Below are 57,340 nucleotides of genomic sequence, written 5' to 3'. Positions count from 1 at the left end.
TCCATCTTACGCTCTCTTCCTATGTCATCAATGACATAGGTGCGGTTAAGAATAAACTTGGAGAAGGAGTAGGGGAAAAAGAATAGCGCGATACCAAAAGTGATGAAGCTTAATATCAACCAAATTAACAAATGCCCGAGAATATCTAAGATAGCGACGTCGGCTTTAAGTCTCATTCTGATTTCCTTTAGTTAAAAAAATGGCTTTCAATCTGAAAGCCATTAAAACAACGTTTATTGAGTAACGGTTTTCTCTTGGATAACCGAATTATAGCGCTCAAAACCGGCTTTTAGATCTTCAATCAAATCCTCGACACTTTCCAAACCGATGTGAAGACGAATTAGAGTGCCTTCAAAGTTTGGATTAGCAACGGTGCGCAATGAGTTAAAGCTCTTTGGCTCATTTGCAAGGATTAGGCTTTCAAAACCGCCCCAAGAGTAACCCATGCTAAAGTGTTTCATGCCATCTAGTAGTGCAGTCGTGGCACGTGGGTAGCTTGTTTTGAGTACAAATGAGAATAAGCCGTTTCCGCCAGTAAAATCACGCTGGAAGTATTCACTGCCCGGGCAGGTTTCAAGGGCAGGATGGCGTACATGATCCACCTCTGGGCGTGTTGCTAGCCACTCAGCGACCTTTAAGCTGTTTTCGGCATGTTGACGAAGTCTCACATCCAGAGTGCGGATGCCACGAAGGCCAAGATAAGCATCATCTGGTGAAACACACTGACCCATAAGGTAGCTCTGCTCGCGAAGTTGATCCCAGTACTTCTCGTGCGTGACAGCGGTACCTAGCATTACATCTGAGTGACCTACGATGTACTTAGTCGCTGCCTGAATTGAAATGTCGACACCGTGCTCAAATGGCGAGAAGTTGACGCCTGCGCCCCAAGTGTTATCAAGCATTACTATTACGTCGTGCTCGTGGGCAATCTTTGCCATACCCGGAACGTCTTGCACTTCCATGGTGATAGAGCCCGGGGACTCTAGGAACAAAATTTTAGTGTTCGGTTGGATTAGATCTTTGATGCCTTGGCCAATCATTGGGTCATAGTAGGTGGTCTCTACACCCATTTTCTTCATGATGCTGTCACAGAAGTCACGAGTAGGCTCGTAGCAAGTGTCGACCATGAGAATATGATCGCCGGTCTCGACAAAGGCAAGAATCGCATTAGAGATAGCCGCTGTGCCACATGGGTAGAGCGCACAGCCAACACCGCCTTCGATTTCTGTCATCGCATCTTGGAAAGCAAAATGCGTGTTGGTGCCACGACGACCATAAAACAGGGTTTTGTTGGCGCGGTTGACGGTAGCGTGGTGTTTTTCCGCTACCGTATCAAATACAACGGTAGAGGCGCGCTGTACTGGCGGGTTCACGACGCCGTTTGTCCACTTTTTATCGCGGCCAGCAGTGACGAATTTGGTGGTTTTGCTTTCTGACATTAAGGATCCCTGTCTGTATTCAAACTGCAATGAGTTTGAGATTAATGCTTAGATAATAGCAATAAACCATGAAGGCCAAAGAGTTGCAAGTCTTTGGCCTTCATCCATCCTTATGATCAGAGCAGTGGGTTGAACAAATAGAACAATCGTTCAAAGAAACGGTGATAAATACTGCGCTGCTTCCATTTGTTGTAGTCGACTAACTCAGAGTTTTCTATGTAATGGCTTTGCAATTGATGCATTTCGGTTGTGAAGGCAGGGTCTTCGACTGCGAGTGTCACTTCGAAGTTGAGCCATAAGCTGCGCATATCCATATTGACGGTGCCCACTAAGCAAAACAGTTCATCAATCACGACTGACTTGGTGTGCAAAAGCCCACCATCAAACTCATGAATTTTTACGCCCGAGGACAACAGTTCTGTGTAGAAGGCACGTGATGCCCATTTCACCATCATAGAATCGTTGTTTTTGGGTATCACTAGTTCAACGTTGACGCCACGCTGCGCCGTGGTTTTAATGGTTTCAAGTAAGTCTGCGCTTGGCACGAAATAAGGCGTGGTGATGCGCACGGATTTTTCAGCTTGATGCATGGCGATGGTTAGCACCTGACCGATCAATTGGTCTGGCATCCCCGGACCCGAAGGCACCACTTGAACCGGTTTAGAATCTTCAGGGATATCGATTTGACACTCTGGCTGCAAGGGCAGTTGGCGATCGCCGGTTTCCACTTCCCAGTCCCAGCAGTGAATCGCAGAAAGTACATTGACGGTAGGTCCTTCAATGCGAACCATAATATCAATCCATTGACCAACGCCTGAGCTTTGCTTGAAGTAGGCGGGATCAACCATATTCATTGAGCCAGTATAGGCAATCTCGTCATCAACAACGATGATCTTGCGGTGTTGCCTCAAGTCTAAACGGCGCAAGAAAATACGCCATGGTGAAACCTCAAGCCCTTCAACTAACTCAATACCGCCATCTCGCATCATGGTTGCCCAATGGCTGCGGAAAAAGGTTGGACTGCCTGCGGAATCAAGCAGGACTTTGACATCCACTCCGCGCTTTGCTGCTTGGATAAGCGCAGCGGCGACGGAGTCCGCCAAACCACCCGGATGCCAAATGTAGAATACCATCCGGATGCTGTGTTTGGCGTTTTCAATATCATCAATGACTGACAGCAGGATTTCTTGTGGGGTGGTTTGCAACTGCAGCTCATTGCCACACAAAGCGGGAATACCCATGCGCTTATTGCACAAGTTATCGATCTTAGAAATGTGTGTACCCATATTGTCGGGTACGTGAGCATTACAATGGTTTAGTTCAAAGAACCACTCTTCAAAGGGCTTAAACATGACGCGAGCGCGTTCAGCGCGTTTACGGCCAAGGTTAAGCTCACCAAACATGAAATAGCAAATCACGCCGACCACTGGAATGATATAAATCACCATTAGCCATGCAAGAGAAACACTGACTGCGCGCCGTTTGAGCACGACCCGCAATGTCACACCGGCAACGAGTATCCAATACAAACCAATGCCTGCGAGTGTTAGAAAGTGATAGACCTTGTCCATTGAGCCTCGATAGAAAGACAGTTTTGGAAATAATAATCTCAGAATCAAGTATTTGGAATAGTTAACTGTCTGTCAAATACAACAAGTCACTGCTGTGAGCATTAAGTGTTAACGAACGTGAAGTGACGCGATGTGCGATATAAGGAAGGCAGTACAAAGTATGGGTATATAAACTTAAGGCGTTGACATGTGATGGCTAATTAAACGAACTATAGATAAATAGAGTGGAAAATCGTCAGATGACAGTTTTGGGCTTCCAATTGTAAATATTACCTGTTTTACTTGCCACCCATTCGCAAAGCTCCCGATAAAATTACACTGTACATAATAATTTACAGTTATAGTTTGGGAGTCGCAAAGACTTCGCGCAAGGAACAATGGTCGCTAGTAAGCGATGGTTTGCGTTGCTATTTGTATCACGGAAAGTCACTCTCAAATTTACGTCGCTAGGCGACGATTTGGTACGAAACAATGACAAGTTCCGATAGAGGACAATTCACTTCCCGATTTGGTTTTATTATGGCTGCCGCGGGAAGCGCAGTAGGTTTAGGTAATGTGTGGGGCTTTCCAACACAGACAGCGACCAATGGTGGCGCAGCATTTTTGCTAGTTTATCTTTTTATGATGGCGCTACTGGCGTTTCCAATGTTGATCGCTGAGTTGACCATAGGTCGATATGGTCAATCCAACCCGATTGCATCGCTTCGCAAAATTTGGGTGAAAAATAAACCGGTTGCTACCGTGTTTGGTGTGATTGCTCTGCTCACTGCATCTATGATCCTGAGTTTCTATGCCATTCTGGCGGGGTGGCTTATTGGTTTTGGTCTTGAACCTGTTGCAGAAGTGATTGGGCTCCACGATGTGGCTGAATGGTTAGTGACGTTTGGCACCGCTCGCAATGTGAGCTTGACAGTACTGTTCATCTTGATGACGGTATTTGTTGTTAAGCGTGGCGTGTCCGATGGTATCGAGAAGTGGTCATCTCGCCTAATGCCTGTATTGTTTGTGCTCTTCATTACGTTGATTGGCTACATCTTTACAAAAGATGGCGCGATGGATGGGCTGGAAATGTATCTAGTGCCGAGATGGAGCCACTTGAATGCGAGCCTTGTTGTTAATGCAATGGGACAAGCGTTCTTCTCGTTGTCGCTGGGCGTGGGTGCAATGATGGTTTACGGCTCATACCTGAGCAAAGACATCAATATCCCTAAGACGGCAGGACAGGTAGCGATTATCGATACTGGTGTCGCATTTATGGCGGGCTTGCTGATTCTTCCTGCTATGTTTGTTGCTAAAGAAAATGGCGTACAGATTTTCAATGAGCTTGGTGAGCTTATCAGCTCGGGTAACCTAGTATTTGTAGTGTTGCCTGCACTATTTGACTCAATGGGACTTGCTGGTGAACTCATCGGCATCGCATTCTTTGCATTAATGGTTATTGCCGCGTTGACCTCTTCGATTGCGATGTTAGAAGTTCCTGTGTCATGTCTTCAAGAAGAAGCCAAGATGTCGCGCAATAAAGCGACCATGATACTGGGTGGCGCTATTTTGCTATGCAGCGCAATCATCGCGGCTAACTTTAACGCTCTGTTTGATTTAGTAGCGACTGCTTCAACTGTATATATGCAGCCGTTACTTGGTGTTGTGTGGGCAGTGGTTATCGGTTGGATTTGGAGCCGAAATTCGCTACTTGAGGAAATAAAGCAAGGCAACCCTGAGATAGAACAAGGCTGGTTTTGGAAAGTATGGCCTTGGTATGTGAAGTTTATATGCCCTGCGGCAATCCTTATCGTCTTTGCTTATCCTTTCTTCTGATAACAGAGTATAAGAAAACCAAAAGCTGCTCTTCGGGCAGCTTTTGTGTATCATCCGAGCCAAACCTTTCAAAGTTACGCCTTTCATGTTCGATATTCAGTTTGAAAATGATGATTTCGTAGTCATCAACAAGCACCCGGGTGTCAGTGTTCACAAAGATGATGGGGATACCATGTTGGTGCAAGAGGTTGCGACCACCCTTGGTTGTCCGCAGCTGTTTTTAGTGCATCGCCTCGACAAAATGACCTCGGGTTTGCTGATCCTTGCTAAACGCTCAGAGGTGGCTGCTGAGTTTTCGCAGCTGTTTCAGCAGCGTCAAATGGACAAGTTCTACCTAGCTATCGGCAATAAAAAACCGAAGAAAAAGCAGGGTACCATCTCAGGAGACATGGAGCGCTCTCGCCGTGCGTCATGGAAGTTAGTGGCAAGTAAGAATAACCCGGCAGTGACGCAGTTCTTTTCCCTAGCGGGTGAAGAGGGAGAGCGCGCATTTTTATGTCGCCCATTGACAGGAAAAACCCACCAAATCCGCGTAGCACTCAAATCGGTAGGTTCAGCGATTGTTGGTGATCCTATCTATGCGCAGAGCGCTGGGTATGATCGTGGCTATCTTCATGCTTTTGCATTGCGCTTTACCCTATTTGAGCAAGAATATGAGTTTATCTGCGATCCAAGAAACTTTGATCTTGGTAGAAAATGGAACAGCGCAGCTTTGAATTGTGCAATCGAGCAATGGTCTAAACCGTGGGAGTTAGTATGGCCGAAGAAATGACCTCATTACAAGACAATCAAGAGCCACAAGAGAATCAAGAGCCACAAGGTCAAGTGATGCAGGCCGACAAATTAGGCGTGTTTTTCGAACAGGTTGAGACCGCTTTGGCATCTGCACCAACCGAGGTTCGCCGTTTATTTCATGGCCGAGGTAAGTGCTTCCCAGGTTTGGAGCAATTAACTTGTGACTGGGCGGCTAATCAGCTGCTGGTGAACTTGTTTAAGCCTGTCGACGAGATGTTCATAACGACATTGCAACATGGTTTAATGGCGCTAGCGGCTTCAACCATATGGGAAAAGGCACAAGGCAAAGCGATAGTTTTGCAGCACCGATACAGCGACGGAGCGCCGTCAGAAGTGCTGTGGGGTGAACTCGATAGCAAACCTGTGGTTGAAGAGTTAGGTTGCCAGTATCAACTCGATATTGGTCGTAACCAAAATTTCGGACTATTTCTTGATATGCGAAATGGTCGTGAATGGGTGAAGTCCAAAGCGGAAGGTAAGCGTGTTCTTAACTTATTTGCCTACACTTGTGGTTTTTCGGTAGCCGCGATAGCTGGTGGCGCGGAACATGTGGTCAACGTTGATATGGCGCGTTCATCACTCAACAAAGGGCGCGACAATCACCGCCTGAACAATCACGATATGAGCCAAGTGAGCTTTCTTGCCCACGACATTTTTAAGTCATGGGGGAAAATCAAAAAGTATGGCCCGTATGACATTGTCGTGATTGATCCGCCGTCATTCCAAAAGGGCAGTTTTGCGTTAACCAAAGACTATAAGAAGATCTTAAGACGTTTGAATGAGCTGCTGACACCCAATGGGGAAGTAATGGCGTGTGTGAACTCACCAGCGGTCACGCCGGACTTTCTTATTGAAAGTATGGCAGAGGAAGCGCCGCAGTTGAGTTTTGTCGAACGTTTACCAAACCCTGAAGAGTTTGCGGATGTAGAGCCGGATGCTGCCTTGAAGGTATTGCTGTTCAAATAGTAAAAATAGCACTCAATGAGTGCTATTTTTATCGCAATAAAAGAAGGTTGGTGTTGAAAGGCATTGTTGCTCTTTAGATTTGCGCTTCTATCGCTCACAGTGACTAATTTTCTTCCTGCGGAGGAAAGGCGTCAACTTTAGCTTTTGAGTTATGTTGGCTAACGTGTTTTCCACTTTTAACGTATTTCGTAACTAATTTGCTTACTCACGTTCTTTAGCTGCACACCAACCTGATTAAACGCCATTTGGATGCTGGTAGAGACATGCTGCTGGCCATCGCTCATCAAGAAGTTTGCTCTATCTTGGTTCGATTCAAATACACAGATAATTTGTAAGCTCTGTGGGAAGGATGGAAATTTAACCTTGTGAGTCACCCAAAGAAAACCCTCGTAGCTTTTTAGTGTATTTTCACAAACTTCGGTCAACACTTCTCTGATTAGATTGTCGATCTTCTTATCAGATTTACGCATCAAGAAAACTTCCTATTTATAGTGGGTGAGTCACTATAATTACATACTTACTCATTCCTTATTAGCAAAAATGACATTCTTCTTGCTGATATTCGAGCTTACCTGTCAGATGATTTACATGGCTTCGCCCTTCTTCCACGCCCATCTCATAGCCTTTATCGAGTAGAGCTTTTTTCATCGTTAAGCGCTGCACAGGAAAGTCCTCGGGTGGGGTGATGACTCGAACCACGCAATTTTTGGGTGGATTTTTAATAGACTGTAGTGAGTCATTATAGTTTTCAGCGCGTTTTGCCAGCGCTAGCCCAATATTTGGATGTTTCGCGAATAACTTTTTCATTAGCCAGCCTGCTTTAGGCTTTGGCATTTCATAGCTTAATGGGTGCGACAAAATCACAGTAATATCTCTCGCTCCGCGGCGATAAGCTTCACGAACTGGAATCGAATCGGCTACGCCGCCATCGGTGTAGCAACCGCCATCAAAACAAGGTGTCTCTTTGTAGGCAAGAGGGAGTGAAGCGGTGGCTTCAATGGCTTTGGCGATATTGTCTGGCGTGATTTCGTAGTAATCGGGACGCCCAGTGGCTACATTGGTCGCCGCAGCGATGAAAGGCACCGATGTAAACACTCGCTCCTGATCTAAAGGAAATCGGCGGTTAGATTCCTCATAGAGCCATTTAACATCGACCAAATGGTCACCAGAAACGAATCGGCGTGGGTTGTAGAACTGTTTGCTGGTCGCCAATTCGGAGATGACTTGATAGCTTCGAGTTGGTGCGTTGCCTAAATAACTCAACAGATTAGAAGCGCCCGCAGAAACGCCGAGAACAAAGTCATAAGGGCGATAGTCTTGCTCTAGAAATGCGTCGAGTACGCCTGCTGCAAAAATGCCGCGCATGGCGCCTCCCTCGACAATGAGTGCTTTGGTGGTCATAGGTAATCTCAGTTGGTTTAATATAGCGGTTTAATATGTTCGTAAGATACGTGGTTTGCTCCGGCAGAGATAACTGGATGTGGTTATTCTACTAATAGGTAAAACCGATTCTTGAAAGGCGAGGTAAGGAAATGACCATGAAAAAGGCCTCGCATGAAGCTAGGCCTTGAAGACTACGTATTTTAGGACGAGACTGTATTAAAGACTGTGCGTGGTATTAGTTTACCCAGTCTTTTAGCTCGAATGTTAGCGTATGCGCTTGGCCTTTAAGCTCTAGACCATTTTGAGTAACGGTGATTTCACTCCAGTCTGAAAGAGTTTGAGATACCGTTCTTTCGATGTCCATTGCCGCGCCTGGACACATTTTCATCGTCATACCCATTTTTTCAATGCGGAACTGACCGTCTTTCAACTCACCTTGACCGAAGAAGTTATTACAACCTGCGTTGCCGTTCGCTGTCATTTTTTCGCCGATCTCTAGGCGTGGTGCTTGGTTTGGCTCTTCGATTTGAATTGGGTTGCCATCAATTTGAACCAGATTCCAGTTATGGTGCTGAAGATCCTGAGCGGTAACGGCTTTCATTGGCTCCTCCTGTTTTGCATCGTTTGCGGCGCAAGCCGTCATAAGAACTGGAAGCGCAACTGCTGCGAGTACCTTCTTAGAAAAAATCTTCATATTTAATGCTCCAACTAAATGAAATTGCTGACCAGCGTAACTAATAAAACACTGTTTTTTGTCAGGAGTAGGTTATCTTTAGTATAGTGGGATTTCAACCAAGGATGTGGAAGTAATTGTATATCCATATTGCAAGTGAGGCTAATGACTCATAATTCAGATTATTCTGACTTTATGAGCTTATCCTAGTGTATGAGTCTGGGGGCTCAAGGGAACAAAGTGGATGTTATCGCAAGGGGTGTGAATGGAACAGCTTGAGTTTTTTACCGTGCCAAGTCCTTGTGTGCGTGTTTGTACGGTTGATGAAAAAGGTTATTGCCAAGGATGCATGCGTAAGCGGGAAGAGCGCTTTAATTGGCTTTCTTACACGTCGGCACAGCAGCTGTATATTATTAAACTCTGTCGACAGCGATATCGTCGCAAGCTAGCACAGGGTCAAGTCCCTGTGCCAAATAAGGTTCTCGAAGAGGAAGCAAGTCCGCAGCAAGATTTGTTTTAACTAACTCCATCCCAAAACTCAAGGCAAGAACGAGGCGTTAAAGCCAATAGTCTCCAAGTACTTTGGTTTCATTGTCCTGATAGGCCATCTGCGCCTGAAGCAGCTCTGCTGTTGCGACTGCGTCCATCAGAGCGTGATGAGGTGGATAGTCTGGCAACCCATAGCGACGACGGGTTTGACCTAAACGTACCGAATCCGCTCGTTTACCTTTGAGCTTATTGAGTATGCCCGCCGTTAATTTCTCTTGATAGTCTGATTCTACCTGCATGGTATCGATAACTGGGAACTCAATACCTTCGCCGAGCATTTTCTTCAAAGCACAGTTTAGAAAGCCGCGTTCAATGGGGCGGTAATGCACCACGATGACTTTTCCAGCTAATGCGTTGAGCACGTCGGCCAATATCTCGTTCAATGTTGGCGCATCAATCAAGTCATTGTGAGTAATACCGTGGATCACGACGGATTCTTCATCGAGCTTAGCTTTTGGTCTTACTGTCCAATGGGCGGCTTGATTGAGCTTGACTCGAGACAGAGTAAACGGCACCAGTCCTATGGATAGAATGCCATCTTTCTCTGGATTTAAGCCGGTTGTCTCGAAATCTACTGCCACAAAAGGGACGTCCTTTAGTGGTGTATCTGGTGAAGGCAATCCAGCTGCGTAGAAGGCCTTGATGCGTTCATCTTTGGCACGCTCGCTCAGTTGCTCGAACTTACTATTCCACTGCACTGCCGGAGCTTTAAGGAGTTTTTTTATCATATGACCTACTTAAAGTTATTACTGGCTTGGTAGCGGAACTTCAGGAAGTTCTGACCGTTACTTAAAATTTGGAACGCATCTTTAAGGTTACGTCTTTCAAAGTCGGACAAGTTCTCTGGCTCGACGTTGTTGTCTGGCTCGATGCCTTGCTCGACGTCGAGCGCTTGGTGGGAGATGCGTACCATAGAGATAAACTCAAGGGCATCTTTAAGATCACGTGCGCGACCCTTAGGTAAAATGCCTGCCTCGTGGATGTCATCTAGACGCTCGAAAGAGTTGGTTGAGCGCGAGCCAACCGCTAGGGCATGCACACGGATAAGGTCAACCAAAGGCGCTGTGCCGCGTCGTTTTAGGTTAATAGAGTTGTTGTGACGGCCATCCTTCTCCATTACGAAATCTTTAAAGAAGCCAAGAGGCGGTTTACGGTTAAGCGCATTACGAGCCAAACAGGCTAGGAATCGGTTGTTACGTCTTGCGCGCCTGACGATGAAACTGTTGAGCTGCTCTGCCCATTTGAGTTTGCCGTATACGCCATCCAAATCGAAGAAGATGGAGGCATTGAGTAGCGCTTTCGGGTTTGGATCGTCAATCCAATCAGCAAAACAGGCTTCCCACTCTTTGCGAGTCATTCGCCACTCTGGATTGGTCGCCATGATATCGCCAGTGCAGTAGGTGTAACCGCAGTCTGCCAAGCCATCACAGATGAACTTGGAGAAGGCTTCAAAGTATTTTCCATGTTTGTCTTTGTTATAGCTGTCGTCAAGGATAATGGCGTTGTCTTGATCGGTTACCACAAGCTGCTCATCACGCCCCATTGAGCCTAGAGCCAAGAAGCAGTATGGGATTGGCGCTTGGCCTAACTTTTCTTCTGCAAGTTCAATGATCCGCTGCTTAAAGCTGCGTCCAATCACCGACATCGCGGTGCCAACCATATGGGCGTTGGCATCTTCATTAACCAAACGTACGAAACTGTCACGGACCTGCTCAGACAGGGCTTTGAGTTCTTCAATGGACTGTTGCTGGAATATACTGCTTACCAACAACAGTGAGTTTTGCGATTCGTAACGAACAATATCGGTGGTTTCGATGATCCCCAGCGGCTTTTTGTTTTTAAGCACTGGTAGATGATGGACGTTATAACGAAGCATGGTGAGCATCGCTTCGTAAACGTACGCGTTGTGATCCAATGAAATGACGTCAGTGGACATGACGCTGGAGACTTCGTCTTGTGGATCTAGGTTTTCCGCAAGAACGCGTGTACATAAGTCTCTATCGGTAATAATACCGACAACAGGAGAGGAGTCATCTTCGTCACTTTCGACAATTTCAGGGTCGATGATCAGTAGTGATGACACTTGCTCATCCGCCATGACGCGAGCAGCATTTTGGATACTACTGCTACGCTCAATAGTCGGTGCGTCTCGGGTCAAAAGGGTTCGAACTTTTGATGTTGTAAGGTCGTTGGTGTTCTCATTATTCGAGACAGTTTGGCGCAATCGAACCGTATCTTCTACTTCCACAAAGTCAGCGAAGGAGTCAAAGCCATCATAAAGCTCCTGAAAAACTTCAGCCGGAATACAGTACACCAAGGTGTCTTCAACGGCTTTAGCAGGAAAGCGTACTTTGTTGTTGGTAAGTAGGCCCATCTGACCAAATAGGTCGCCTTCATCAATTCGGTTATACAGCTCACCTTTACGGCGATAGATTTCGACAACGCCGCTACGCACCATATAGAGATCTTGAATATCGTCACCAAAATGAATGATCGGGGTATCTTCGCGATAGTAGCCAATCTCGATTTGCTGGGAGACATGTATCAGCGTTTCTTCAGGGAGTTCATCGAAAGGGGGATGAGAGGCCAGAAAGTTCTGGATTTCAATCAGTTCAGCGTCCATGACGAGCCTTATCAAATGGAGTATCTGTTAATACTACACGCTGAAACCAAAAAGGTCAGCTTGCACTGACCTTTGAGTTAATATTTTGATATTAGGACATTAAAGTACCGCAGCGATACCTTTACATAGCGGTCCCATGTTCGATTTCGTCATGCCAGCAACACTGATGCGGCCAGAGCCAACGATGTAGATAGCAAACTCTTCTTTCAGACGGTTTACTTGCTCTTTACTTAGGCCAGAGAAAGAGAACATGCCGTTTTGGCGCTCGATAAAGCTAAAGTCTGCATCAACGCCTTCTGCTTTTAGTGTCTCCACGAACAACTCGCGCATATCTTGGATACGGTCACGCATTTCTGCTACTTCTTGCTCCCACTCTGCTCGAAGTGAAGCATCATTTAGGATGTAAGTAACAACTGCTGAGCCGTGTGCTGGTGGATTAGAGTAGATAGAGCGAATGATGCTCTTCACTTGAGAGAAAGCTGTTGTTGCGATCTCTTCTGATGCCGCAACCAGTGTGAATGCACCCACACGCTCGTTGTAGAGACCGAAGTTTTTCGAGAATGAGCTAGCGACTAGAATTTCTGTGTTGTACTTAGCAAATGTACGTAGACCTTGCGCATCTTCCTCAACACCTTTAGCGAAGCCTTGGTATGCGAAGTCAAATAGAGGGATAAGACCTTTGTCTGCAACAAGCTTAGCTAGTTGCTCCCACTCGTCACTTGTTGGATCGATACCTGTTGGGTTGTGACAGCAGCCGTGCAGTAGAACGATGTCGCCTGCAGATGCTTGCTCTAGGTCAGCAACCATGCCAGCGAAATCTTTGTCTTTGCTTTCTGCATCGTAGTAACGGTATTGCGCAGTTTCGATACCTGCAGCGCTGAATACGCCGTTGTGGTTAGCCCACGTTGGGTTACTGATCCAGATTTTCACCTCGCCAAGTTGGCGCTTGATGAATTCACCTGCAACACGAAGTGCACCAGTACCACCCGGAGCTTGGGCTGTTTTTGCACGTTTTCCAGTAACGATCTCAGCATCTGCACCGAACAGCAGCTTTTGTACTGCTAGGCCATATTCCGCTGTACCTTCAATCGTTAGGTAAGATTTGGTTTTCTCTGTTTCTAAAAGTGCTGCTTCCGCTTTCTTTACGGTCGCTAGAACAGGGGTTTCACCTTGCTCATTCTTGTAGATACCAACACCTAGGTTGATCTTTTCAGCGCGAGCGTCTTTTTTAAACTCTTCTGTTAGACCGAGGATAGGATCAGCGGGTGCTGCAACAACTTTCTCAAACATATTCTTCATCCATGTTAATTGAAGGGGGCGAAAAACCATTGGTAACGAAACGGTTACTTGGTGACAACAGCCTATTTATACCTTTGAAGGCTATACCTGACAACCACATTAAAGAAGAAAACAGAAAATTATTTTGATTTGAAACAGAAAAGGGCACTAATTAGGTGTTTGTGTATGAAAAGATCATCTTTGAGTACGGAAATGTGCATTCTGAATAGTAAAAAAGGTCACCGAATAGGTGACCTTTGGAATTCGATTCTATGCACTGATGTGCTTAGAAGTTCGCGCTACGTGGTGTACGTGGGAATGGGATAACGTCACGAACGTTGCCCATACCAGTTACGTAAGACACTAGACGCTCAAAACCAAGACCGAAGCCTGCGTGAGGCACTGTGCCGTAACGACGTAGGTCGCGGTACCAGTTCATGTGCTCTGGGTCGATGTTCATCGCGCGCATACGGTCATCTAGAATGTCTAGACGCTCTTCACGCTGTGCACCACCGATGATCTCACCGATGCCCGGTGCTAGTACGTCCATCGCAGCAACTGTTTTACCGTCATCGTTCAAGCGCATGTAGAATGCCTTGATGTCTTTCGGGTAGTTCTTAACGATAACTGGTGCTTTGAAGTGCTCTTCTGCTAGGTAACGTTCGTGCTCAGAAGACATATCGATACCCCACTCAACTGGGAATTCGAACTCACGACCAGAATCTAGAAGGATCTGGATTGCGTCTGTGTAGTCAACTTGTGCAAAGTCAGCATCTACGAACTGCTCTAGGCGAGTGATCGCTTGCTTGTCGATGCGCTGAGCAAAAAACTCAAGGTCATCACGACGCTCTGCTAGTACCGCTTTAAATACGTACTTAAGCATGTCTTCAGCTAGCTTAGCCACGTCTTCTAGGTCAGCAAATGCCACTTCAGGCTCAACCATCCAGAACTCCGCTAGGTGGCGGCTGGTGTTTGAGTTTTCTGCACGGAACGTAGGACCAAAGGTGTAAACTTTGCTTAGTGCACACGCATAAGCTTCAGCATTCAACTGGCCAGATACTGTTAGGAACGTCTCTTTACCAAAGAAGTCTTCGTTAAAGTCTACGTCGCCTTTTTCAGTGCGAGGTAGGTTCTCAAGATCTAGAGTAGATACGCGGAACATCTCACCAGCACCTTCAGCGTCAGACGCAGTGATAAGCGGTGCAGAAGTCCAGAAGAAACCTTGCTCGTGGTAGAAACGGTGAATTGCTTGTGATAGACAGTTGCGAACGCGTGCAACCGCACCAATCACGTTAGTACGTGGACGAAGGTGTGCTACTTCACGCAGGTACTCGATTGAGTGACGAGTCTTAGCCATTGGGTAAGTGTCTGCGTCTTCAACCCAGCCAACCACTTTAACGTCAGTCGCTGCAAGCTCAAAATCTTGACCTTTCGCTGGAGATTCTACGATTTTGCCGGTTACTTCCACTGAACAACCAGTAGTCAGTTTTAGGACTTCTTCTTCGTAATTATTAAGATTATTTGGGACCACGGCCTGAATCGGGTCGAAACAAGAGCCGTCGTAGATGGCAAGGAAAGAGATTCCAGCTTTGGAATCACGACGCGAACGGATCCAGCCGCGAACAGTTACTTCACTGTCTACCGCTAGCTTACCGCTTAGTACGTCAGTTACAGGCGCGTAAGTCATGTTATTAATCATCTCCATGGAGGTAACAATACAACCCAATGGTTATTGACCATTAATTAGTCAACTCATTGGGTTGCTACTAAATTTCTTTTCAAAGGGACATATTACCTGTCAATTTTCACGGTTCAACCTTTATTGTGGTTATTAAGCATAAATTGATTAAGTAATGTCTCCAACTGATGAGAAAGCTGCTGTAAGTCCATGCTAATTTGATGCGTTTGGGTTGCGCTGCTGGATGTTTCGTTCGCGTGCTCCGTGATGATGGCGGTTTTTTCACCGACGCTTTCACTGGTTTGGCGGTTGGCTTGGATCTGATCCTGCACTTGGCTAGCAAGCTCTGTCGTTGATTCAATTTGCGAGACTACGGTCTGCATTTTGCGAGCGAGGGCTTGCACTTCATCAGCGCGCTGGTGGGCAGTGTCGGACACTTGATTGACCGCGTTAACAGAGAAACTGCTGCCTTGTTGGAACTTGGCAATAATGGTTTCAATATCGTTGGTCGCTTCAGTCGTTCGGCTGGCAAGGGAGCGAACTTCATCGGCGACAACGGCAAAGCCTCGACCTTGCTCACCTGCTCGTGCCGCTTCGATGGCAGCGTTGAGAGCCAACAGATTCGTTTGGTCAGCAATGCCCTTAATAGTGGAAAGGATCGCAGAGACTTGATCCGTTTGCTCATTGAGCTCAGAAATGTGCGTGGAGACTTGTGTGATGTCTTGAACCAAGGATTCAATATCATTACTGGCGTTTTTCGCTTCGACGCTGCTTAGACGAGTGAGTTCACAGGTTTCTTGCATTAATTGTGAGGCGCGCTGTGTTGCTTCACTGACGGTTGCTTGTTGTTCTTTCAGCGTTTGCATGTTGGCTTCGACCGCAGCGGTTTCATTAAGCTGACGCTTGGCAGTCGACTCATTGTTTTGCGCGATGTCAGTAAGTTTGTCGGCATTGCCACTGACGGTTTGAGCGGTCGATTGAACTTTAACTAGGCTATGTGAGACAGTGTCTAGGAAGTCATTGATATCATTAGTCAGGTCGCCAACTTCATCGTTTTGTTTACCCTCTAAACGAATGGAGAGATCTTTGCTGCCACTTACTCGAGTCATAAATTTTGATGTGGTTTGCACCGGACCCACAATAAAGCGTCTTGCAATGAAAATGGTCGCGAGGTAGCCGATAAAAGCAATGGCAGCCATAATGGCGACGGCAATCGCGGTGCGTTTGTTGATCATACTGTTTACATGACTCAGATTGTACTCAATTCGAATGGCGCCCAGTACTTCACCTTCTTGCGACATGTGGCAAGCAATACAGTTGGTACCGCGGTAGTTTTCGCTGGCTTTCATTGGCAATGCCACAACGAGGCCTTGCCCCCATTCGGCTTCAAATGGTTCTAGGACACTTTCGCCGAGCAGTGCACGTTTGTCGATATCGTCAAGCGCAACTTGATGGTCTAAACCTTGACCATAAAGCTTACTCACGGCGTCGCCACGTAGCACTCGGACATTTTCAATATTTTCTTGAGCTAGAGCTTTACCTCGGAGCGTCTCTTTCTGTGCCATGGTGCCAGTGAGCATCATCATATTCAAACTATCGAAGTAGTTACTGGCTTTATCTTCCAGCTGTTCGCTAAGGACGGAATAAATAAGATCACGTTGTTGGTTGTATTGATAAGTGGTTGAAATGACAACGACGGTGCCAAAAACCAGAATAAGTGCGAGTAGAAGTTTATTTGTTATAGTGAATCGCATAATTATATTGTTAACTGTATGGGCTGACGGGGTGAATGTTAAGTTAATAAATACCTAATGGAAAAGTAGGTTTGTGGTAAAACCTCGAAAAGCTCATGGTTTTTAGTGCAAACTGCCTCAAAATTGAGAAATTACCCTTCAAACGTGGTCGTACCATTACTCTTATGAATCGTAGCAGATAGGGTTGGAAGTTATGGAGTAGAAGAAGGGTAGGGAATGAGTGCACGGTGCAACTCTATACTTTAACTTAGCAAAATGCTGAAGCTGTTTAGGCTTCGGCATTTATACTATAGAGAGATTTGCAGACCTATTAACAAACCACTTTAATTGCTAGACCGCCTTGCGACGTTTCACGATATTTAGCGTTCATGTCTTTACCTGTCTCTAGCATGGTTTCAATCACTTTATCGAGTGAAACACGTGGAGCAGATGCGCGGCGAAGAGCCATACGTGTCGAGTTAATCGCTTTTACAGCAGCGATACCATTACGCTCGATACACGGCACTTGTACTTGGCCTGCAACTGGATCACAAGTCAAACCTAGGTTATGTTCCATAGCAATTTCAGCAGCCATGCAAACTTGCTCTGGGCTGCCACCCATGAGCTCAGCAAGACCTGCTGCGGCCATTGAACATGCTACGCCAACTTCACCTTGGCAGCCCACTTCCGCACCTGAGATAGAGGCATTTTGCTTGTACAGACCACCAATTGCGCCAGACGCAGCAAAGAAGCGGATGTAATCTTTCTCTGAGACGGTTTGAATGAACTTGTCATAGTAAGCCAGAACTGCTGGAATAATTCCGCACGCACCGTTTGTTGGTGCCGTAACGACTCGACCGCCAGCGGCGTTCTCTTCATTGACCGCAAACGCAAACATGTTAACCCAGTCAACGACTGACATTGGATCCGTAGTGGTCTTTTCTGACGTGATCAATTGCTGACGAAGTGCTGCAGCACGGCGTGGTACGCGTAGAGGGCCCGGCAGAATACCTTCGGTATTCATACCACGTTCCATACACTCACGCATGGTACGCCAGATGTTTGCAAAGTAAGTGCGCGTCTCTTCATCAGAATGAACCGCGTGCTCATTTGCCATTACGAGTGTACTAATAGAAAGACCGTTGTCTTTACATAGGTTAACCAGCTCTTCAGCTGAGTTGAACTCATAAGGTGCCTTGAGAGCAGAGACTTCCTCTTTGCCAAAGTTTTCCTCGTCAACGATGAAGCCACCGCCGATCGAGTAGTACGTTTTTGAGTAAGCGAGCTCTTCATCGATCCATGCGTGGATCTGCATACCGTTCTCATGCAGCTCTAGGTTGGTTGAATGGAAGTTCATTCCGCCTTCACGAGGGAAGGAAACCGTATGGCAATGCATACCAACCGGTAGACGTTCTGTCTCTTCTACGCGTGCAATAAATCCCGGGATAGAGTCGATGTCGACTTTTTCTGGCGAGTTACCCGCCAAACCCATGATGATAGCGATATCTGTGTGGTGACCTTTCCCTGTCAGTGATAGTGATCCATAAACATCTACAGTGATCTTAGTGATGTCTCTTAGCTTGCCCATAGTACGTAGGTCATCGATGAACTCTTTACCTGCTTTCATCGGACCAACAGTGTGTGAGCTTGAAGGACCAACACCAATTTTGTAGATATCAAAAACACTGATCATACTGATTTGCCTCTAGAAAAGCCCCTAGTGAGTCATAGGGGCTTAAATTATCATTATTGTGTATCGAGATTCGATTTAATCGAGATGTTCAATTGACAGCGTCAATTAAAAAGCGCCGTAGATTACCGAAGTAATCGCTGCAACACCACAGATTGCTGTAAAGATTTGTACTGGTGCAGAAGTTTTGTACTTCGCCATCGCTGGTACTTTCTTCATTGCGTATACAGGCATCAGGAATAGGATAGCTGCAATCATCGGTGCACCCATGGTTTCAATCATGCCAAGGATACTTGGGTTGATGATAGCGACGATCCAAGTGGTTACTACGATGAACACTAGAGACGCTTTCTCAATTTTACCGATTGGCGCTTTAGAGCGAGATTTACCAAGACCTACTAGGCCTTCGTGAGCACCAAGGAAGTGGCCAAAGTAGCTAGAAGTAATCGCTGCGAAAGCAACCACAGGGCCTAGGATAGAGATAAGTGGCGACTCGTGAACGTTAGCAAGGTAAGACAATACAGAGATGTTTTGCTCTTGTGCAATGGATAGTTGCTCTGGAGATAGAGATAGAACTACAGAGAATACGAAGAACATAACAAAGCTCATCAACATCATCGCCGCACCGCCAGTGATCATGTCTGTTTTCTTAACAGCGTCGTCACCGTATACGCGACGTTGCTCTTTAGAGAACTGAGAAATGATTGGGCTGTGGTTGAACGAGAATACGATGATAGGAATAGCAAGCCAGATAACTGAAGGCATTGAACCCCAGTCTGGGCTTACGCTCATCATTGATGTATTCCAGTCTGGAATTAGGTAAACAGATAGAGCTAGAAGGATGAATACCAATGGGTAAACCATTGCAGACGTCGCTTTTAGCATTAACTCTTTACCGAACACAACACCACATGTCATTGCAGCGATAAGACAGCCAGACAGCAACCAGCGTGGGATTGACTCCATACCCATTTGGTTTACTAGGAACGAATCCACGGTGTTTGTGATACCAACACCGTAGATTAGAACAATCGGGTAAATGGCGAAGAAGTAAGCGAAAGTAATAAGGTTAGCACCTGTTTTACCAAAATGTTCTTCAACGGTGTCAGTGATATCTGCATCTGGGTTTTTAGCAGAAAGTACGAAGCGCGCTAGGCTCTTGTGCGCAAACCACGTCATTGGTGCTGCAATTAGGGCTAGGATAACTAATGGCCAGAAACCGCCAGCACCCGCTTTAATAGGAAGGAAAAGTACGCCAGCACCAACGGCTGTACCGAAAAGAGAAAGTGCCCACGTGAAATCTTTGTAGGTCCACTTAGACGTCGCGCGGCTCGTTGCCGCAGTAGTTGTGGTAGTCATAGTTAATACTCATTTTTTGGGAACAGGAAATAAGTCGGGCGCAATATTGCACGTAAATTGCAGCCAAAAACTAGATCTAGGTCATGATTTGTGCTGGCTTATTCATTGGGGTTATATTTTGCAGGTTTAATCACGTTTTTTTCGTGCTACTGATTAGGTGATTTGATAGTTGGCATTAGTAAAACTAATGCATTTTTAGGCAAACGATTGGCTTTTTACTATTATTTAGCTTAGCAAAAGTTGCGTCTGTAGGTTTTCGATGATCTGCGCCGTTACGCCCCAAATAAAGTGCTCTTTATAAGGAATGGATAAAACGCGATGATGCTGTCCGCGAATTTGAAAGCCTACAGCAGAAAGGTTAGCTGGGGAGGCAAGAAACTCCAGTGGTACCTCGAATAAGTAGTCAACTTCGTTGGTGTCAATTTTAGGTTGGTATTTAGGCTCAACAAACGCAAGTACCGGTGTTACGTTGAACGCTGTGACGGTTACGAGCTTGGGAAGATAGCCAATCACGGAAATATGATGACTACTTATCCCTATCTCTTCTTTTGTTTCTCTGAGTGCTGTAATGGTTGGACTTTGATCACTAGGCTCAACTTTACCGCCCGGAAAGCTGATCTGCCCAGGATGATGCTTTAAGTGACTAGCACGTTTGGTAAGGATAACGTGAAGCTTGGCTTCACGTTCGACGAGTCCTATTAATACACTGGCTTCACGTAAAGAGCCTTTATCAATATTTTCGGTTCGTAGTTTACTCTCTTTGTGGTAGTCCTCGGTTTGTTGCAGTTGAAAGCGCGATAAGAACTCAGATTTAGTCATACTACTAGTCGCCAACTACACCATCGATGCCAAGTATTCGTTGATTTGGTCTTTGATGACTTCTAACTCTTGAATCACGAATTGAATATCCGCCAATTGCGGTGCATCGCCACCGCGAGTCGCAGTTTCTATCGCTTCTAACTTGTCGACAGCTTTGGTTTCACCAAAACTTGCGAGAATACCTTTTAGGGAGTGGGCAGTGATAAACAGTTCGCTCCAATTCTGATCGTTATAAAGCGATTGTATTTTGTCTGCACCGTTTTCATGCTCTTCCATAAATGCCATAAATACGGCTGCGATGATGTCCTCGTCATTGTCCATATAGCTGCGAAGTACGTCGAAATCTATCATCCTGCTGTCCTTTTTATGCTGTTTATCGTTTTTTGCTGACTGAGTTTGTTTCATTTCAGTCACAAACTCAGTTACTTAACAACAATAGTATAGTTTATTAGAAATGAAAAACTGCCAATCATTAAGATCTAAACTTGATCTTTGTAATCGCTCCCCATCTACGACTTTGGTACTAATTCGATCACTAATTATCTAAACAGTATGAAGTAAATTTTGATGCATAGCATAAAGGGGACTACTCTTGATCTTGCGACGCACCTCAAAAGATCAAAACTAATAATTATCTATAGAGTTGACGAGGCTGCAGAAAGATATGGAGATTGCCATGACTACTAGGATCGAAAACGCAAAAACTGCCGGCTTAGACTGCAACGTAGATTTCTACTCCAAGTATATCCAAGATGTCGTAGGTATTGATTTGCTGACACCGGAACAAGAATACTACTACGCGACGCTAGCCAGACGCGGGGACAAGGCAGCGAGGGATGTACTCATTGAATCCAATCTTCGTCTTGTGGTCAAGATTGCGAGAGGTTACACAAAGCGAGGCTTAAATAATCACACTATTCTCGATTTGATCGAGGAAGGAAATTTAGGCTTAATCAAAGCTATTGACAAGTTTGAACCTGAAAAAGGCTTCCGCTTCAGCACCTACGCCGTATGGTGGATCCGAGAAAGTATTGAATCTTCTTTGATGAATACTGGAAGAACGGTGCGCTTGCCAGTTCATGTGATCAAGGAAATCAATCGACTGTCACGTCAAACGAATGAGATGCGCTCAGCTTTAAAAAGAGCACCATCTGTCAAAGAGATTGCTGAGCAAACGTCGAATTCACAGCAACACGTGAGTGAACTGATTCACATGAGTGGATTTATCGAGTCTAGTGCTTCGGTCGATATCACAGACAAGGAGTTTCAGAGCCTAGATACGTGTCGCTCCGATGCTATTCCCGAACCTTACGATACTTGCCATGATGAAAAGCTTCTGAAAAGCTTGGAAAAAGTGGTTTTATCTCTACCGGACAAGTATAGAGATATTGTGATTCATCGCTTTGGACTGTTTGGTAAAGAAGTATTGACGTTAGACTGCCTAGGTGAAATGTATGGGCTTTCTAAAGAGAGAGTACGCCAACTACAGCAAGAAGGTGTGACCAAACTACAGGGCAAGCTCATATTTGATGGCTGGGTAATGGGGTGAGTAACTTTTGTTGCTAGTTGCTAGTTGCTAGCTGTTAGTAGCTAGTAGGTGACACTAGTGATACAGCCATGACTTCGATTGTGGCGCTTCGGCAACTGACAGTATCTCTGTTAGCCGTTGTTTGACTGAACAGTCCTGTACACCTGATAAAAAGCGAGTGAGGGCTGCGAAATATACATGGTGACGACAAATTTCAGCCAGTGTCTGTTCAAGGCGTTGAAGTCTGGTTGTTTTTTGTTGTTGTGATCCCCAATCGCCCTTAATATTCGCCAAAGATTGAGCGCAGCAATATTGTTCAAAGAGAGTGTCTTCCCCAACTAACGGGCGATAGCCACTGACATACCAGGCTTCGACCATTTCCCTGACCTCAATTTCTTCCTGCGGTATCTCTTTCTCACTCAAAGTTTGGCCAATTGGCACCGCCTGAGTGTAGTTGTGATCGAGTTTATCCTTGACGTATTTGTACATAATAGAACTTATAAAAAGTACACATTAATAAATTATCATACGTACCGTAAAATCGCTATTGATAGTTTAAGTATTAGTGCTAATGGCAGAGATAATTAAATCCCTAATAAAAATAGTATTTTATGGGTGACTCACTTTATACAGTAAATAGTGAACGTAGCGAAACTCTAGTGATTCTGATTGCCATTGTGACGTAATACGTTTCACTGCGCTTTGGTATGCCCGACATCGTATCAGCAGTGTGAGTGTTTTGGTTAAACGTTTAAACTCGTCTACTCGTTGCCAAAAGTTCATTTGCTCCAGTTGATCTTCGACAAATGGCATAAAGCCAGCTTGATACCAACAATCAAGAATCTCACGAATTTCAAATTCTTCTTCGGGTACATCACCGCGCTGTAGCACTCTGTCGACAGGTGGCGGGGTACGATACACATCGTCATATAGGTCATCGACATACACGTAATCCATCGGGCCCCTCCGTTACACAGCAACATGACAATAACCTAGAACGCATTGCACTGTATTCAAGTAAATATCAACTTGAATTTGAGTTTGTTTCTTCTAACTTGTTTTGGTGCGAGAGGGAAACTTATAAGCACCTCAGTTGGCTAATAATTCAAAGAGAGATCGACATGCTAGTGAAGCAAGCTGAAGCGAAGAAGCTGTTCTGGTCTGAGCATCTTCATGACATTACTACTGAAGTGTCAAAAGGCGAGTTTTGGCAGAGGGTTATGAACTTTGATACCCGTCATTCTCATGTCAATCCGCCTTCGATTGACAGTATTAACCATATACTCACTTTGATTCGCGACGTCCAATTCGATGGTGCACCAGCTGCTGTACCTATACCACTTGAGACGACTGGCGGCGAATTGATTGTAGTGAAGTTTGAGATCTACTTAGTCATTGATAATTTGGTTAAAGGCAGTGTCGAAGTGTTATCACACACGCTGTCTAAGATTGCCTGCACTGAGCTTTTGGAGCACGTGCTGGATGATCCTGCCAGAGGAGTCATGATCACCGATGATAAACACCGAGTGCTGTTTACCAACGAGAAGTTGTGTCGAGATCATGGTACATCCTCACTTGCGTTATTGGGACGCAGTATTAGTGAGGGAGGGCTTTTCCATAGTGACAAGCGACATATTAAAGCCTTTCAGAAACGTATTGAACGTGAGGTGAAATGGCGCGGAGCGATGATTACTAATGCGAAAGCATCACGATCTATGTTGGAGATGGTTCATATAAAGCGAGTTGAGGTCGCTCAAGAGCGCTGTTTTTATATTTATAGCTTTTTAGGTGAACATCGGAACCCCGTAAAGAATAACGCGCCAGATGCAGCTAATATCCCTAACTTGGAGGAGATGGATGAAGTCGCGTTTAGAAACAGTGCCAGGCGGCTTTCATCTCAAGGAGGCAAGTTTATCGTAGTGAGTTTACACCCTCGCTTCTACAGCGAGTTAGAGGTGGAGTCACGTCAAAAAGTGTATGCCGCACTTCAGTCGTTTCATAATGCCGATAGCTTCGGTTATATTGGCAGGAATACATTTGTTGTCTTGCTTCGAATACGTGAAGACGACGTTGAAGACGTCACCACAATCAATATGTGTATTAAGCAGTTTTTCACGGGTTTGAGCAAGTATCTAGAGGACCATTTGAACAATGATATCTCTGATGGGCAAATTGGGGTTGCGTTGCATGGTTTTAACCAATGTGCGATGGACGAGGTGATTTCACAGTCGGTTCAAGCCATGTTTGTTCATGACACTCAAGCAAGTAGTGTGAATTTTTACGATGAAGTGCTGGTGCAAGCGAGTATTCGTCGTAGAAAGTTGGAAAATTTACTCATCGAAGCGGTTCAAAACAAACAAATAGATGTTCACTTTCAGCCGATTGTGGACACTAAAACTAACCAGGTTGTGAAGTTAGAAGCCTTGTGCCGCTTCCAAATCGAAGAAGTGGACTATTGTGTTCAGGAGATGATACACCTTGCTGAAGAGCTAAAGATGATCAATGCCATTGATATGATTGTTGCTGAGAAGGCCATCAAAGCATTTGTTCAGCTCGACGTTGCAGTGGAGCAAAAGCTAACGCTGTCGCTCAACTGCTCGATTGCTGATACGGAGTCTCAGCATCTTCAAGAGTTGTTTACCTATATAAATGAGTCACCAGTCGCGAATGATGATGTCACAATTGAGATTACAGAAACGTCCTATTTCGAGAAAAACATTAATAACTCTAACCTATTGGAGCACATTCGTGACTCAGGAGTAAAAATAGCGGTTGATGATTTTGGTACAGGCAACTCTTCGTTTTCCTACTTTAGCGATTTTCATTTTGATGAACTAAAAATTGATCGCAAATTTATTACTAATATCCATCAGATAAAACAGAAGTTTTTTGCAGTTAATATGCTAAGACAACTGTCCCATGACTTAAACATCAAGGTGGTTGCAGAGGGTGTCGAGAACTCTGAGGAATTAGAAACGCTCAAGCTAATAGGTGTGGATTTTATTCAAGGTTATTTCTTCTACAGACCAATGACTGCCGAGCAGATTCAAGAGCACCTTACCGGCAGTGGGTCTGTCGACTAACTTTATATTTGCTCCGAGTATTAGGTGATTATTATGGAACGCGGAGAAAAGCACGGAAGACTTATTCTACAACTCGCTTGTAACACTCTAGTGTTTACGCGAGAGTTTATACAAAGCTGTTCCAAAAATTTAGAGTCCATAGAGCCAGAGTATGTGATATGTGAAAATCCGAACGGGGTGTTTAAGGACTTTGGCAATGGTTTTTACGCGTATCGTAAACAGTCAAAAGATGAGCAAACGCTAGTATTGAAATGCACTGTGGGCAGTGTGACGTTTCAGGTTAATTGCCCTATTGGTGCAGATAAAGTGTTGAGTGTACCTGAACATCTAGACTTGCCGTGCTCAGATATGAGTGAATTAACTTTGCGCAGACAAGCCTCGTCTCTTTCAGGTTACACGGTACTCAGTGACGGAACCGTCATGATTCCCATAGAAAGCTTGTGCCGACACGCATTCGGAAAATCGTCTGATAAAGTGAAGGTCTCTTTTTTGGGCGTTGATGACATAGAAAGAGGCTACACCTTTAATGTCACACCACTCTATTTGTTAGTCTACCCCAATCAAACACTATTGGCTCCGAAATCAAAGTTGTGTCACTTGAGCCTTTTATTCAAGAATTTTGGTTCTGATGAGGTCACCAAGGTTATGAGCTGTTTGGATTTCTCTCGTTTCTCTAGCTTGTTTACCTCTAGGCTATCCTTGTCTCTCGATACCAAGTGTTTTGAGCAAAAAGCACTGACGCAGGTAACCCCTTCATTGTCGAGCCCTATTACTTTTGTAGAGTCTGTTTTCTGTTTGGACGGTCAACAGTTTCTAGTCCCGCAAGCGGATGGTTCGTTTGTGGATAAAGAGGAAAAAGGAGCATCAAACAATCCAAGGCGCTTTGTGTACTCGATTTGTGATGGTGTAGAGCATGTGGCAACAGGGATAGCGGTTGCAAACCTGCCAAGGTTGTTACAGGTGACAACCAAAAGGCGACAAACGAATGCTGAGTATTGAAGGTATTGCTTGAGTTGGTCGTGCGTACCCGTATAGCGATGCTGAAAAGATTTCGTCTGCTTATTAGTTGATATTTAACAATATATGGAAAACAAGCGAGAATTGTCCTAATACTTTAATAAGTCACAATAAACACCCACCTCGGGCGTTCCACTAACAGGGAGAAGATGAATGAAAGGAATAATTTTTACTGAATTCATGGAGTTGGTTGAAGAAAAGTTTGGCTTGGACGTACTGGATGAGGTGTTGGAGATGTCTGGTGATGAGGGCATTTATACTGCGGTTGGCAGTTATGATCATCGGGATTTAGTCAAATTGATCGTCAACTTAAGTAAGAAAACCAACATTGATCCAGAGACGCTTCAGCAAGTATTTGGACAAACTGTGTTCAAAACTTTACTCGCCGCTATCCCGAAAAATGCCAGTATTGGGACGAGTCGTTCTACGTTTCAGTTTATTCGTCACGTAGAGGACTATATTCATGTCGAAGTGAAAAAACTCTATTCAGACGCTGAACCTCCTAAATTTTACTTCATCAGTGAGTCAGAAACCGACATGGTGATGGACTATCAAAGTGCGCGTTGTATGTCCCATGTTTGCTTGGGGCTGATTGAAGGTTGCGCTGAGCATTTCGGTGAGAAACTCAATGTTGAGATGACGCCTCAGTCTGATGACAACAGCACTGTCAGATTCAGTCTCACGTTGGTGTGAGGACACTATGCCCAGCAGTTCGGCGATCGAGCGCAAACTTAAACGAGAAATAGCCGCGAGAAAAGCAGCGGAAGCCTTACTTGAGCAGAAGAGTTTAGAGCTTTTTTATGCTAATCAGCAGCTTGAGGTTGCGCTGAAGCAAACGGAAGCGCGCTCGGAAGCAAGTTTTAAGCGCTTGGAGTTTCAACAGAAAATAGAGCGTATTCTTATACACTTCGGTCGGATTTTCTTGCGTGCCAACCTAGACGATGTGCTCGTCGTTGATCTGGTTAATCAGCTCTCGGAAGTGACGGACGATGTAGTCTGTGCCATCGCTTTGCCAAGTGAGCTCCTCCCAGCAGTGACCCAATCTCATTACCAAACGCCTAAATACACCCAGCTTATTGCCACAGAGAGGTGTACGACATCTTGTATTTCTATTGAGCTTGAGCAGAAAGTGATTGGTAGGCTTGAGTTGGGCGTTCTTGAAACGACGTTTGATATGGATTTTGTTAACAGTCAGATGTCACTGGTGTGTGAGTTACTGGCCAGTTCGATTAACCGTCAAGTTATCAACCAGCGCTTAGTTGAGTCAAAGGATCGTGCAGAGGCGTCGGAGCGTTCGACTAGAGAGTTCTTGGCGATGATAAACCACGAACTTCGTACTCCTTTAAATGGTTTACTGGGCAGTGTAGAACTCTTAGCGGATACGGGATTATCAGATGCACAGAAAGACCTTCATCATAATCTCAGCCAATCCGGTCAACTACTGCGATCCATCATCAACGACTTGCTTGATTTCAGCAAGATTGACGCCGGTATGCTTGAGCTTATCGAATCGAAGTTCACTTGGAGTACGTTAGAGTCGACGTTAAAAAGTATTTTTGAACATAAAGCGCAAGAGAAACAGATTGGATTTAAAATAGAAACGCAGAATTTGGATAGTCAGCAGATTAAGGGTGATTTAGAGCGAATTACTCAGATATTTGTGAATTTGATTGGTAATGCGATTAAGTTTACCGACAAAGGCGACATTAGTGTCCGTGTGGAAAATAGCGCCAGTGGCCTTCAGGTCTCCGTGACAGATACTGGTATCGGTATTAGTGAATCGGCTCAAAAGAAGTTGTTTCAGCCCTTTACTCAGGCCGATCGCTCCAGCTCCCGCAATTACGAAGGAACCGGGTTAGGGCTAGCTATTTGTCGCCGTTTGGTGGAGCTGATGGGGGGGGATATTTCGCTGGAAAGTGAACTTGGTGTTGGAACTACTTTCCATGTATTTCTGCCTCTAAAGACGGAGTTGATTGAAACAAAAACGGAAGCGTTACAAGCCGATAATACTCAAGCATTAGACTTTTCAGCGTTGAAGATTCTGGTGGTCGACGACATAAAGATGAATCAAGTGATTATCACCAAAATGTTGAGTAAATTGGGCATCTCGCCTGACTTAGCAGTGAACGGACTCGAAGCGGTTGAGCATGCTAGCCAGCAGCAATATGACATTATCTTTATGGATTGCCGGATGCCTGTTATGGATGGATTTGAAGCGACCAAACGACTGCGCAGCGCCAAATATCGTAAACCAATAGTAGCGCTGACTGCTGGTACCACAACGGAAGAACGTCAAAATTGTTACGATGTAGGGATGGATGACATATTATCCAAACCCTACACCGCAAAAGATCTTACTCAAACACTGGCCAAGTGGGGGCCAAATTGGGGACTTGAGGCGATTTAGTGTTAGACCCTATCGAGTATCATAAGCTGTCTAGTATCGGTAGTATTTTGCCTAGTTTGTGGTATGTCTCTTGATATTCATCCTCACAGTTACTGTCTGCCACTATGCCGCCGCCCGCCCAAGCATAAATCTCACCTTGAGTCGCAATTAGTGTACGAATAGTTATGCTAGTATCCATCACACCATGAGCGCTGATATAACCAATGCTGCCGCAGTAGACACTGCGTCTGTTAGGCTCAAGCTCTTCAATGATCTCCATTGCTCGAACCTTTGGCGCACCGGTGATTGAGCCTCCTGGGAAGCATGCTCGCAATAGATCTGTAGCTTGATATTGATTATCTAGCTCTCCTGTCACTGTGCTCACTAAGTGATGAACAGCAGGGAAGCTTTCAATATCAAATAATTTTGGCACCTTCACCGAACCCGGTTTGGCAACGCGGCCTATATCATTCCTCAGCAAATCAACGATCATCAAATTTTCGGCCTGATCTTTTGGCGCGTTAGCCAGATCGAGTGCGCTATCTTTGTCTTCAGCGGGGTCAACAAAACGTGGTCGGGTGCCTTTAATAGGTTTAGTCTCAATGACGCGGTTATGAAGCTGCAAGAAGCGCTCTGGTGAGATGCTTATAATTGCACTGTCTTCCAAGCGGATAAACGCACTGAATGGCGCTTGATTGTGTTCATCTAAGACTTCAAAGGCATGCCATTCACTGCCCGAATACTGAGCACAGTGTCGTTGGGCTAGGTTTATCTGGTAGCTATCACCGGCAGAAAGATACTCTTTCACAGAGTTAAAGCGTTGCTGATAATCCGTTTGGCTCATGTTGGATTGCCATGGGGTGGTGAGCTTAAACGGGAAGATAGCCTTGGCTTGCTGATTTTGTAACCAACTAAGCTTTTTATTTGGCTCAATACCGATAATGACGGCTTTTTTCTGCTGGTGGTCGACCATTAGAGCCCAGTCGTAGATACCAATCGCCATATCTGGGGCAGCTATATCATGGCTTGCGGTCTCGGGGATGCGTTCCACTCGTCGGCCTAGGTCGTAGGCAAAATACCCCAGTGCGCCACCTAAAAACGGCCATTCAGTTTCTGACTCGGTATGTCCAATCTTTTCAGCGATAAGATTGTTGATAAGCGTGAATGGGTCATCACTTCTCACGTATCCCGCTCCATCACATTGGATTTTTGATTGCTTACCATAGGTTTGCACTGTTGCAACTGGCTCAGCGACCAAAATATCAAAACGATTGTTTTCATGTTCTAGGGTCGAGGACTTCAGCAGCATAGCCCAAGGGATCTGCTCGATAGTGGCAAAGTATTGTTTGGCTAAATTTGGCTGATAAGGCAGGTCAACGAATTGAATAGATTGGCTTTCTTTTTTGTTCATTTGCTTAAACTGTGACAGAAACGTTGTCGCACTCATGGCGCATAGTGGAAAGCAAGAGTATCATATTTTCACAACAAAAAGTCGGACATTTAGCCCTGATAACACTAAGGTTAAAGTGAGTAATACTCTGCGCTCTGCTCGAAGTAGTTACTCGCTTGCTCATGGTTATTGAAAGACCAATGGGGTTTGATTGGCCAAACAGTTCGGCCTCCTGGAAGCTAAAATTATAATGAGGTATTCAATGGCGGTTATTCGTAAAGAAGATGTAATCAGCTCTGTTGCTGATGCATTGCAATACATCTCGTATTACCATCCCCTCGATTTTGTTCAAGCCCTAGACAAAGCTTATCAAAAGGAAGAGAGCCAAGCGGCAAAAGACGCGATTGCTCAAATCTTAATTAACTCTCGCATGTCGGCAGAAGGCCATAGACCTATTTGTCAAGATACCGGTATCGTAACTTGTTTTGTGAACATTGGTATGAATGTTCAATGGGACAGCGACCTTACGGTACAAGAGATGATTGATGAAGGTGTTCGTCAAGGTTATACCAATCCAGATAACCCACTTCGTGCATCGGTTCTTAAAGACCCAGCAGGCAAGCGCATCAACACGAAAGACAATACGCCAGCTGTCGTGCACATCAATATGGTGCCGGGTGACAAAGTCGAAATCCAAATTGCGGCTAAAGGCGGCGGCTCTGAAAACAAAACCAAGATGGTCATGCTTAACCCATCCGATGATATTGCTGAATGGGTAGAGAAAACATTGCCAACAATGGGGGCGGGTTGGTGTCCACCTGGCATGCTTGGCATCGGTATTGGCGGTACTGCAGAGAAAGCGGCGGTACTGGCAAAAGAATCGCTCATGGAGCATATCGATATTCAAGAGCTTATCGACCGCGGTCCACAAAATGCGGAAGAAGAGCTTCGCCTCGATATCTTCAATCGAGTGAATAAACTCGGTATTGGTGCACAAGGTCTTGGTGGCCTGACGACGGTTGTTGATGTGAAAATCAAGACTGCGCCAACACACGCGGCATCAAAGCCAGTGTGTATGATTCCAAACTGCGCTGCAACGCGCCATGTCCACTTTACGCTCGATGGCTCAGGTCCTGCTGAGCTGACGCCACCAAAACTTGAAGAATGGCCAGAGATCACGTGGGAAGCAGGCGCGAACACACGTCGTGTGAACCTTGATGAAATCACTAAGGAAGACGTTCAAGAGTGGAAGACAGGTGAAACAGTACTGCTTACCGGTAAAATTCTGACAGGTCGTGATGCGGCGCACAAACGCATTCAAGGCATGTTAGAGAGCGGTGAAGGTCTGCCTGAAGGCGTGGACTTTAAAGGCAAGTTTATCTACTACGTAGGTCCGGTTGATGCCGTTGGTGATGAGGCTGTGGGCCCTGCAGGTCCAACAACATCAACGCGTATGGATAAGTTCACTGATATGATGCTATCTGAAACGGGTTTAACCGGCATGATTGGTAAAGCTGAGCGCGGCCCTGCGGCGATTGAATCTATCAAAGAGCACAAAGCGGTTTACCTAATGGCAGTAGGCGGCGCGGCTTATCTTGTTGCGAAAGCAATCAAGAAAGCAAAAGTCGTTGCGTTTGAAGATTTGGGTATGGAAGCGATTTACGAGTTTGAAGTCGAAGACATGCCAGTGACTGTTGCGGTGGATTCAAGTGGTGCGAATGCTCACCAAATTGGTCCAGATACGTGGAAAGTGAAAATCGCGGAAGCGGAAAACGCATCCTAGTTTGAGTTCAAAAAAGTGAGTGTGTGAAGACATCCTCACTTTTTTTTATCTCTATTTTTTTATAATTAGTTCAGACATATACCCAAGTAGCTTTTTGGCATATTGAGGCAATTAGGGTATATACTCAAAGAAAAAGAACCAAGGAGAGTGCAAACATGCCTCGATTTATACAAATATTACAAATCGCAGTACTACTAATAGTGGGCTTCTTTGTTGGCTATGACTTGATTTTACACGGCATCAGCATCTTCAATGAAAAGTACGTCACTATGGCGTGTGTGCTGACCGTACTGCTTGAGGTTGCCTTGTTTGTTATCTACAAACTCATTGAGGATGATTAGTGCCAACTGGCCTACCTAAATATCTCTAGACACGCTCTAAACCCCTGAACCGTATCAGGGGTTTTTTGTTCATATTTGGTTAATCTCGTATAGTGCACACTGTTCCTCGTCATTTGTATTGGAGTAAGTTGAATGAACCGCATTGGTCAAGAAGTCTCAGATTTGTTGCATCGAAGCCTAGATTCTCATGTTCGAATTGCCGTTACCGGTTTGTCTAGAGCGGGTAAGACAGCCTTTATCACCTCATTGGTAAACCAGCTACTTCATACTTCTACTCACGATAACTTGCCACTATTAGAGTGTGCTCGAGATGGCCGACTCATTGGTGCGAAACGCGTTCCTCAGTCTAATTTAATGGTGCCGCGCTTTGCCTACGATGATGCCATGGCACAGCTTCATACTGAGCCACCTGAATGGCCGCAGCCAACTCGCGATGTGAGTGAAATTCGCTTGGCGCTGAAATATAAGCCAGCGAAAGGAGCTAAACGTTTATTGAGTAAAACGTCCACTCTATTTATTGATGTTATTGACTATCCAGGAGAGTGGCTGTTGGATTTGCCTTTACTCGATCTTTCCTTTGAAGAATGGAGTGAGCTGCAGTTTGCAAACTTGTCTGGCATTCGTAGCGAGTGTGCCCAAAGTTGGCTTACGGCATTGGATGCGTTTGATGGAAAAGCAGAAGCCAACGAGAAAGTGATTGCTGAGATCTCTCAGACCTTCACCGACTATCTGTTTGCTTGTAAAGAACGTGGGCTTCATTGGGTACAACCCGGTCGCTTTGTGTTACCCGGAGAGCTCGCGGGCGCTCCTGTGCTCCAGTTCTTCCCATGCAAGCCATTGGCAGATAAAGCAGACAAAAACAGCGGTTATGCCATGCTGAAACGCCGCTACGAAGAGTATCAAACCAAGGTCGTTAAGCAGTTTTACAAAGAGCACTTTGCTACCTTTGACCGCCAAATCGTGCTGGTGGATTGTCTTCAGCCATTGATGGCAGGTGACGAAGCCTTCAACGATATGAAGCAAGCCCTTCAGCAGATCATGAAGAGTTTCCGCTATGGGCAATCAAACCTGTTAAGGCGCTTGTTTGCATCGCGCATTGACAAAATTTTGTTTGCTGCGACAAAGGCAGACCATGTAACCCCGAATCAGCACAGTAATTTGGTGAGTTTATTGCAGCAAATGGTTCATCCCGCGTGGCAGGAAACAGCGTTTGAAAATATTGAGATGAACTGCATGAGCGTCGCATCGATTCAAGCAACGGAAGCCGGCTTTGTGGGTAATGGTAGCGACAGTTCTCCAGCATTGCGTGGTACGACATTGGATAATCAGACATTAACCCTCTATCCGGGTGACGTACCAGCAAGGCTGCCGAAGCCTGATTTTTGGCAGAAGAGTGGGTTTGAGTTTACCTCGTTTAGGCCTCTAGTAAGTGCACAAGACGCACCTTGTGGTCATATTCGCCTCGATAAAGCGATGCAGTATTTGATTGGAGACAAACTTCGATGAGTGATATGAAAAACAGAAAAGTCTTTGACGAAGATTTGTCTAATGCAGTGCCAACATTAGACATGAACAGACAAAAATTGTTTGAGCCCGAGCAAACCTTTGTTCCTGTTGAGCAAGCGGCTGTTGAAGACGAGAATGAGGCAAAACTGGAGAAAACCATCCGCGGTAGCAGCAAGAAAGGCTGGATAGCCACGACATTTCTAACAGCGTTTGCCGGTTTGGTAGGCTGGCAGGCGATCGATAATGTGGTGACTGCTGCGACGACAGGCGACTATCTATCACTTGGTTGGTCTGCTTTAGTAACTGGCGTTGCTGTCATGGGTATCGGTGCATTTGGTAAAGAGCTATTCAAACTTCGAAAATTAAAGAATCACTTCTCAGTACAGGAAGAGGCGCAAGCGTTATTAGATAATGACGCGGTAGGCAAAGGCGAAAAATTCTGTCAAAAGCTTGCTCATGAGGCGTCTATACCAGCGGAGCATCCGGCTTTTGATCGTTGGCAAAATAGCGTGCACAGTGCCCACAGCGATGCGGAAGTGCTCGATATGTATCAATCTATGGTGCTGACAGAGCAGGACAAGAAGGCGATGGCATCAGTATCTAAATTGTCAGGTGAAGCAGCAATTTTGGTGGCATTAAGCCCACTTGCCATTGCTGACATGCTCTTAATCGCATGGCGTAACTTCCGCATGATTGACAGCATCTCCGAGATTTATGGTGTTGAGTTGGGTTACTGGTCGAGATTGAAGCTGTTTAAATTGGTGCTAGTGAATATTGCGATTGCAGGTGCCAGTGAGCTTGCGATTGAATCAAGTGCGGACATATTGTCGATGAATCTGGCAGAAAAGCTGTCAGCTCGTGCAGGGCAGGGTTTAGGCGTTGGTTTGGTGACGGCTCGGTTAGGATTGAAGACCATCAGTTTGATGCGTCCGATTCCATTTAAACAGGAGCAGACACCGCGACTTGGCTCAATTAGAAAGTCCGTGGTCGAAAGCCTTAAAAACAAACTTAGCTAAATTGATACTCAAATCACATTCCAAGAAACTTGATGATATTTATGAGGAAACTTTGATCCTACGCTAGTCCAAACTGGCATAGTGGCGTGATACTGCTCACAGTAATCTATTCTCAGGACGAGCAGTATCATGCAAAAATATCTGAAGTATATCATTCCGATATCGATCCCATTGATCGTACTACTTCTACCATTATCCGCATTCCCTTTCGAAGGATTGACCATAGTTCAGCAGCGCGTTATCGCTATTTTTTTGTTGGCCGCGCTTTGCTGGGTATTTGAGCCGATTCCTATCTACGCCACCTCCGTTGTCATTATTGTTCTCGAGCTATTGCTGGTGTCCAATAAGGGCGTTTACTTATTTAGGGCGGGAGAGGGGCAGTCACACTTCGGTGAGCTTCTTAATTACAACGAGATCATGGCCACCTTTGCGAGCCCTATCATTATGCTATTTTTGGGGGGCTTCTTCCTTGCTATGGCGGCAACCAAGTATCGCCTCGACGTCAATTTAGCTCGCGTATTGCTCAAACCTTTTGGCAGTGACCCGAAGTTTGTTATGTTGGGTTTGATGTTAATCACCGGTATCTTTTCGATGTTCATGTCGAACACGGCAACGACCGCGATGATGCTTTCGATTCTTACACCTGTGATAGCCGTGTTTGGCCCTAAAGATCCGGGTCGTATCGCGTTTGCGCTGTGTATTCCCGTTGCAGCCAATATTGGTGGTATCGGTACGCCAATCGGTACGCCGCCGAACGCGATTGCACTCAAATACTTGGTGGGTGACAACTACATCAGTTTCGGTGAGTGGATGGCATTTGGTGTGCCGTTCGTGGTTGTTATGATGGCGCTGGCTTGGATGTTGATTAACTTCCTATACAGCGCCGATCAAAAGAAAATCGAACTGTCGATTAAAGGTAAGTTCCTTAAAACGCCGAAAGCCATCATGGTGTACATCACGTTTGCCTTGACCATTATTCTTTGGCTAATGGGCTCGACACACGGCATGAACTCATACACAGTTGCACTTATTCCTGTCGCCATTTTCTCGCTCACAGGTATCATCAATAAAGAAGATCTGAAAAAGATTTCTTGGGATGTGCTGTGGTTGGTATCAGGCGGTATCGCTCTGGGTCTTGCACTTGATAAAACAGGGCTTGCACGTCTTGTGGTTCACAGTATTCCGTTTGATGAATTCTCTCCTTATGTCGTGCTATTTGGTGCTGCATTCCTGTGTTTGGTGATGGCGAATTTTATGTCCCATACCGCGACGGCAAACTTGTTGATGCCTATTATGGCAGCATTAGGCACCTCAATGACGTCTCTTACGCCATTGGGAGGAGAGCTAACACTTATTCTCGTGGTTACCTTTGCAGCGTCACTGGGTATGTCTCTACCAATCAGTACGCCGCCAAACGCTCTTGCTCATGCAACAGGCCATGTTCAGAGCAGTCAGATGGCGCGTGTTGGCGTGATCTTAGGTGTGGTGGGCGTATTGCTGAGCTTTGTCTTAGTGTGGCTGCTGCACGCGGTTGGACATATAGGGTAAGCGCGAATGGAATTATTGGTACGCCACTATTTTTCAGAGTCAAAGCGTCAGGTGACGTTCGATGCTGAGGAAGTGGTACTGCGCCAAGAAGCGCACAATGACCGTCTTTATTACGTTCTCGAAGGAGAGCTAGAGGGCTACTTTGAAAGTGATCAAGATGGCAAGCTCACGAAACTCTTTAATGCCTCTAATGGGGCATTTATTGGAGTGCATAGTTTCTTTTCTGGCACCTGGGTTGCTTCATCAACGGTAATTGCCAAAACAAAAGTGACGCTGGCTTGGATAGATAAACATACAGAGCCAGTCGATCCGCAACAATACGGTCCATTGAGTGCCCAGTTTATGCCGGTAATGGTCAATGAATTATCAAGACGTCAAAGACGCGCTAAGCAAGAAGCTCTAGCCAAGGAGAAAGCCCTTCAACGCCTGCATACTGCGGAGCAAATGACCACTCTGGGCCAATTGGCGGCTGGAATTGCGCATGAGCTGAATAATGCCATAGGTGTGGTGAACAGCAAAACCGAGCGAATGCAGCAGGACTTGTTGCAACTTCTCGAAGAGCTGCACCCAGAAGTCAGTGGTTATTTCGATGTCGGTTTGATGCATGGTCAGGCGGTTTCTTCCAGTGAGGTGCGCCGAATTGCTAAGCGCTACCAAAGTGATTATCGCTTAGAAAGAGATACGGCGAAGCAACTGGCGAGAGCGCTAGGCAATAACCCAATCCCTGAGTCGTGGTTGCATGACCCTCAAAAAGCGCTCAAATACTGGGGTATGGGGCGAGATCTACATGATCTCAAAATTGCCGCGAGACATACGGTAGGAATCGTAAAGTCTGTGAAGCAATTAGGCCGTACTGATGGTGAACCAAACGAACTGCTTGATATTAACGACACCATCAATAAAGCACTGGCACTGTTGCAAAGTGATTTGCGAAGAGTGTCGGTTCGCGTTCAGCCAGCGGTTCTACCGCTAATAAAAGGGGCTTCGACGGAGTATGTGCAGATTTGGAGCAACATTTTAAAAAATGCGTGTGATGCACTTTCGCAAACCGATGCGCCAAATATCAATATTCAAACCAAGTTTGTGAACCAACGTATTCTGGTGACCATTGCCAATAATGGGCCGGAAATCGATGAGTCCACACGCCGAAAAATCTTTCAGCCTAACTTCACGACCAAAAAAGGCGGACTGTCTTTTGGTCTGGGGTTAGGGCTATCAATTGTAAAAAGAATCGTTAGCGAGATAGGTGGCACAATTGCCGTTAAAAGCGATGAAACGCGCACTATCTTTCGCGTCAAGTTACCAGTAGGAGAAGCATATGGAGAAGCTTAACGTCATTTGTGTTGATGACCAGAGAGAAGTACTCAGCGCCGTCATTCAAGATCTTGAGCCGCTATCAAGCTGGCTTAACATTGAAGACTGTGAATCGGGCGAAGAAGTACTGGATCTAATTGAAGACCTTGATGCGGAAGGTGAAAGTATCGCGGTGATTGTTTCGGATCATGTGATGCCGGGAATGACAGGGGTAGAACTGTTGACCGAACTATCACGAGACAGTCGATTTAAAGAAACAAAAAAGGTGCTCCTTACTGGGCAAGCGACACACTCAGATACCATTACTGCGATTAACACGGCGGGTGTCAGCCACTATTTTGAGAAGCCTTGGAAGGCTGAAGAGCTTGTGAGTTGTGTTCGTTCATTGGTAACGGCTTATATTTTTGATCGTGGCTTTGACTATCAGCCGTATCATGAACATCTAGACCAAAACATTGTGCTAGAGAGGCTACGCTAGACTTGTTCTAGACAACGGCTACTCAGTGTGATGCTCAAGGAGGGAAGAATGAAGGTTATGTTTCGCTATATTGTACTTAGTTTGTTGTTTGTTTTAGGGTCAGCTCATGCCAGTGACCGAGCAAAACAGGGCTGGCAAATGATTGAGCAAGGTGCAATGGTCATCGACGTTCGTACGCCAGAAGAGTTTAATGCTGGGCATTTAGAGCAAGCCGTTAACTATCCACTTTCTGAGTTGGACAAGTACATCACTGCACTCGATAAGTCTCAACCTATAGTGCTTTACTGCCGCAGTGGCAATCGCTCTGGGCAAGCATTGGCTTATATGGAGTCTAAAGGCTTCACAGCACTTCACAATGCCGGTGGGCTAAACGAGATGAACATAGAATCCCCACAGTAAGTTATCGCTTGGAATTCTTCGCCCGAAATGTGGTCAATCATTTCGGGCGTTTTACTTTTTAACACGCTACACCTAGCCATTTATCCTTCCCTTTAGGGGATGTTCACGTTCTTACTTCTAGTTCTTCCTGTTGTGACAGTTCGTTACAAATGCTCATGAATTTCGTTGAAATCGCAACATTTCGCCGCAAATAGTCGAACTTTTACATCTAAAGAAACGCTTCTTTTAGCTCTTGAATCAATTCTTACAGTTCCTATCTAGAGCCTTGGAACGATTCGAGGATAGAATTGCTTTCGAATTTTATATTGCATATGTGGTTTTTGGTTCGGTATTTCCGATGTTTTTGTCAGGGAGCCCAAAAAGGGAGAAAGACAACCAACTCACGATGTGCATAGCGAGAGAGAAGTGAGTGTTAACTTGAGTATCGAGAGAGCCGTAATAAATAGCGGGATACAAAGCCAGATCAGCGGCAGGGGACGGAGTTCGTCTTCTCCACTGTTTGGCCTTTTTGCGTTGTTCCCGTTTCTGATCTTAACGGCGGTCGTGTCGTTGTATAACCCAGAGGGCATCAGTTGGAGTTTACCTTGGGTTCCAAGCCTAGGCTTAGCGCTAAGTTTCCGATTGGATGGACTATCGTTTCTATTTGCCTGCTTGATCAGCGGGATCGGAGCTATGGTGCAGGTATATGCACTTGCCTATCTTAAAGAGCACAAACAGAGGTTCGTATTTCACTGCTACCTAACAGCGTTTATGGTAGCTATGCTTGGTGTAGTTCTCAGTGATAATGTGTTGCTGCTGTTTGTATTTTGGGAACTGACAACGGTTACCTCGTATCTGCTCATCGGCTTTAACCACGAAGCGATTAAGTCTCGAAAGAATGCGCTGCAATCACTACTAGTTACGGGCGCTGGTGGTCTAGCACTACTTGCTGGTCTCATAATGCTAGGCACTATGGCGGGAAGCTATGAGTTGACCAGTATTTTGGCGAAAGCGACCGAGATTTCAAATCACGCCCTGTTTTTACCTTCTTTGGTTCTTATTCTGTTGGGCGCGCTGACCAAGTCGGCTCAGTTCCCATTTCATTTCTGGCTCCCTAACGCGATGGCTGCTCCAACGCCAGTAAGTGCTTATCTGCACTCTGCCACTATGGTCAAAGCGGGTATCTACCTGTTGGCCGTGGTATCGCCTATCTATTCTCATTCAGAGGTTTGGTTCTATACCCTGACGATACTTGGCGGTTTTACTGCCTTGTGGTGTGCGCTGATGGCGCTAAAGCAAACAGATTTGAAACTCATGCTGGCATACAGCACGACAGTGATACTTGGAAAGTTGACCTTCTTGCTTGGTATTGGAAGTGACTTGGCGCTTAAGTCTGCGCTCATGCTGATTGTTGCCCATGCTCTGTATAAAGCAGGTCTGTTTATGGTGGTCGGCAACGTTGATAAAGCAGCGGGTACACGTGAAATCAGTCAGCTTCGTGGCCTACGTTCTGTGCTGAAAATCAGCTTTGTCGCCGCAGTTATTGCTGTGTTGTCGACTTCTGGTGTGCCGCCTTTGCCTGGCTTTTTGGGCAAGGAGTACATGTACAAAGCAGGATTAGAAGTCAGCAGTTGGGCTGTTGCTCTGATGGTGCTGGTGAATGCGCTTACTGTTACGCTGGTTATGGCGCTGTCAATCAAACCATTTACTACGCGTCATCAAGGTGAACCGACACAGGTTAAGCCGGTTGAACTTAACAAAGGGTTGTGGGTGCCACCATTTATGCTCGCCATCATTAGCATATTGGCGACAGTTATAGGCTTAGGGTGGCTTAATGAGCAAGTCATTATTCCTGGTGTGACCACGATAGCGCCGGTGTCGACGCCAGAGCCTGTGAAAATGTGGCATGGAATCAACACTCCGCTCATCTTGAGTGTTGTGACTTTGGCACTTGGTGTGCTTCTTTACAAAGTGTATCCGGCGCTGACAACATTGCTTGATCGTCAGCTATCAAAATTGCCGTGTGCAAATCGTATTTTCGATAATCTTCTGCACGCTCTGGTGAGCTTTGCGAAGTGGCAAACGAATGTGCTTCAGACAAAACGAATGAGTGTCTATGGACTGCTTTCATTTGGAACCTTGGCGGTGCTGCTCGTCACCCATACTCCAATGTCGTTTAGTCACTTTGCAGGTCGACTGGAGGGTATCAAGCTTTACGAAGTTGTTATCGCTGCTCTGCTCATCGCGTCGTCCTTCGTGGTGATTATTTCCAGAACAAAATTCTTAGCGGTCGCGGCTCTGGGCATGATTGGCTTTATGACGACTTTGGTGTTCATGATTTATAGCGCGCCCGATGTCGCTAAGACTCAACTATTGGTTGAAACCTTAATGGTGGTCTTCTTAGTACTGCTAATGCGTCATGTACCAAAGTTATCGACAGTGAAGCAGCATTCCAAAGGTCGCCGTGCACTGCACGCTTTGGTTGCAGGCTCTATCGGCGTTGCCGTCACTATGATGCTGATTTCTATTACCGCTGATCCTATCGATCTGTCGGTCTCTCAGTTCTTTAATGAGCAGAGTGTGCCGGGCGGTCACGGCCGCAACATCGTTAACGTTATTCTGGTCGATTTCCGCGCCTTCGATACCTTTGGTGAGGTGCTGGTCGTTGCGCTGGCTGGTCTGTGTGCTGTGAGTCTGCTTAAACCTAGTAGCGTGCCATCGACCAAGGTGAAGTCACTTATCTTGGGAACGGCGTCGCACATCGTTGCCGCCCTCATGTTGGTGTTCTCACTTTACCTACTCATGCGCGGTCACAACTCGCCGGGCGGTGGCTTCATCGGTGCGTTGATCGCTGTTATTGGTTTGTCATTGCTCATGTTTGCCGAGTCTCCACAGTATGTACGCGAAAGGCTGCATTACGCGCCGTTTAGTATCGCTATGCTCGGTGTCTTTATTAGTTTTGCCGCGGGTGCTGTGAGCTTAGTGTTTAATCTGCCATTCCTAACGGGTCTTTGGTGGAAAGATGTATTGCCTCTGGGTACGCCATTAATTTTCGATATTGGTATTTATCTAGGTGTCATTGGTGGGGTGATGGGAATGATCCTCCATGTAACGGAGGAGATGGACTGATGGAAATGTTGTGGAGTGTTGTTGTTGGTGTGTTTGTCGCATCTGGAATTTATTTGATGCTGGAAAGACACCTGCTCAGAGTTCTATTTGGTCTGACTTTGCTGAGTAGCGCAGTCAATCTTGCCATCTTTAATGCAGGTCGATTAACGCCAGGAAATCCGCCGCTCATTGATGCAGATTCTGTCCTGCCTCATATGGATGCCGCGAACCCGTTACCACAAGCGCTCATCCTAACGGCTATCGTGATTGGCTTTGGACTTTTAGTGTTTGCTTTGGTGCTGTTCTACCGCGCTTATGAAGAAACGCAGTCAGCGGATATTGATGAAATGAAATACTCAGAGGAGCAGGCGTAATGTCAATGTGGTTAACCTTGCCTGTCATCATGTCTGTCTTGACCGCTGTGTTGGTGTTCTTTGCCAGACATAACCATAAGCTTGCTGAAGCAGTGAGTGGCACGAGTGCGCTGTTTACCTTATTAGGCAGTGTGTTCTTGTTAAACGGCGTTTTAGACAATGGCCCCCAAGCAGTCGCATTCGGCCAGTGGGCAGCGCCGTTTGGTATCGTGTTCGTTGCCGACTTTTTAGCGGCGGCGATGGTGGTCATTACCGCAATTATTGGCGTAGTGAGTGTGTTTTATGCCATGGCGGATCTAAAACAGAAACCGTCTTATGGCGTATTTCATTCGCTGATTCATGTCCTCCTAACGGGCGTGTACGGCGCATTCTTGACCGGTGACATCTTCAACCTTTACGTATGGTTTGAAGTCATGCTGATCGCTTCATTCGGGCTTATGGTGCTGGATGCAAATCGTAAGCAAGTTGATGGCGCAGTGAAGTATGTCATGCTGAACTTTATCTCAACGCTGATGTTCTTACTGGCGATTGGTTTGTTATATGGCGCAACCGGTACGCTGAGTTTGGCCGATTTGCACAGTAAAGCCGCAGACATCGCACCGCAAACCAAGGTATTGCTTGCGGCGCTGTTTTTGTTCGGCTTTGCGGTTAAATCGGCGTTATTTCCATTGTTTGCATGGCTACCGGCGTCTTACCACACCTTACCAAGCGGAGTTGTTGCTTTGTTCGCAGCGCTACTGACCAAGGTGGGTATCTACGCGCTAATGCGAGTGTTTACCTTGGTATTCCCTTTGGCCGACAGCGGTTGGCAGCCTTTGATGATTTGGGTGGCTGCACTGACGATGCTGACCGGCGTGCTGGGCGCTGCGAGCCAATACAATGTAAAGAAAATCCTCTCTTTCCACATCATCAGCCAAATTGGCTACATGGTGATGGGACTAGCCCTGTATACACCGCTTGCTTTGGCGGGCGCTATTTTCTATATCGTGCACCACATTATCGTTAAAGCGAATCTATTTCTCATTGGCGGGCTGGTGGAGCGCAAGCATCAAACCAGTGAGCTCAGCGAGTTAGGTGGCATGTATAAAGCAGCACCTTGGCTTGCGTTCTTGTTCTTGGTTCCTGCGTTTTCACTGGCTGGTTTCCCACCGTTATCAGGATTTTGGGGTAAGTTTTTGGTCATCAAAGACAGCCTGCAACACGAGTACTACATGCTAGCGGGAGTCGCTTTGTTTGTTGGTTTGCTTACCATCTTCTCAATGACCAAGATTTGGAGCGAGGTGTTTTGGAAGGCCAAACCGTCTAAGCAAGAAGGTGATAGGCATGTAGAAAAAATGTGCAGCAAAACTAAAGCGCTTTATTACGCGCCAATCGTTGTGTTGACGTCAATGACATTGGTTATTGGTTTTGCAGCTGAGCCGTTCTTCCAGTTTGCCTTTACCGCAGCAGAGCAGCTTCTTGACCCTAGCGCTTATATCAATGCCGTTTTAGGAGGTGGCGTATGAACTATTTCTTCCTAAATGTCTTCTTGGGTGGTGCATGGATGCTACTCAATGGTGAGTATACGGGCTTGAGTTTTGTCACCGGTTTTGTGGTTGGCTACTTCGCCCTTAGGTTGAGTCAGCCTTTTGGGGTGAAGTCGAGCTATTTCAGAAGGTTCAGTGCTTCGATAAAGCTATTTCTCTATTTCTGCTACGAGATGTTGGTGTCCGCTGCTCACGTGGTGTGGGACGTTGTCACGCCAACCCATTTAAGTGATCCAGACATTATTTATGTGCCGTTGGATGTTACCTCAGATCTAGAGATCACCTTGCTGGCAAACATGGTGTCTCTGACTCCGGGCAGCTTGAGCTTGGACGTAACAGAAGACAAAAACCACTTAGTGGTTCATGCCATGTTCGCGCCGAATCACGATGATGTGATTCGCTCAATCAAGAATGGGATGGAAAAACGAATTTTGGAGGTGACGCGTGGATAGTTGGCTGTCATTTAGTATCAATTTTGCCTATGTAGGCATGCTGTTTAGTTTGGTGTTGGTGTTTATTCGATTGATTAAGGGGCCGACGCTCGCAGACCGAGTGGTTGCGCTCGACCTTATTGCCTTTATTACTGTTGGTTTTATTGCCGTGCACACGCTAGCGAGTGGCCAAAAGTCGCTACTTGACGTGGCCATTACGCTCGGTCTGGTGGCGTTTTTAGGCACTATCGCGTTTGCTGGCTTTATTGCAAAGCAAAACCAGCAGCAAAATGATGCTGAAAATAAGAACAATCTTGAGCATGGAGGTGAGTCATGATGTTTATAACTGGGCTTTTACTCTGTTTAGGCACTTTTTTTGTACTGGTAGCGAGCATTGGTGTACTGCGTATGCCTGATCTATACACCCGAATGCACGCCTCGACAAAGGCCAACACTATGGGGCTGACTGCATTGTTGGCGGCGGTGGCAGTTGGCATACCAGACGTGACGGTGGTATCGCGAGTGCTCGGCACCATGTTGTTCATCCTACTGACAGCACCCGTCGCTGCACACCTACTCAGTAAAAGCATGTACTGGAATGGCTACAAGATGTGGCGAAAGGATAAATAAGCTGCGACGTATTTGCTTATAGAAGATAGGCAGGTGCGAGTTATTGGTTTTTTAATCGTGAAATAAAGGAGCGTTTATGCACAGAAAAGAAATCACTCTATTAGTGATAGCCTGTGTTTGCTTTTTAGTGACCTTGGTAGTGAGTAAATAAAGGTCATTAAGAAGTGGTGTTTGCGGGATTGAGTTAGAACGCTTGCAAATACAAGACACTCACCAGCAGTATCAATACGCGTTAGGATGTTTGCAGCGATACTGCTTTTTCACGATTAAAGGTAAACATCAGTTAATAAAATCAAACGCTGGATAATTAATTCGAATCCGGCGCTGCTCTGACATTAAACGTTTAAAAGATAGCGTTTCCGTGAGTGTGATGATCGCTTGCTGCGTATCATTCTTAAGTACTGCACCCGCGACACTGTCACTTGTCCCGTCATTAAATGCAATTTCCGCTTGGAATATGTATTCCGCGTTCAGCGAGCTCTGCTCTGTTGAAATAACAATGCTACTTTCTGCAATCTGTAATACCTCGTAACTGTGATTGGCTAAATGCAGTGTCGGTCGCTCTTTGGTTGGATAGCTCAGTCGATAGTGACGTCTTTGGTTTTCACTCATGGTTTTCGATCCTAACGCGAATGATGTGAAAACAAGTTAGTAGATAATTGGCGTTATTCGACCCTTCCAAGCTATTTTCATGATTAATGATAGATACGTCGCACTTTGTTGGTCTATTTAGTGTCGAAAGAGACGTCAAATATAATAGTAACAGCCACTGAAAATGATAGAGGTTTGGCTATGAGGATAGGTACGTTTGCAAAGCAATATAAGGTTACTGAACGAACGATACGCCACTACGAATCAATCGGGCTATTACCAATGTTAGCTAGGGAGGGGCGCTATCGGGTATTTGACAAAGATGCTCACCAAAGAATGACGTTTATTACTCTCTGTAACCAGATTGGCTTGACGCTACCTGAAATCGGTGGACTGGTGCCCTTCTTTGATGCGCCAAAAGGTGAGCGCTGTAAAGCTAGCCTAAAAGTCATTGCGGACAAAAAGGCCTCGCAACCCATTCTTTGGCCCTTTGGGTGTCATAAAAACCAATAAAGGGTGACTGCATGTTGATGCGTATTCTTTGTCGCAACAAAAATGTGCTAGAGTAACATTATAACTAACAATAACTTAGAAAGTTTATGCCTTCACATTTACCTAAATCGTTTAGTAAGCCGTTTTTAAAGATATTCTATGTGCTTGAAGCTGTGCTGCTGGTGGCGATAACGCTTGCGACCATTTACGCCATGGTTGAAGAGTTCATGCACGTTTTTACTGAGCGCCGAGTGCTGCTCACTGATATCCTGCTGATGTTTATTTATCTTGAAGTACTCGCAATGGTGCAGCAGTTCGTCGTGAACGGAAAAATCCCAGTTCGATACCCCATCTATATCGCCATGATGGCCATTGCTCGCTATATCACGCTTGGGATGAAAGAAATGGATGCAACCATAGTCGTTTGGTTATCTGTAGCGGCATTTGTTTTGGCGGCCGCGACATTAGTTATTCGAGTGGGGCACCACTACTGGCCCTATGTGGATAGAGAAGACAACAAGCCTGAAGAGTAATTCTAGTGGCGAGATAGTGGATGATAAGTCACAAAATTTCAGAGGATATTAACCGTGGAACCCACGCCCATTCTTTACTCTCTGCATAACTGCCCCTATGCAATACGTGCTCGGATGGCGCTGCTAAAAGCTGAGCAACGAGTGCGTATTCGCTCAATCAAACTAGACAATAAGCCCGCCGAACTGCTCCAAGCTTCATCAAAGGCCACTGTACCAGTACTTGTGCTTTCAGAAGCCCTGCAACCGCTGCTGGCTGAAGAGACTCGGGTTCTGGAACAAAGTCTGGATATCATGGTTTGGGCGTTATCAAAAAATGATCCTCATGGATTATTAGCAAAGGATAGTCACCATCAACTGCCTCTTATGCTGACATTGATTGAGGAATTTGAACGAGATTTTGACCCTGCACTCAACGCGTTTGGATGTGCTAAACGCTATCATGAAGATTCAATGATCCCTCTGCGCCAAGAATGTGAGCATGAGCTGGCAAAGCTTGAACTTCGTCTTTCAGAGCACTCGTTTCTGTTTGGAGAGCGCGAAAGCCTCGTTGATATTGCCTTACTGCCATTTATTCGAAAGTTCGCTCGTATCGACAAACAGTGGTTTCGTGAAGCGCCTTACCCCAAGGTTCGTAACTGGCTGAATTGTTACCTAAATAGCCCATATTTCTCTAAAGTCATGGCAAAGCAGCCGCTGTGGTCTGTAGAGCATGCCGATGTCTATTTTGGTGATTATCAATTTAAGCGATGACACGCTGTCGGCTTTGAAGTTTCGAGAAACATAGTCGTGCCGATCCATGCCATCGCTGCTAAGCAGCACTGTATCGAACACTTTTAACAATCGCTCGTTCAGAGGGGTGGATGGTGTTTGGTGTTAGTCAGCCAACAGTCGCTTGCGAATAGGATCTTTGTAAACACATTCCAGGACGGGACAGTCTGTGAGAACCTGAGCATTATCAATAATCACGCCACATTCAGCCAGATTTAGTGAATCTGACTAAGTATCTAGGTGAATGTAGTTTTGGTTGTACTCAAGCAGTTCATCGTCACTAAATCATTGTGAGCGCTATCCGTTTAGTATTTCGAGTTGGCTAAATTAAGGATAAATTTTTTTTAATCTTGGGCGTGGGATCTATTGTTGGGGGCATAGTTTCTGGCGTGGAAATGAAAAAGCGGGATAACTCCCGCTCTTTAAACAAAACAGAAAACACTAACCTAGATGTTTAGATTTTATAATCATCGACACCTTGTACGGTTTCGGAGTCGTCACTGAGTTCGCTTTGCGTTTCGTAATTTATCCAGAACAAGAACAGTTCGTACCAGATTGCTAAAACGATCGCTCCCAAGAACAGGCCAATGATCCCAGCGAAGAGCATACCGCCAATCGCACCGATGAGGATAATTGGCATTGGAACGTCGACACCACGTCCCATCAACATAGGTTTAAGGAAGTTATCTGAAAGGCCGCCAGCTAACGCCCAGACCGTAAATAGTGTGGTGCTGGTGCCATCACCGGTTGAATAAACGTAGAAAATTACTGGTGCCACAATCAACAGCGCCGGTAGCTGGGCTATGCAGAGAATTAACGTTGCAAGAGTGAGCAAGCCAGCCGCAGGGACTTTGAATACAAACATTGCTGCCCCAATAATAGCGGCTTGAATAAAGGCAACACCGACCACGCCGAGCAGTACACTACGGATGGTCGCTGCCATCAAATTTGCCCATTGTTCGGCTTTCTTACCAACCGCGCGTACCGCAACGGTTTCTAATGCTCCAGAGATTTTCTCTGAATGAGCCATAAAACCACCTGCGATGGCGAGCGAGATGATGAACATAATCAGGCTTGTCAGTGCGCCACCAAGGATAGAAGCGATAGTGCCTAAGAAGCCTTTGATTTCAGGCAAGAACTGCTGAATGCCTTTTTCAATATTGGTCGCGAACAGATTCCAGATACTGTATAGCTTGTCGCCGACTATAGGGATTTGGGCGACTTTGTCAGTCGGGCCTGGGATCTTAATCTCACCGCTTTGCAACACTTCTGTAGTATGGGTGACACCGTCATAAATGGAGCCGGATACCAGTACAAATGGTATGACTAGGATAGAAATACCAAGTAACGCTACCAACATAGAAGCCAAACCTCGTTTACCACCAAGCGAACGTTCGAGCTTTTTGGTGACGGGCAATAGGGCCACTGCAATGATTGCACCCCACAACACTGGGATAATGAATGGCTTAATAATGTCGTAAGTGAAACTAAGTAAAAGAACGAGTAAGCCGATTCGAATAGCCGACTCCACCATATTGTTGACAAAGAGCTTGCTTTGACGTTGTTCGGTTTGTCTATCCATTTTGTTTTTCCCTGTGTTGCAAATTTGCACTGACTAAACTCGACACGACGATGGCCATATAAAATACACCCACAATTGCCTCTAAATACACCACCACTTGAGCCAGTGGCGTCACTGGACTGATGTCGCCGTAGCCCAGCGTTGTTAAGGTAACGAAACTAAAATAGGCGGCATTGGAGAAATTCTCTCCCCAAGATATCGCCTCCATACCGGTAAATGCATTAGGTGAATATTCAATGACAACCAAGTAAACGATAGCCCACATTAAGCCTAGTAGGAGGAATAAAGCGACTGAGCCGATGACTTTGTTGGTATTAACTTCTCCATGAAACAAAACCTGCCTTGCTGTTGACTTGAATGTGCCAAAAAAGAAGCAAAACGTAAGTGCTAGCATGGCGATATCCATTTCACGTCGTTCGAATATCAGTTTGAAAATAATCACGGCGATCCAACATAGCGCGAGGGTTTTGAGAAGCCTCGACCAGTTTTTGTCGAACCTAAGGCTCGCAAAACAGACGATAAAGGTAATGATAATAGTGACTTGAAGGATGCGCTCTATCGCGCCACTGCCAACGACTTCTGCTAAAGCGCCGCTAACCAAAAGGGCGATTAAAGCGAGCGTCAAATAGAAGAAGTTGTTTTCTTCATTGATGTTTTTGAGGCGGTTTCCTACTTTCATCCTATCTATCCTTACACCTTTGCTGTTTTCGTTTCCATATTAGCTTCCGAGGTGCGGCACTCTATTCGGCGTCTTCCATCACCATAATCGAAGCCGATAGGCCAAATCTTAGGTGAACCCCTTCGGGGAGTTCTTTTATCGAGATACGCACCGGAATACGCTGCGCTAGTCGAATCCATTGAAATACAGGGTTTACATTCGGCAGTAAGTTGTAGCCCACGGTGCCATCTTTTGGTGCTATACCCCAACCAATGGAATCCACCGTTGCTTCCAGTGGTGTGTCTGGATGCGACATCAAAGTCACCCTTGCGTCGCTACCGGGTTTAATTTGCGGTAGCTGGTTTTCTCTAAAGAAACCAAATACCCAAAAGCTGTTCTCATCAATCAACGCTAACAAGGGTTGATTGGACACGGCTTGTGTACCAGTGCGAATATCTAGGTTGGAGACAAAACCATCGACAGATGCCATTACACGGGTGTAGCTTAGGTTAAGCTTGGCGGATTTCAGTTTTTCTTCTGATGCTTTGATTTTCAGAAGCGACTCTTGGTAGGAAATCTCACGTCGAATAAGGTCTTTGTGTGATACCGCTCCTTTGTCTTTCTTTCGGATGTCGAGGAGGCGGTCATATTCGATTTTCTTGCCTTTAGAGCTGATAATGGACTGCTCAAGTGCTACTTCCGCTTGAGCCAGTGCAACTTGGTAAGTCTCTGGGTCAATTTCAAAAAGAAGATCGCCTTTTTGAACTCTCTGGTTGTCTGTAATAGAAACATTAACGACGGGGCCAGAGACACGGGGTGCGACCTTAATTATGTTCGCCCTCACTTGACCATCTCGCGTCCAAGGGTTGTTGAAGTAGTCTTGGTACTTTTGATACCCAAACCAAGCCGCGCCACCAAGAATGACTAGATTCAGGACGATAATAATGGATTTCTTCATTTGAGAGGCTCCTAAAACCGAATCACAAAGTGGTCGAAGGCCACGACGTACATCACCACAATGGCAAGAAACGTCAGTGATGGGAATGCGACAAATCGGGATAACTTAGTTTTGTTCATAATGATCACCGTAATCCATGTGGCCACAATCGCCATACATACGACGAGGAGTAGCGGTGAAAAGTAGATATCGCCCCAAGCGAGTTCGTGTGGCATCTATGGCTCCTCCTTGCTGTAAGCTGTTCTAAACATCAGGTCGGGAAGCTCGGTATTTTCATCGTTGAGTTGGTTATCCCAATCTGTTCTTTGTTGCATCTGCTCAACGTTATCTGGAGACACAAAGCTCTGCCCAGATTGAATTTGCCAGCCTCCACCGAGAGACTTGTAAAGGGCGACTACCTGATTGGCTACGTTGCCTTTGATCTGAGCGTAGCTATCTTCACTACGCGTCATTTTCTCTACCGAATTGAGTAGACGTTCAAACGAGATTTGGCCGTTCTCATACTGAGTAAGTGAGATATTGAATGCTCGCACCGACGCGTTGACCGATTGAAGCCGAAGTGCTTTTTGCTCAACATAGAGCTCGTAGGCTTCCATTGCGTTAGTGACTTCTTGCACCGCTTGTAGGACCTTTTTGTTGTAGTTGGTCATTGTCTCTTGAAAACGCGCGTCTTCGAGGCGGATGTTATTTTTAACTCGGCCGTATTGAAAAATGTTCCAGCTAAAGGCAGGACCAGCCACTAAAGTCAGTGAGTCATTAAAGCTAAAGCTTGAACCTGAGGGGACTGAGCTGTCGATACCAATGGAGCCAAACAAGGAAAAGCTAGGATAGAGCGCGGTTTCTGCTACGCCAATTTGTGCACTTTGTGCATGAGCTTGAAGTTCCGCGACTTGCAGATCGGGACGTCTCATGACTAAGCTGGCGTCGATATTGGAGGTAAGCGCCGGAGCCTCAGGCACAATTGAACCATCGTCATCTTCTGATATCAAAGACTTGGAGCCTGATGAACGAAAACGTTGTTCATATTCAGCGAGTCTTTGATTCATCCCATCTTCAAGTAAAGGGTCGACTTGCTCTGGCAGCAAACCGAGCAAGACAGCAAGTGCGTTGCGTGCCTGTAACATGGCAATTTCAAGCGCGGGTAGTGCCGCTTTGGTGGTGAATAGTTGGTTTCTCGCCTGCTGTACGTCGAGCTCGGTGACGTTACCGGACTCAAATTGTACTCGAGTGATGTTGACAACACGCTCTTGAATTTCGATGTTTCGCTGCGAAAGCAACATACGCTCTTGGAATGAACGATAGTTGATGTAATTGCGAGCCACTTCTGAAGTGATGGTCACTAATATGTCGTTATATGAGGCTACTGAGGCGTAGTAAGTGGCTTGCGCGGCTTCAATACCGCGAGCATATTTGCCCCAAACGTCCATTTCCCAACCAGCATCGAAACTAATGGCAGCGTTGTTGAAGGAGCTTTCATTGACATAGGCTCGAGCCAAGTTACCCGATATGGCTTGTGCTTGAGGGTAACGTAGGCCGTCAGCAATACCTAACACGGCTCTGGCTTGTAAGATTCTAAGTCCAGCAGCTTCTACATCGAGGTTTTGCTTAGCGGCTTTCTCTACAAGTTGATTGAGAGTCGGGTCGTTAAATTGTTGCCACCAATTCGCCGTTGATTGTGTGCTCGATTCGGTTTCACTGTCACTCCATGACTGAGGAAGCACAACCTTGCTGCTCGGCTCAAACTCAGGGCCAAGTGTGGTACAGGCAGTCATCAACACCGTCGTGGTAAAGGCTATGAATAGCCGATAGCTCATCATTATTTTGTCCCTAAAATCGATGCATCTTGAGGTTCTCTAAATCGATATCTTGACTGGACTCTTCAACATTTTTCAGCGCTTTATACAGATTTCTTTTCAAATGAAGAAATAAGTAGAAGCCTGCAATGTCATTCTTGTCTATCTCTTCCAAGTCGAGCGACTCAAAAAAGTTTTCTAGAGCTTGTTCAGCTTGAGTGTAGTCTTGCTCAGCCCGCTCGAAATATTCACAACTGTTTGATTGCGCGACACCATGTACTTTGACTAGGCTTGGCAAAATAGTATCGATGTGAGTCTTTCTAAGCTTAGTAATCAATGAGTTATTTTTCAGAATTGTTTGGGCAGCAACGAGATTATTCACATGTCCCATTAACACTCCGCAGCGTTTAGCGTAGTGAACTAAGTGTTGTTGGGTATTGTTATCGAAATAGCTCACATCGACCTTACTCGCCCAAAGTACCAGCTTTTTAGACGCGACATTGGCGGTTTTAACGTGCAATGCGAGGCGCAACCTTGTTAGCCAGCTTGGTTTGATATTTTGCATGCCGAGCAGCAAACGGTGTAAGTGAAAGAAAAGTCGCTGCCTAACGGTTAAAAATATATGCTCAGCTTTGCTAGAAAAGGGAAAGTAGTGTGAAAACACTATCATGAGCACCACAAGGTAAAATAAGGTCATGACGGTAAGAATGATGCCAAAGTGATAGGTCATCGTGTTGTCTATTCCAAGCACAAACATACCTAACATGAAGAAGATGGTGATAGGGCCTTTAAAAAGGTAGAAGCCAATAAAGGTATAGATAAATAAGAACAGTGCGAGCTCTATTCCAAGCTCGAGCCCAGGCAAAATAAACACATAAGCGGGGATAGCGAATAAAAAACCGAAGGTGAATAGAAACCCCAGCGCTTTGGGATGAAGCGGCATAAAAGACAGGACTGCCATAAATATGGTAGAGAAAATCACAAAGCTGTAACCACCGGGCGGGTTAAACATAATCCATAAACCGCCTGCGACCCAGTAAGTGACGAAGACCTTAATCGACGTTTTAAAGTTTTCTGCATCCCACCATAAAAAGGCACTCGGCATGGGAGGAAGCGTCTCTTTAAACGACACCACTTTGGTGATGGAGTCAATACAGCTAACTGTTTCAGCGAGCTTCCCTGCATTGTCATAAAGTCGGTTCATTAGATAGCCCAAGGTCAACACTGACGCCCTGGTAAGGTGACTGCTTGCTGCCAACTTTGCCTCATCAGCTCGTAGTTTCTTCTCTTCAAAACGAAAAGACTCTCCACTCGTGGGTGAGGCCAAAAACTGCTGACTTTGCAAGAGCAGTGTTTCAACTTGCTCGACAAACTCAGGGAACTCAGCCAAATAATCATTCGTGTTGGCATGGTTGAATCGCGCACTCGACGCAGTGGCAAGAAATTGAGTAATTTTCTGGGTGTGGTGGATAACCAGTTTCCACTCCTGGATGTACGCTGCGACTTCACTACTTTCCTTTTTGATGACGTTGAAGCGCTGCTCAAGCGTGGTTTGTGCAGTGAACAGTTTTTCGACTAGTTCATCGATGGATGGTGTCGCGTCTTCGGCAGAACTACGTTCACCCGTTTCGTCTCTTTTTTCATTAGGTTGAACATCACTCGAGGGCGAAGGAGCCATGCTCGGCAAAGATACGGAAATTGCTGCGAAGGTTTTTTGTTGTATGTCTAAGGTTTCTTGAAGCAGCGCAGTGAGGTTTTTCTCGGCTTTACTAGGGAATAAATAGACCCCAACCAAGGTGTAAATCGTTACTCCTAATACCGTCATATAAGCACGGTCGACACCATACAGAAAGGCACCTTCAGCATCGCCGCCGTTTGACATCATGAGAGTCATGACCGCCGTCAGCATGAGCAGAGTAGGGTCGCTTTGATAGGCGTTCCGAAAGTAAAAGATAAACGACACCACAATAGACACACTAAACATGTACAAAAAACGGTCTTGAGCGAAAGCACCCACTAGAATAAGCCCGATTATTGCACCGACAATGGTTCCAAGTACCCTTAGGCTACCTTTTTCAAAAGACTCGCGCTGACTCCCCGTCGATGCAATCAGCATAACGGTAGTCGCAGCTGTGGAAGCTTGAGGCCATCCCATAGCAAAAGGTATGAGATAAGCGAGAGTCAAACTCAGCGCCACCTTGGTGGCAAATCGTGCTTTGCTGTTCATCATCCTTGAATTGAAGAGGGGCTTAACAGAAATATAGACGTTAAATGATGGGTTGGGTGGCTAACATCAAGAAATTTAAAAACTTTAGTGCGTTTGGTTAATTGATTGACCCCAAAGAGCGCTGGTACGCATTAACCCAAGGAGCTGTCTCAGATTATATCACTCAGAATCACTGGAGCTGCAATTAGATAGTTTCATGGGGCATATTTACAATGCGACTGCGGTTGTCATGGGAGTCAGTTTTCTACTTGTTCTGTTTGCCGGAAACAAAGTACTGGTCAACCCTCATAAACAACTGGAAATTTCACAAAAGGAGCTCGCGGAGAAAAACAGCGAACTTATTCTTCAAGAGCGTGAGAGTAAGCTCCTTGCAACGGTAGTCAAAGCCGCTAAAGATGCTGTGGTGATTACGGATAAACACAGCACTATTGAGTGTGTCAACCGAGCGTTTGAAGAGATGACTGGCTATGCGCTGAATGCTTGGAAATGTTTGACCCTACCAAATACAACTTGATCATATTGGATAATCACATGCCTGTAATGAATGGCCCGAGTGCGGCATCAGAGATACGAGGAAAATATGGCGAAAGTGTATTAATTTTCGGGTGGACCGCCGATGTCATCAGTGAAAATAGACAAGAGTTTTTAGACAGCGGCGTCAATACGGTTATCGCTAAACCTCCTATTAAAAAAGACTTTGAGAAGGCATTGTTAACCTATTTAAAGGACATCCAAAGTCATTAATGTAATAGGTATGTAGCTTGCTGGCTAATGTTTAGTCAGTTATGTGTAAGTGGCTTTCTCCACAAGATTATTTCTATTCTACTCACCTCACTTTCTGTCGCGCTAGTGATATAGTGCTAGCTCAGAACATGAGTAAGGGATATTAAAAAATGGAACAATTTCTAGCACTACTGGCTTCACAACCAAACGAAGTGATGTTTGAACAAACGATGCACGCGATTGACGAGCACTTCGACTTTACGCCAGTAAGCTTTGTAAACGGTGACACGGAGAATCAAGCCGGTCAAAACAATGGCTCTTGCAAGATCTTCGCTTTCGCTCAAATCAAAGGGCTGGATGTGCAGTCGACGTTGGCGTGCTTCGGCCAATACTATCGTGAAGATGTGCTGAAACACCCTGAAGGTACTGATCATGCCAATATTCGTAACTTTATTAAGTATGGTTGGCAGGGCGTAAAATTTGATGGTGTGGCGTTGGCTGCTAAGTAAGGTTTCTAGTATTGTGGTATATGGCGGACTACAGTCATCCTAACTAAGGTGAGGATCTCCTGCCGCGAGTAGGTGACAGAAAATCTTCGACTAAGTCACGTAAACCTGCTTCACGGTGCGCTGAATGAGATTCCCTTTTTCAAGGGAATGACGACAATCTTGAATATGGTTTAAAGTGCGAAATGGTGCAAAGATGCGTTAGTGCCTCACAAAACTATCCTAAGTAACCCGCTTCAGTTGGTCTCCTTTTTTAAGGAGGTGAGGCCAACTTATTACCAACTTTTTAATAGTAAGCAGGGAAAGCACATCATGATTTTCCCTGCTTACTAAAATTAAGCTTTTGGATCAATCGCCTCCTGCAAACCATCTCCCAAAAAGTTAATCGTAATCACGGTGATGAGCACCATCACACCCGGGTATACTGCCGCCATTGGGTAGTGCCACATGGCTTCGCGAGCGTTTTGTAGCATGTTGCCCCAAGATGGTGTGGGTGGATTGATGCCAAAGCCAAGGAAACTCAGTGCGCTCTCGGTTAGGATCGCACCGCCAATGCCAAGTGTGGTGGCGGTTATCACTGGCGCGATGACATTGGGTAGGATGTGTTGCCTCATCACAAACCAATGGCTAGCGCCGTAGCCGATAGCCGCTTGTACATATTCTCGGTGTTTTACGGATAGAGTGTTCGAGCGCACTAGACGAGCGGCAAATGGCCAGCCTAACAGTGAAATCACCACCACTAAACGGTAGACACTAAAGCTATCACTACGAACTAACTCTTCTGAAAAGCCTAGCTTGGTCATATCGATACTCTGGATCAAAATCAGCAACATGATGCCTGGCAGGCTAATGATGAAGTCAGCGCTGCGCATGATGATTGCATCGATGCGGCCGCCATGGTAGCCAGCAATAACGCCCAACACAGTGCCAATCACAGAGGTTGCGATGGCGGCAACAAAGGCAAATGTGAGGGATACTTGACCGCCGAGAAGTAGGCGAACCAAAATATCGCGGCCAAGTTCATCCGTGCCAAGCTTATGCGTGTCACTAGGGGCTTCGAAACGGCTAAAGAGATTGTCTTCGAACGGATCCACACCCAGCCATTGACCAATACTAGCGGCGTTAAAACACAGTAGCGTCATTACCAAAAGGATCAGGAAAGAAGCCATCGCCAACTTATGGCGAGACAAGCGATGAACGATTTGCAGCCAAGGATTTTGGCTTCTTGCTGCGAGTGCGGTCATGATGGACTTCCTTTGGTCAAATCAATGCGGGGATCCACTTTGGAGTAGAGAATGTCAGCGATAAAGTTCATCACCAAAATGGCGGTGGTGGCGACCATGAAACAGAGCATAGCCACGTTGTAGTCGCTGCCGTTAATCGCATCGACAGTGAGTTTACCTATGCCGGGCCAGCTAAAGATGGTTTCGGTTAGCACGGCGCCACTCATCAGAGCGGCAATATCCATTGCGAGCACGGTGATCATCGGTAACATGCCGTTTTTGATGCAATGCTTGAACAGTACTCTTGTCGATGAGGCTCCTTTAGCTTTTGCTGTTCGCACAAAATCTTGACGAAACACTTCCAGCATACTTGAGCGCATAAACCGCGAAATAGAGGCAATGCTCAGCAAGGTGAGACTGAGGATAGGCAGAACCATATAGCGCAGCCTATCAAAACCTTCAGCGCCATCGGCTTCTCCCGTGCCTCCTGCGGGGAAGATGGGGTAGACCACAGAAAACAACATGATCAACATGAGCGCGAGCCAAGCCGCAGGTGTAGACAGAAATAGATAGGTGATGCCACTAATCAGATAATCAGTGAAGCGATTTTGCTTAACGGCACACAGCACTCCAACGGGTAGCGCAATCAGTATAGAGAGAAGCGTGCCGCACCCAACCAAAATGAGGGTGTTTTTCATCGCTTCCCAAAGCACAGAGATAGCGGGCTGAGAGAACATACGCGAGTAACCAAGTTCACCTTGCACGGCATCGCCAAGCCAATGGAAGTAGCGAACATAAACCGGTTTATCCAGTCCTTGCTCTGCTTTGAGCCTTGCGACGTCTTCAGCGGTGATATGGGGGTTATTTTGTACCATGAGATCGATGGGATCGCCTGGCATTAATCCCATCAAGTTGTATGCAGCAAACGACGCCAGAAGAAGTACCAGCAGCATTTGCAGCAATCTTGAAAATATAAATCGTTTCATAAAATGTGTGTATCCATACGGGCATAAAGCCCTTACATACTATGACAGGTTAGCGTAGGAAAAGCATCTTACACGCATAGATAAATCTGGAA

The 57,340-nt window shown here is 45.8% G+C and carries 56 protein-coding genes (1 of these 56 cut by a window edge); 29 read left to right on the top strand and 27 right to left on the bottom strand.

From position 1 onward, the window contains the following. The 3 genes from ACJB0T_RS12825 to cls form a co-directional block, all read right to left on the bottom strand. On the bottom strand, nt 1-176 hold the 5' portion of the coding sequence (locus ACJB0T_RS12825; RefSeq protein WP_479289608.1) for a DUF6693 family protein. 139 nt of this gene lie to the left of the window's left edge; 176 of the gene's 315 nt are visible here — the first part of the coding sequence; the start codon lies at nt 174-176; its stop codon lies off the left edge, out of view. Nucleotides 177-233: 57 nt separating this feature from the next. Continuing rightward, nucleotides 234-1,439 carry a cystathionine beta-lyase gene (locus tag ACJB0T_RS12820; protein ID WP_479289610.1) on the bottom strand — a complete coding sequence of 402 codons (1,206 nt, stop codon included), beginning with the start codon at nt 1,437-1,439 and terminating at the stop codon, nt 234-236. 116 nt (nt 1,440-1,555) lie between these two features. Beyond that, nucleotides 1,556-3,010: a cardiolipin synthase gene (gene cls / locus ACJB0T_RS12815; protein WP_479289612.1), complete on the bottom strand. Its 1,455-nt coding sequence runs from the start codon at nt 3,008-3,010 to the stop codon at nt 1,556-1,558. Between the two features lie 471 nt (nt 3,011-3,481). Here cls and ACJB0T_RS12810 point away from each other — a divergent pair, with 471 nt between their 5' ends. The 3 genes from ACJB0T_RS12810 to ACJB0T_RS12800 all read left to right on the top strand — a co-directional run bounded on the left by ACJB0T_RS12810 (nt 3,482) and on the right by ACJB0T_RS12800 (nt 6,586). Then, on the top strand, nt 3,482-4,825 hold the full coding sequence (locus ACJB0T_RS12810; RefSeq protein ID WP_479289614.1) for a sodium-dependent transporter: 1,344 nt from the start codon (nt 3,482-3,484) through the stop codon (nt 4,823-4,825). A gap of 85 nt (nt 4,826-4,910) precedes the next feature. Next, the gene (locus ACJB0T_RS12805; protein ID WP_479289616.1) at nt 4,911-5,597 is read left to right on the top strand and encodes a TIGR01621 family pseudouridine synthase; all 687 of its coding nucleotides are present in this window, start codon (nt 4,911-4,913) and stop codon (nt 5,595-5,597) included. Between the two features lie 56 nt (nt 5,598-5,653). After that, nucleotides 5,654-6,586, top strand: coding sequence for a class I SAM-dependent methyltransferase (locus ACJB0T_RS12800; protein ID WP_479292223.1), 933 nt, complete (start codon nt 5,654-5,656; stop codon nt 6,584-6,586). Nucleotides 6,587-6,762: 176 nt separating this feature from the next. Here the strand turns inward: ACJB0T_RS12800 and ACJB0T_RS12795 are convergent, their stop codons facing one another. The 3 genes from ACJB0T_RS12795 to ACJB0T_RS12785 all read right to left on the bottom strand — a co-directional run bounded on the left by ACJB0T_RS12795 (nt 6,763) and on the right by ACJB0T_RS12785 (nt 8,663). Beyond that, the gene (locus tag ACJB0T_RS12795; protein WP_479289618.1) at nt 6,763-7,056 is read right to left on the bottom strand and encodes a Fis family transcriptional regulator; all 294 of its coding nucleotides are present in this window, start codon (nt 7,054-7,056) and stop codon (nt 6,763-6,765) included. A 61-nt stretch (nt 7,057-7,117) separates the two neighbouring features. Beyond that, on the bottom strand, nt 7,118-7,987 hold the full coding sequence (locus ACJB0T_RS12790) for a patatin-like phospholipase family protein (protein ID WP_479289620.1): 870 nt from the start codon (nt 7,985-7,987) through the stop codon (nt 7,118-7,120). Nucleotides 7,988-8,204: 217 nt separating this feature from the next. Then, entirely contained in the window at nt 8,205-8,663 is a 459-nt protein-coding gene (locus tag ACJB0T_RS12785) for an META domain-containing protein (protein ID WP_479289622.1), read from the bottom strand. A gap of 244 nt (nt 8,664-8,907) precedes the next feature. Between ACJB0T_RS12785 and ACJB0T_RS12780 the strand changes: the two genes are divergently transcribed. Further along, nucleotides 8,908-9,162, top strand: coding sequence for a DUF1289 domain-containing protein (locus ACJB0T_RS12780; protein ID WP_479289624.1), 255 nt, complete (start codon nt 8,908-8,910; stop codon nt 9,160-9,162). 37 nt (nt 9,163-9,199) lie between these two features. Here the strand turns inward: ACJB0T_RS12780 and ACJB0T_RS12775 are convergent, their stop codons facing one another. From ACJB0T_RS12775 to ACJB0T_RS12735, 9 genes are all read right to left on the bottom strand, one after another. Beyond that, on the bottom strand, nt 9,200-9,916 hold the full coding sequence (locus ACJB0T_RS12775) for a 3'-5' exonuclease (protein WP_479292224.1): 717 nt from the start codon (nt 9,914-9,916) through the stop codon (nt 9,200-9,202). Between the two features lie 8 nt (nt 9,917-9,924). Next, entirely contained in the window at nt 9,925-11,814 is a 1,890-nt protein-coding gene (locus ACJB0T_RS12770) for a putative nucleotidyltransferase substrate binding domain-containing protein (RefSeq protein ID WP_479289625.1), read from the bottom strand. A 99-nt stretch (nt 11,815-11,913) separates the two neighbouring features. Further along, complete coding sequence (locus ACJB0T_RS12765) at nt 11,914-13,104, bottom strand: amino acid aminotransferase (protein WP_479289627.1); 1,191 nt, start codon at nt 13,102-13,104, stop codon at nt 11,914-11,916. 274 nt (nt 13,105-13,378) lie between these two features. After that, nucleotides 13,379-14,779, bottom strand: coding sequence for an asparagine--tRNA ligase (gene asnS / locus ACJB0T_RS12760; protein WP_042498832.1), 1,401 nt, complete (start codon nt 14,777-14,779; stop codon nt 13,379-13,381). A 125-nt stretch (nt 14,780-14,904) separates the two neighbouring features. Beyond that, complete coding sequence (locus ACJB0T_RS12755; RefSeq protein ID WP_479289629.1) at nt 14,905-16,524, bottom strand: methyl-accepting chemotaxis protein; 1,620 nt, start codon at nt 16,522-16,524, stop codon at nt 14,905-14,907. Between the two features lie 310 nt (nt 16,525-16,834). Then, complete coding sequence (locus ACJB0T_RS12750) at nt 16,835-18,196, bottom strand: L-serine ammonia-lyase (RefSeq protein WP_479289631.1); 1,362 nt, start codon at nt 18,194-18,196, stop codon at nt 16,835-16,837. Nucleotides 18,197-18,301: 105 nt separating this feature from the next. Further along, complete coding sequence (locus ACJB0T_RS12745; RefSeq protein WP_479289632.1) at nt 18,302-19,552, bottom strand: aromatic amino acid transport family protein; 1,251 nt, start codon at nt 19,550-19,552, stop codon at nt 18,302-18,304. Nucleotides 19,553-19,777: 225 nt separating this feature from the next. Next, nucleotides 19,778-20,371: a CoA pyrophosphatase gene (locus ACJB0T_RS12740; protein ID WP_479289634.1), complete on the bottom strand. Its 594-nt coding sequence runs from the start codon at nt 20,369-20,371 to the stop codon at nt 19,778-19,780. A gap of 15 nt (nt 20,372-20,386) precedes the next feature. Next, nucleotides 20,387-20,722, bottom strand: coding sequence for an Hpt domain-containing protein (locus ACJB0T_RS12735; protein WP_479289636.1), 336 nt, complete (start codon nt 20,720-20,722; stop codon nt 20,387-20,389). A 325-nt stretch (nt 20,723-21,047) separates the two neighbouring features. Here ACJB0T_RS12735 and ACJB0T_RS12730 point away from each other — a divergent pair, with 325 nt between their 5' ends. Beyond that, nucleotides 21,048-21,920 (top strand): sigma-70 family RNA polymerase sigma factor, encoded by an 873-nt coding sequence (locus tag ACJB0T_RS12730; RefSeq protein WP_479289638.1) that lies wholly within the window; start codon nt 21,048-21,050, stop codon nt 21,918-21,920. Between the two features lie 54 nt (nt 21,921-21,974). Here ACJB0T_RS12730 and ACJB0T_RS12725 read toward each other — a convergent pair whose 3' ends face one another. Both ACJB0T_RS12725 and ACJB0T_RS12720 read right to left on the bottom strand, forming a co-directional pair. Continuing rightward, nucleotides 21,975-22,388, bottom strand: coding sequence for a hypothetical protein (locus tag ACJB0T_RS12725; protein WP_479289639.1), 414 nt, complete (start codon nt 22,386-22,388; stop codon nt 21,975-21,977). Between the two features lie 120 nt (nt 22,389-22,508). Further along, entirely contained in the window at nt 22,509-22,856 is a 348-nt protein-coding gene (locus tag ACJB0T_RS12720) for a hypothetical protein (protein WP_479289641.1), read from the bottom strand. A 164-nt stretch (nt 22,857-23,020) separates the two neighbouring features. Between ACJB0T_RS12720 and ACJB0T_RS12715 the strand changes: the two genes are divergently transcribed. From ACJB0T_RS12715 to ACJB0T_RS12700, 4 genes are all read left to right on the top strand, one after another. Continuing rightward, a complete protein-coding gene (locus ACJB0T_RS12715; protein WP_479289643.1) occupies nt 23,021-24,982 on the top strand; it encodes an EAL domain-containing protein in 1,962 nt (653 codons plus the stop codon). Nucleotides 24,983-25,015: 33 nt separating this feature from the next. Continuing rightward, entirely contained in the window at nt 25,016-25,981 is a 966-nt protein-coding gene (locus ACJB0T_RS12710) for a hypothetical protein (protein WP_479289645.1), read from the top strand. 171 nt (nt 25,982-26,152) lie between these two features. Then, nucleotides 26,153-26,692, top strand: a complete 540-nt coding sequence (locus ACJB0T_RS12705) for a heme NO-binding domain-containing protein (protein WP_479289647.1) — start codon at nt 26,153-26,155, stop codon at nt 26,690-26,692. A gap of 7 nt (nt 26,693-26,699) precedes the next feature. Continuing rightward, complete coding sequence (locus ACJB0T_RS12700; protein ID WP_479289649.1) at nt 26,700-28,406, top strand: ATP-binding protein; 1,707 nt, start codon at nt 26,700-26,702, stop codon at nt 28,404-28,406. A gap of 19 nt (nt 28,407-28,425) precedes the next feature. On the opposite strand, the gene pabB is transcribed toward ACJB0T_RS12700, so the two are convergent. Further along, the gene (pabB, locus tag ACJB0T_RS12695; protein WP_479289651.1) at nt 28,426-29,796 is read right to left on the bottom strand and encodes an aminodeoxychorismate synthase component 1; all 1,371 of its coding nucleotides are present in this window, start codon (nt 29,794-29,796) and stop codon (nt 28,426-28,428) included. Between the two features lie 241 nt (nt 29,797-30,037). Here pabB and ACJB0T_RS12690 point away from each other — a divergent pair, with 241 nt between their 5' ends. The 14 genes from ACJB0T_RS12690 to mnhG all read left to right on the top strand — a co-directional run bounded on the left by ACJB0T_RS12690 (nt 30,038) and on the right by mnhG (nt 44,208). Beyond that, the gene (locus tag ACJB0T_RS12690; protein ID WP_479289654.1) at nt 30,038-31,558 is read left to right on the top strand and encodes a fumarate hydratase; all 1,521 of its coding nucleotides are present in this window, start codon (nt 30,038-30,040) and stop codon (nt 31,556-31,558) included. A 155-nt stretch (nt 31,559-31,713) separates the two neighbouring features. Then, entirely contained in the window at nt 31,714-31,899 is a 186-nt protein-coding gene (locus ACJB0T_RS12685) for a hypothetical protein (protein WP_479289656.1), read from the top strand. Nucleotides 31,900-32,031: 132 nt separating this feature from the next. Further along, complete coding sequence (locus ACJB0T_RS12680) at nt 32,032-33,405, top strand: YcjX family GTP-binding protein (protein WP_479289658.1); 1,374 nt, start codon at nt 32,032-32,034, stop codon at nt 33,403-33,405. Then, entirely contained in the window at nt 33,402-34,421 is a 1,020-nt protein-coding gene (locus tag ACJB0T_RS12675) for a YcjF family protein (protein ID WP_479289660.1), read from the top strand. The genes ACJB0T_RS12680 and ACJB0T_RS12675 overlap by 4 nt, the downstream gene beginning before the upstream one ends. A 129-nt stretch (nt 34,422-34,550) precedes the next feature. Beyond that, on the top strand, nt 34,551-35,969 hold the full coding sequence (locus ACJB0T_RS12670) for an SLC13 family permease (RefSeq protein WP_479289662.1): 1,419 nt from the start codon (nt 34,551-34,553) through the stop codon (nt 35,967-35,969). Nucleotides 35,970-35,975: 6 nt separating this feature from the next. Next, a complete protein-coding gene (locus tag ACJB0T_RS12665; protein ID WP_479289664.1) occupies nt 35,976-37,301 on the top strand; it encodes an ATP-binding protein in 1,326 nt (441 codons plus the stop codon). Continuing rightward, nucleotides 37,288-37,761: a response regulator gene (locus tag ACJB0T_RS12660; RefSeq protein WP_479289666.1), complete on the top strand. Its 474-nt coding sequence runs from the start codon at nt 37,288-37,290 to the stop codon at nt 37,759-37,761. Before ACJB0T_RS12665 ends, ACJB0T_RS12660 begins: the two co-directional genes overlap by 14 nt. A 48-nt stretch (nt 37,762-37,809) precedes the next feature. Further along, nucleotides 37,810-38,160, top strand: coding sequence for a rhodanese-like domain-containing protein (locus ACJB0T_RS12655; protein WP_479289668.1), 351 nt, complete (start codon nt 37,810-37,812; stop codon nt 38,158-38,160). 450 nt (nt 38,161-38,610) lie between these two features. Next, the gene (mbhE, locus tag ACJB0T_RS12650) at nt 38,611-41,268 is read left to right on the top strand and encodes a hydrogen gas-evolving membrane-bound hydrogenase subunit E (protein ID WP_479292225.1); all 2,658 of its coding nucleotides are present in this window, start codon (nt 38,611-38,613) and stop codon (nt 41,266-41,268) included. Next, entirely contained in the window at nt 41,268-41,621 is a 354-nt protein-coding gene (locus tag ACJB0T_RS12645; RefSeq protein WP_479289670.1) for a Na+/H+ antiporter subunit C, read from the top strand. The genes mbhE and ACJB0T_RS12645 overlap by 1 nt, the downstream gene beginning before the upstream one ends. Next, a complete protein-coding gene (locus ACJB0T_RS12640; protein ID WP_479289672.1) occupies nt 41,621-43,126 on the top strand; it encodes a proton-conducting transporter transmembrane domain-containing protein in 1,506 nt (501 codons plus the stop codon). Before ACJB0T_RS12645 ends, ACJB0T_RS12640 begins: the two co-directional genes overlap by 1 nt. Then, nucleotides 43,123-43,599 carry a Na+/H+ antiporter subunit E gene (locus ACJB0T_RS12635; RefSeq protein ID WP_479289674.1) on the top strand — a complete coding sequence of 159 codons (477 nt, stop codon included), beginning with the start codon at nt 43,123-43,125 and terminating at the stop codon, nt 43,597-43,599. The genes ACJB0T_RS12640 and ACJB0T_RS12635 overlap by 4 nt, the downstream gene beginning before the upstream one ends. Further along, nucleotides 43,592-43,915 carry a cation:proton antiporter gene (locus tag ACJB0T_RS12630; protein WP_479289676.1) on the top strand — a complete coding sequence of 108 codons (324 nt, stop codon included), beginning with the start codon at nt 43,592-43,594 and terminating at the stop codon, nt 43,913-43,915. The genes ACJB0T_RS12635 and ACJB0T_RS12630 overlap by 8 nt, the downstream gene beginning before the upstream one ends. Continuing rightward, nucleotides 43,912-44,208, top strand: a complete 297-nt coding sequence (gene mnhG / locus ACJB0T_RS12625) for a monovalent cation/H(+) antiporter subunit G (protein WP_479289678.1) — start codon at nt 43,912-43,914, stop codon at nt 44,206-44,208. The genes ACJB0T_RS12630 and mnhG overlap by 4 nt, the downstream gene beginning before the upstream one ends. Before the next feature lie 279 nt (nt 44,209-44,487). Here the strand turns inward: mnhG and ACJB0T_RS12620 are convergent, their stop codons facing one another. Further along, nucleotides 44,488-44,820, bottom strand: a complete 333-nt coding sequence (locus ACJB0T_RS12620) for a hypothetical protein (RefSeq protein WP_479289679.1) — start codon at nt 44,818-44,820, stop codon at nt 44,488-44,490. 180 nt (nt 44,821-45,000) lie between these two features. On the opposite strand from ACJB0T_RS12620, the gene ACJB0T_RS12615 reads away from it, so the two are divergent. From ACJB0T_RS12615 to ACJB0T_RS12605, 3 genes are all read left to right on the top strand, one after another. After that, nucleotides 45,001-45,312 (top strand): MerR family transcriptional regulator, encoded by a 312-nt coding sequence (locus ACJB0T_RS12615; protein ID WP_479292226.1) that lies wholly within the window; start codon nt 45,001-45,003, stop codon nt 45,310-45,312. An 86-nt stretch (nt 45,313-45,398) separates the two neighbouring features. Beyond that, nucleotides 45,399-45,824, top strand: a complete 426-nt coding sequence (locus tag ACJB0T_RS12610; RefSeq protein ID WP_479289681.1) for a phosphate-starvation-inducible protein PsiE — start codon at nt 45,399-45,401, stop codon at nt 45,822-45,824. 54 nt (nt 45,825-45,878) lie between these two features. After that, the gene (locus ACJB0T_RS12605; RefSeq protein WP_479289683.1) at nt 45,879-46,574 is read left to right on the top strand and encodes a glutathione S-transferase; all 696 of its coding nucleotides are present in this window, start codon (nt 45,879-45,881) and stop codon (nt 46,572-46,574) included. A gap of 472 nt (nt 46,575-47,046) precedes the next feature. Here the strand turns inward: ACJB0T_RS12605 and ACJB0T_RS12600 are convergent, their stop codons facing one another. The 6 genes from ACJB0T_RS12600 to ACJB0T_RS12575 form a co-directional block, all read right to left on the bottom strand. Then, nucleotides 47,047-48,174, bottom strand: a complete 1,128-nt coding sequence (locus ACJB0T_RS12600; RefSeq protein WP_479289685.1) for an AI-2E family transporter — start codon at nt 48,172-48,174, stop codon at nt 47,047-47,049. Next, complete coding sequence (locus ACJB0T_RS12595; RefSeq protein WP_479289686.1) at nt 48,167-48,853, bottom strand: potassium channel family protein; 687 nt, start codon at nt 48,851-48,853, stop codon at nt 48,167-48,169. Before ACJB0T_RS12595 ends, ACJB0T_RS12600 begins: the two co-directional genes overlap by 8 nt. A gap of 61 nt (nt 48,854-48,914) precedes the next feature. Then, nucleotides 48,915-49,790, bottom strand: coding sequence for an HlyD family secretion protein (locus ACJB0T_RS12590; protein WP_479289688.1), 876 nt, complete (start codon nt 49,788-49,790; stop codon nt 48,915-48,917). 11 nt (nt 49,791-49,801) lie between these two features. Further along, nucleotides 49,802-50,005 carry a DUF1656 domain-containing protein gene (locus ACJB0T_RS12585; protein WP_042498270.1) on the bottom strand — a complete coding sequence of 68 codons (204 nt, stop codon included), beginning with the start codon at nt 50,003-50,005 and terminating at the stop codon, nt 49,802-49,804. Next, nucleotides 50,006-51,607 carry a TolC family protein gene (locus ACJB0T_RS12580; RefSeq protein WP_479289690.1) on the bottom strand — a complete coding sequence of 534 codons (1,602 nt, stop codon included), beginning with the start codon at nt 51,605-51,607 and terminating at the stop codon, nt 50,006-50,008. It abuts the gene before it with no gap. A gap of 10 nt (nt 51,608-51,617) precedes the next feature. Further along, nucleotides 51,618-53,810 carry an FUSC family protein gene (locus ACJB0T_RS12575; protein ID WP_479289692.1) on the bottom strand — a complete coding sequence of 731 codons (2,193 nt, stop codon included), beginning with the start codon at nt 53,808-53,810 and terminating at the stop codon, nt 51,618-51,620. Between the two features lie 196 nt (nt 53,811-54,006). On the opposite strand from ACJB0T_RS12575, the gene ACJB0T_RS12570 reads away from it, so the two are divergent. From ACJB0T_RS12570 to ACJB0T_RS12560, 3 genes are all read left to right on the top strand, one after another. After that, complete coding sequence (locus ACJB0T_RS12570) at nt 54,007-54,324, top strand: PAS domain S-box protein (protein ID WP_479289694.1); 318 nt, start codon at nt 54,007-54,009, stop codon at nt 54,322-54,324. 17 nt (nt 54,325-54,341) lie between these two features. Next, entirely contained in the window at nt 54,342-54,554 is a 213-nt protein-coding gene (locus tag ACJB0T_RS12565; protein ID WP_479289696.1) for a response regulator, read from the top strand. A 149-nt stretch (nt 54,555-54,703) separates the two neighbouring features. Beyond that, nucleotides 54,704-55,042, top strand: a complete 339-nt coding sequence (locus ACJB0T_RS12560; protein WP_479289697.1) for a HopJ type III effector protein — start codon at nt 54,704-54,706, stop codon at nt 55,040-55,042. 332 nt (nt 55,043-55,374) lie between these two features. Here ACJB0T_RS12560 and ACJB0T_RS12555 read toward each other — a convergent pair whose 3' ends face one another. Both ACJB0T_RS12555 and ACJB0T_RS12550 read right to left on the bottom strand, forming a co-directional pair. Continuing rightward, the gene (locus tag ACJB0T_RS12555; protein WP_479289699.1) at nt 55,375-56,283 is read right to left on the bottom strand and encodes an ABC transporter permease; all 909 of its coding nucleotides are present in this window, start codon (nt 56,281-56,283) and stop codon (nt 55,375-55,377) included. After that, nucleotides 56,280-57,248: an ABC transporter permease gene (locus tag ACJB0T_RS12550; RefSeq protein ID WP_479289701.1), complete on the bottom strand. Its 969-nt coding sequence runs from the start codon at nt 57,246-57,248 to the stop codon at nt 56,280-56,282. The genes ACJB0T_RS12555 and ACJB0T_RS12550 overlap by 4 nt, the downstream gene beginning before the upstream one ends. Nucleotides 57,249-57,340 lie beyond the last annotated feature (92 nt).

The sequence above is a fragment of the Vibrio sp. CB1-5 genome, from assembly GCF_059412285.1.
Note: the sequence above shows the minus strand (reverse complement) of the source record. Positions and strands in the feature narration are given on the sequence as shown.

Bases quoted from the DNA above. Each gene is read 5' to 3' on its own strand.
- ACJB0T_RS12820 (WP_479289610.1), bottom strand. From the start codon at position 1,439: ATGTCAGAAAGCAAAACCACCAAATTCGTCACTGCTGGCCGCGATAAA.
- cls (WP_479289612.1), bottom strand. From the start codon at position 3,010: ATGGACAAGGTCTATCACTTTCTAACACTCGCAGGCATTGGTTTGTAT.
- ACJB0T_RS12810 (WP_479289614.1), top strand. From the start codon at position 3,482: ATGACAAGTTCCGATAGAGGACAATTCACTTCCCGATTTGGTTTTATT.
- ACJB0T_RS12805 (WP_479289616.1), top strand. From the start codon at position 4,911: ATGTTCGATATTCAGTTTGAAAATGATGATTTCGTAGTCATCAACAAG.
- ACJB0T_RS12800 (WP_479292223.1), top strand. From the start codon at position 5,654: ATGCAGGCCGACAAATTAGGCGTGTTTTTCGAACAGGTTGAGACCGCT.
- ACJB0T_RS12795 (WP_479289618.1), bottom strand. From the start codon at position 7,056: ATGCGTAAATCTGATAAGAAGATCGACAATCTAATCAGAGAAGTGTTG.
- ACJB0T_RS12790 (WP_479289620.1), bottom strand. From the start codon at position 7,987: ATGACCACCAAAGCACTCATTGTCGAGGGAGGCGCCATGCGCGGCATT.
- ACJB0T_RS12785 (WP_479289622.1), bottom strand. From the start codon at position 8,663: ATGAAGATTTTTTCTAAGAAGGTACTCGCAGCAGTTGCGCTTCCAGTT.
- ACJB0T_RS12780 (WP_479289624.1), top strand. From the start codon at position 8,908: ATGGAACAGCTTGAGTTTTTTACCGTGCCAAGTCCTTGTGTGCGTGTT.
- ACJB0T_RS12770 (WP_479289625.1), bottom strand. From the start codon at position 11,814: ATGGACGCTGAACTGATTGAAATCCAGAACTTTCTGGCCTCTCATCCC.
- ACJB0T_RS12765 (WP_479289627.1), bottom strand. From the start codon at position 13,104: ATGTTTGAGAAAGTTGTTGCAGCACCCGCTGATCCTATCCTCGGTCTA.
- asnS (WP_042498832.1), bottom strand. From the start codon at position 14,779: ATGACTTACGCGCCTGTAACTGACGTACTAAGCGGTAAGCTAGCGGTA.
- ACJB0T_RS12755 (WP_479289629.1), bottom strand. From the start codon at position 16,524: ATGCGATTCACTATAACAAATAAACTTCTACTCGCACTTATTCTGGTT.
- ACJB0T_RS12750 (WP_479289631.1), bottom strand. From the start codon at position 18,196: ATGATCAGTGTTTTTGATATCTACAAAATTGGTGTTGGTCCTTCAAGC.
- ACJB0T_RS12745 (WP_479289632.1), bottom strand. From the start codon at position 19,552: ATGACTACCACAACTACTGCGGCAACGAGCCGCGCGACGTCTAAGTGG.
- ACJB0T_RS12740 (WP_479289634.1), bottom strand. From the start codon at position 20,371: ATGACTAAATCTGAGTTCTTATCGCGCTTTCAACTGCAACAAACCGAG.
- ACJB0T_RS12735 (WP_479289636.1), bottom strand. From the start codon at position 20,722: ATGATAGATTTCGACGTACTTCGCAGCTATATGGACAATGACGAGGAC.
- ACJB0T_RS12730 (WP_479289638.1), top strand. From the start codon at position 21,048: ATGACTACTAGGATCGAAAACGCAAAAACTGCCGGCTTAGACTGCAAC.
- ACJB0T_RS12725 (WP_479289639.1), bottom strand. From the start codon at position 22,388: ATGTACAAATACGTCAAGGATAAACTCGATCACAACTACACTCAGGCG.
- ACJB0T_RS12720 (WP_479289641.1), bottom strand. From the start codon at position 22,856: ATGGATTACGTGTATGTCGATGACCTATATGACGATGTGTATCGTACC.
- ACJB0T_RS12715 (WP_479289643.1), top strand. From the start codon at position 23,021: ATGCTAGTGAAGCAAGCTGAAGCGAAGAAGCTGTTCTGGTCTGAGCAT.
- ACJB0T_RS12710 (WP_479289645.1), top strand. From the start codon at position 25,016: ATGGAACGCGGAGAAAAGCACGGAAGACTTATTCTACAACTCGCTTGT.
- ACJB0T_RS12705 (WP_479289647.1), top strand. From the start codon at position 26,153: ATGAAAGGAATAATTTTTACTGAATTCATGGAGTTGGTTGAAGAAAAG.
- ACJB0T_RS12700 (WP_479289649.1), top strand. From the start codon at position 26,700: ATGCCCAGCAGTTCGGCGATCGAGCGCAAACTTAAACGAGAAATAGCC.
- pabB (WP_479289651.1), bottom strand. From the start codon at position 29,796: ATGAACAAAAAAGAAAGCCAATCTATTCAATTCGTTGACCTGCCTTAT.
- ACJB0T_RS12690 (WP_479289654.1), top strand. From the start codon at position 30,038: ATGGCGGTTATTCGTAAAGAAGATGTAATCAGCTCTGTTGCTGATGCA.
- ACJB0T_RS12685 (WP_479289656.1), top strand. From the start codon at position 31,714: ATGCCTCGATTTATACAAATATTACAAATCGCAGTACTACTAATAGTG.
- ACJB0T_RS12680 (WP_479289658.1), top strand. From the start codon at position 32,032: ATGAACCGCATTGGTCAAGAAGTCTCAGATTTGTTGCATCGAAGCCTA.
- ACJB0T_RS12675 (WP_479289660.1), top strand. From the start codon at position 33,402: ATGAGTGATATGAAAAACAGAAAAGTCTTTGACGAAGATTTGTCTAAT.
- ACJB0T_RS12670 (WP_479289662.1), top strand. From the start codon at position 34,551: ATGCAAAAATATCTGAAGTATATCATTCCGATATCGATCCCATTGATC.
- ACJB0T_RS12665 (WP_479289664.1), top strand. From the start codon at position 35,976: ATGGAATTATTGGTACGCCACTATTTTTCAGAGTCAAAGCGTCAGGTG.
- ACJB0T_RS12660 (WP_479289666.1), top strand. From the start codon at position 37,288: ATGGAGAAGCTTAACGTCATTTGTGTTGATGACCAGAGAGAAGTACTC.
- ACJB0T_RS12655 (WP_479289668.1), top strand. From the start codon at position 37,810: ATGAAGGTTATGTTTCGCTATATTGTACTTAGTTTGTTGTTTGTTTTA.
- ACJB0T_RS12645 (WP_479289670.1), top strand. From the start codon at position 41,268: ATGGAAATGTTGTGGAGTGTTGTTGTTGGTGTGTTTGTCGCATCTGGA.
- ACJB0T_RS12640 (WP_479289672.1), top strand. From the start codon at position 41,621: ATGTCAATGTGGTTAACCTTGCCTGTCATCATGTCTGTCTTGACCGCT.
- ACJB0T_RS12635 (WP_479289674.1), top strand. From the start codon at position 43,123: ATGAACTATTTCTTCCTAAATGTCTTCTTGGGTGGTGCATGGATGCTA.
- mnhG (WP_479289678.1), top strand. From the start codon at position 43,912: ATGATGTTTATAACTGGGCTTTTACTCTGTTTAGGCACTTTTTTTGTA.
- ACJB0T_RS12620 (WP_479289679.1), bottom strand. From the start codon at position 44,820: ATGAGTGAAAACCAAAGACGTCACTATCGACTGAGCTATCCAACCAAA.
- ACJB0T_RS12615 (WP_479292226.1), top strand. From the start codon at position 45,001: ATGAGGATAGGTACGTTTGCAAAGCAATATAAGGTTACTGAACGAACG.
- ACJB0T_RS12610 (WP_479289681.1), top strand. From the start codon at position 45,399: ATGCCTTCACATTTACCTAAATCGTTTAGTAAGCCGTTTTTAAAGATA.
- ACJB0T_RS12600 (WP_479289685.1), bottom strand. From the start codon at position 48,174: ATGGATAGACAAACCGAACAACGTCAAAGCAAGCTCTTTGTCAACAAT.
- ACJB0T_RS12595 (WP_479289686.1), bottom strand. From the start codon at position 48,853: ATGAAAGTAGGAAACCGCCTCAAAAACATCAATGAAGAAAACAACTTC.
- ACJB0T_RS12590 (WP_479289688.1), bottom strand. From the start codon at position 49,790: ATGAAGAAATCCATTATTATCGTCCTGAATCTAGTCATTCTTGGTGGC.
- ACJB0T_RS12585 (WP_042498270.1), bottom strand. From the start codon at position 50,005: ATGCCACACGAACTCGCTTGGGGCGATATCTACTTTTCACCGCTACTC.
- ACJB0T_RS12580 (WP_479289690.1), bottom strand. From the start codon at position 51,607: ATGATGAGCTATCGGCTATTCATAGCCTTTACCACGACGGTGTTGATG.
- ACJB0T_RS12575 (WP_479289692.1), bottom strand. From the start codon at position 53,810: ATGAACAGCAAAGCACGATTTGCCACCAAGGTGGCGCTGAGTTTGACT.
- ACJB0T_RS12570 (WP_479289694.1), top strand. From the start codon at position 54,007: ATGGGGCATATTTACAATGCGACTGCGGTTGTCATGGGAGTCAGTTTT.
- ACJB0T_RS12565 (WP_479289696.1), top strand. From the start codon at position 54,342: ATGCCTGTAATGAATGGCCCGAGTGCGGCATCAGAGATACGAGGAAAA.
- ACJB0T_RS12560 (WP_479289697.1), top strand. From the start codon at position 54,704: ATGGAACAATTTCTAGCACTACTGGCTTCACAACCAAACGAAGTGATG.
- ACJB0T_RS12555 (WP_479289699.1), bottom strand. From the start codon at position 56,283: ATGACCGCACTCGCAGCAAGAAGCCAAAATCCTTGGCTGCAAATCGTT.
- ACJB0T_RS12550 (WP_479289701.1), bottom strand. From the start codon at position 57,248: ATGAAACGATTTATATTTTCAAGATTGCTGCAAATGCTGCTGGTACTT.